This window comes from Microbacterium tenebrionis (assembly GCF_903645325.1).
Taxonomy (GTDB): Bacteria; Actinomycetota; Actinomycetes; order Actinomycetales; family Microbacteriaceae; genus Microbacterium; species Microbacterium tenebrionis.
On sequence record NZ_CAHJXQ010000013.1, the window covers coordinates 1 to 55,839 of the forward strand.

The 55,839-nt window shown below is 68.7% G+C and carries 54 protein-coding genes, 2 tRNA genes and 1 pseudogene (1 of these 57 only partly in view); 47 read left to right on the forward strand and 10 right to left on the reverse strand.

The genetic code is table 11. From position 1 onward, the window contains the following. The 6 genes from HWX58_RS13440 to HWX58_RS13465 form a co-directional block, all read left to right on the forward strand. A partial coding sequence (locus HWX58_RS13440; protein WP_175988575.1) for an ABC transporter permease occupies window positions 1–483 on the forward strand: 483 nt, incomplete at its 5' end. Then, window positions 474–2,501 carry an acetate--CoA ligase gene (gene acs, locus HWX58_RS13445; protein ID WP_175988577.1) on the forward strand — a complete coding sequence of 676 codons (2,028 nt, stop codon included), beginning with the start codon at window positions 474–476 and terminating at the stop codon, window positions 2,499–2,501. The genes HWX58_RS13440 and acs, both read left to right, overlap by 10 nt. A gap of 7 nt (window positions 2,502–2,508) precedes the next feature. Beyond that, window positions 2,509–3,813 carry an O-acetylhomoserine aminocarboxypropyltransferase/cysteine synthase family protein gene (locus tag HWX58_RS13450; RefSeq protein WP_175988579.1) on the forward strand — a complete coding sequence of 435 codons (1,305 nt, stop codon included), beginning with the start codon at window positions 2,509–2,511 and terminating at the stop codon, window positions 3,811–3,813. Next, window positions 3,810–4,373 carry a CoA-binding protein gene (locus HWX58_RS13455; protein WP_175988581.1) on the forward strand — a complete coding sequence of 188 codons (564 nt, stop codon included), beginning with the start codon at window positions 3,810–3,812 and terminating at the stop codon, window positions 4,371–4,373. The genes HWX58_RS13450 and HWX58_RS13455 overlap by 4 nt, the downstream gene beginning before the upstream one ends. A gap of 30 nt (window positions 4,374–4,403) precedes the next feature. Continuing rightward, complete coding sequence (coaE, locus tag HWX58_RS13460) at window positions 4,404–5,003, forward strand: dephospho-CoA kinase (RefSeq protein ID WP_175988583.1); 600 nt, start codon at window positions 4,404–4,406, stop codon at window positions 5,001–5,003. Next, window positions 5,000–6,226, forward strand: coding sequence for an MFS transporter (locus HWX58_RS13465; protein ID WP_175988585.1), 1,227 nt, complete (start codon window positions 5,000–5,002; stop codon window positions 6,224–6,226). The genes coaE and HWX58_RS13465 overlap by 4 nt, the downstream gene beginning before the upstream one ends. Here the strand turns inward: HWX58_RS13465 and HWX58_RS13470 are convergent. After that, window positions 6,180–6,815 carry a DUF4126 domain-containing protein gene (locus HWX58_RS13470; RefSeq protein WP_175988587.1) on the reverse strand — a complete coding sequence of 212 codons (636 nt, stop codon included), beginning with the start codon at window positions 6,813–6,815 and terminating at the stop codon, window positions 6,180–6,182. The two genes, HWX58_RS13465 and HWX58_RS13470, sit on opposite strands and share 47 nt — an antisense overlap. 53 nt (window positions 6,816–6,868) lie before the next feature. Here HWX58_RS13470 and uvrB point away from each other — a divergent pair, with 53 nt between their 5' ends. Together uvrB and HWX58_RS13480 are read left to right on the forward strand one after the other, a co-directional pair. Continuing rightward, the gene (uvrB, locus tag HWX58_RS13475) at window positions 6,869–8,944 is read left to right on the forward strand and encodes an excinuclease ABC subunit UvrB (protein WP_175988588.1); all 2,076 of its coding nucleotides are present in this window, start codon (window positions 6,869–6,871) and stop codon (window positions 8,942–8,944) included. Between the two features lie 17 nt (window positions 8,945–8,961). After that, window positions 8,962–9,288 carry a TfoX/Sxy family protein gene (locus HWX58_RS13480; protein ID WP_175988590.1) on the forward strand — a complete coding sequence of 109 codons (327 nt, stop codon included), beginning with the start codon at window positions 8,962–8,964 and terminating at the stop codon, window positions 9,286–9,288. A 10-nt stretch (window positions 9,289–9,298) separates the two neighbouring features. Here the strand turns inward: HWX58_RS13480 and HWX58_RS13485 are convergent, their stop codons facing one another. Beyond that, on the reverse strand, window positions 9,299–9,544 hold the full coding sequence (locus HWX58_RS13485) for a hypothetical protein (protein ID WP_175988592.1): 246 nt from the start codon (window positions 9,542–9,544) through the stop codon (window positions 9,299–9,301). Window positions 9,545–9,607: 63 nt separating this feature from the next. On the opposite strand from HWX58_RS13485, the gene HWX58_RS13490 reads away from it, so the two are divergent. The 16 genes from HWX58_RS13490 to HWX58_RS13565 all read left to right on the forward strand — a co-directional run bounded on the left by HWX58_RS13490 (window position 9,608) and on the right by HWX58_RS13565 (window position 25,348). Further along, window positions 9,608–10,027 carry a MarR family winged helix-turn-helix transcriptional regulator gene (locus HWX58_RS13490; RefSeq protein WP_175988690.1) on the forward strand — a complete coding sequence of 140 codons (420 nt, stop codon included), beginning with the start codon at window positions 9,608–9,610 and terminating at the stop codon, window positions 10,025–10,027. Between the two features lie 65 nt (window positions 10,028–10,092). Next, window positions 10,093–10,779, forward strand: coding sequence for a DUF4129 domain-containing protein (locus HWX58_RS13495; RefSeq protein WP_175988594.1), 687 nt, complete (start codon window positions 10,093–10,095; stop codon window positions 10,777–10,779). Then, window positions 10,776–11,246: a hypothetical protein gene (locus HWX58_RS13500; RefSeq protein ID WP_175988596.1), complete on the forward strand. Its 471-nt coding sequence runs from the start codon at window positions 10,776–10,778 to the stop codon at window positions 11,244–11,246. The genes HWX58_RS13495 and HWX58_RS13500 overlap by 4 nt, the downstream gene beginning before the upstream one ends. Continuing rightward, on the forward strand, window positions 11,243–12,211 hold the full coding sequence (locus HWX58_RS13505) for an AAA family ATPase (protein WP_175988598.1): 969 nt from the start codon (window positions 11,243–11,245) through the stop codon (window positions 12,209–12,211). The genes HWX58_RS13500 and HWX58_RS13505 overlap by 4 nt, the downstream gene beginning before the upstream one ends. Then, window positions 12,208–13,482, forward strand: a complete 1,275-nt coding sequence (locus HWX58_RS13510) for a DUF58 domain-containing protein (RefSeq protein WP_175988600.1) — start codon at window positions 12,208–12,210, stop codon at window positions 13,480–13,482. The genes HWX58_RS13505 and HWX58_RS13510 overlap by 4 nt, the downstream gene beginning before the upstream one ends. Then, complete coding sequence (locus HWX58_RS13515; protein WP_175988602.1) at window positions 13,479–14,000, forward strand: hypothetical protein; 522 nt, start codon at window positions 13,479–13,481, stop codon at window positions 13,998–14,000. The genes HWX58_RS13510 and HWX58_RS13515 overlap by 4 nt, the downstream gene beginning before the upstream one ends. A gap of 9 nt (window positions 14,001–14,009) precedes the next feature. Continuing rightward, window positions 14,010–16,898: an excinuclease ABC subunit UvrA gene (uvrA, locus tag HWX58_RS13520; RefSeq protein WP_175988604.1), complete on the forward strand. Its 2,889-nt coding sequence runs from the start codon at window positions 14,010–14,012 to the stop codon at window positions 16,896–16,898. Beyond that, window positions 16,898–18,805: an excinuclease ABC subunit UvrC gene (uvrC, locus tag HWX58_RS13525; protein ID WP_175988606.1), complete on the forward strand. Its 1,908-nt coding sequence runs from the start codon at window positions 16,898–16,900 to the stop codon at window positions 18,803–18,805. The genes uvrA and uvrC overlap by 1 nt, the downstream gene beginning before the upstream one ends. 31 nt (window positions 18,806–18,836) lie before the next feature. Next, window positions 18,837–19,709: an RNase adapter RapZ gene (rapZ, locus tag HWX58_RS13530; protein WP_284690612.1), complete on the forward strand. Its 873-nt coding sequence runs from the start codon at window positions 18,837–18,839 to the stop codon at window positions 19,707–19,709. A gap of 73 nt (window positions 19,710–19,782) precedes the next feature. Then, window positions 19,783–20,760 (forward strand): DNA-binding protein WhiA, encoded by a 978-nt coding sequence (gene whiA, locus HWX58_RS13535; RefSeq protein WP_175988610.1) that lies wholly within the window; start codon window positions 19,783–19,785, stop codon window positions 20,758–20,760. A gap of 164 nt (window positions 20,761–20,924) precedes the next feature. Further along, window positions 20,925–21,551: a superoxide dismutase gene (locus tag HWX58_RS13540; protein ID WP_175988612.1), complete on the forward strand. Its 627-nt coding sequence runs from the start codon at window positions 20,925–20,927 to the stop codon at window positions 21,549–21,551. Between the two features lie 93 nt (window positions 21,552–21,644). Beyond that, a complete protein-coding gene (gene gap / locus HWX58_RS13545) occupies window positions 21,645–22,655 on the forward strand; it encodes a type I glyceraldehyde-3-phosphate dehydrogenase (RefSeq protein WP_175988614.1) in 1,011 nt (336 codons plus the stop codon). Window positions 22,656–22,662: 7 nt separating this feature from the next. Then, complete coding sequence (locus HWX58_RS13550; RefSeq protein WP_175988616.1) at window positions 22,663–23,877, forward strand: phosphoglycerate kinase; 1,215 nt, start codon at window positions 22,663–22,665, stop codon at window positions 23,875–23,877. Then, window positions 23,868–24,659 carry a triose-phosphate isomerase gene (gene tpiA / locus HWX58_RS13555; protein WP_175988618.1) on the forward strand — a complete coding sequence of 264 codons (792 nt, stop codon included), beginning with the start codon at window positions 23,868–23,870 and terminating at the stop codon, window positions 24,657–24,659. The genes HWX58_RS13550 and tpiA overlap by 10 nt, the downstream gene beginning before the upstream one ends. An 82-nt stretch (window positions 24,660–24,741) precedes the next feature. Then, entirely contained in the window at window positions 24,742–24,990 is a 249-nt protein-coding gene (secG, locus tag HWX58_RS13560) for a preprotein translocase subunit SecG (protein ID WP_175988620.1), read from the forward strand. 1 nt (window position 24,991) lies between these two features. Beyond that, entirely contained in the window at window positions 24,992–25,348 is a 357-nt protein-coding gene (locus HWX58_RS13565; protein ID WP_175988622.1) for an RNA polymerase-binding protein RbpA, read from the forward strand. A gap of 63 nt (window positions 25,349–25,411) precedes the next feature. Here the strand turns inward: HWX58_RS13565 and HWX58_RS13570 are convergent, their stop codons facing one another. Both HWX58_RS13570 and HWX58_RS13575 read right to left on the reverse strand, forming a co-directional pair. Next, entirely contained in the window at window positions 25,412–26,620 is a 1,209-nt protein-coding gene (locus tag HWX58_RS13570; protein WP_175988623.1) for a hypothetical protein, read from the reverse strand. Between the two features lie 23 nt (window positions 26,621–26,643). Continuing rightward, a tRNA-Gly gene (locus HWX58_RS13575) sits at window positions 26,644–26,717 on the reverse strand. 104 nt (window positions 26,718–26,821) lie between these two features. On the opposite strand from HWX58_RS13575, the gene HWX58_RS13580 reads away from it, so the two are divergent. From HWX58_RS13580 to HWX58_RS13615, 8 genes are all read left to right on the forward strand, one after another. Continuing rightward, window positions 26,822–26,898, forward strand: a tRNA-Pro gene (locus HWX58_RS13580). Between the two features lie 61 nt (window positions 26,899–26,959). After that, window positions 26,960–28,534, forward strand: a complete 1,575-nt coding sequence (gene tig, locus HWX58_RS13585) for a trigger factor (RefSeq protein ID WP_175988625.1) — start codon at window positions 26,960–26,962, stop codon at window positions 28,532–28,534. Then, window positions 28,531–29,025, forward strand: a complete 495-nt coding sequence (locus HWX58_RS13590; RefSeq protein WP_175988627.1) for a tetratricopeptide repeat protein — start codon at window positions 28,531–28,533, stop codon at window positions 29,023–29,025. The genes tig and HWX58_RS13590 overlap by 4 nt, the downstream gene beginning before the upstream one ends. 82 nt (window positions 29,026–29,107) lie before the next feature. After that, on the forward strand, window positions 29,108–29,704 hold the full coding sequence (locus tag HWX58_RS13595; protein WP_175988629.1) for an ATP-dependent Clp protease proteolytic subunit: 597 nt from the start codon (window positions 29,108–29,110) through the stop codon (window positions 29,702–29,704). A gap of 19 nt (window positions 29,705–29,723) precedes the next feature. Beyond that, the gene (locus tag HWX58_RS13600) at window positions 29,724–30,365 is read left to right on the forward strand and encodes an ATP-dependent Clp protease proteolytic subunit (protein ID WP_175988631.1); all 642 of its coding nucleotides are present in this window, start codon (window positions 29,724–29,726) and stop codon (window positions 30,363–30,365) included. A 77-nt stretch (window positions 30,366–30,442) separates the two neighbouring features. Next, a complete protein-coding gene (gene deoC / locus HWX58_RS13605; protein ID WP_175988633.1) occupies window positions 30,443–31,105 on the forward strand; it encodes a deoxyribose-phosphate aldolase in 663 nt (220 codons plus the stop codon). Between the two features lie 95 nt (window positions 31,106–31,200). Next, on the forward strand, window positions 31,201–32,469 hold the full coding sequence (gene clpX / locus HWX58_RS13610) for an ATP-dependent Clp protease ATP-binding subunit ClpX (RefSeq protein WP_175988635.1): 1,269 nt from the start codon (window positions 31,201–31,203) through the stop codon (window positions 32,467–32,469). After that, complete coding sequence (locus tag HWX58_RS13615; RefSeq protein ID WP_175988637.1) at window positions 32,469–32,996, forward strand: NUDIX hydrolase; 528 nt, start codon at window positions 32,469–32,471, stop codon at window positions 32,994–32,996. Before clpX ends, HWX58_RS13615 begins: the two co-directional genes overlap by 1 nt. A 152-nt stretch (window positions 32,997–33,148) precedes the next feature. Here HWX58_RS13615 and HWX58_RS13620 read toward each other — a convergent pair whose 3' ends face one another. Then, the gene (locus HWX58_RS13620) at window positions 33,149–35,197 is read right to left on the reverse strand and encodes a M3 family metallopeptidase (RefSeq protein WP_175988639.1); all 2,049 of its coding nucleotides are present in this window, start codon (window positions 35,195–35,197) and stop codon (window positions 33,149–33,151) included. A 79-nt stretch (window positions 35,198–35,276) separates the two neighbouring features. Here HWX58_RS13620 and HWX58_RS13625 point away from each other — a divergent pair, with 79 nt between their 5' ends. After that, on the forward strand, window positions 35,277–35,912 hold the full coding sequence (locus tag HWX58_RS13625; RefSeq protein WP_175988641.1) for an ArsR/SmtB family transcription factor: 636 nt from the start codon (window positions 35,277–35,279) through the stop codon (window positions 35,910–35,912). Beyond that, complete coding sequence (locus HWX58_RS13630) at window positions 35,909–36,142, forward strand: hypothetical protein (RefSeq protein WP_175988643.1); 234 nt, start codon at window positions 35,909–35,911, stop codon at window positions 36,140–36,142. The genes HWX58_RS13625 and HWX58_RS13630 overlap by 4 nt, the downstream gene beginning before the upstream one ends. A gap of 6 nt (window positions 36,143–36,148) precedes the next feature. Here HWX58_RS13630 and HWX58_RS13635 read toward each other — a convergent pair whose 3' ends face one another. Then, window positions 36,149–36,382, reverse strand: coding sequence for a hypothetical protein (locus HWX58_RS13635; protein WP_175988645.1), 234 nt, complete (start codon window positions 36,380–36,382; stop codon window positions 36,149–36,151). Further along, on the reverse strand, window positions 36,382–38,958 hold the full coding sequence (valS, locus tag HWX58_RS13640; protein WP_175988647.1) for a valine--tRNA ligase: 2,577 nt from the start codon (window positions 38,956–38,958) through the stop codon (window positions 36,382–36,384). The genes HWX58_RS13635 and valS overlap by 1 nt, the downstream gene beginning before the upstream one ends. Window positions 38,959–39,129: 171 nt before the next feature. Here valS and HWX58_RS13645 point away from each other — a divergent pair, with 171 nt between their 5' ends. The 5 genes from HWX58_RS13645 to HWX58_RS15210 are packed head-to-tail and all read left to right on the forward strand — an operon-like array spanning window position 39,130 to window position 44,076. Next, window positions 39,130–40,761, forward strand: a complete 1,632-nt coding sequence (locus HWX58_RS13645) for an ABC transporter substrate-binding protein (RefSeq protein WP_175988649.1) — start codon at window positions 39,130–39,132, stop codon at window positions 40,759–40,761. 7 nt (window positions 40,762–40,768) lie between these two features. After that, the gene (locus HWX58_RS13650) at window positions 40,769–41,770 is read left to right on the forward strand and encodes an ABC transporter permease (RefSeq protein WP_175988651.1); all 1,002 of its coding nucleotides are present in this window, start codon (window positions 40,769–40,771) and stop codon (window positions 41,768–41,770) included. Next, entirely contained in the window at window positions 41,767–42,579 is an 813-nt protein-coding gene (locus tag HWX58_RS13655) for an ABC transporter permease (RefSeq protein ID WP_175988653.1), read from the forward strand. The genes HWX58_RS13650 and HWX58_RS13655 overlap by 4 nt, the downstream gene beginning before the upstream one ends. Then, window positions 42,576–43,649, forward strand: coding sequence for an ABC transporter ATP-binding protein (locus tag HWX58_RS13660; protein ID WP_250646258.1), 1,074 nt, complete (start codon window positions 42,576–42,578; stop codon window positions 43,647–43,649). Before HWX58_RS13655 ends, HWX58_RS13660 begins: the two co-directional genes overlap by 4 nt. Then, window positions 43,531–44,076, forward strand: a complete 546-nt coding sequence (locus tag HWX58_RS15210; RefSeq protein ID WP_250646259.1) for an ATP-binding cassette domain-containing protein — start codon at window positions 43,531–43,533, stop codon at window positions 44,074–44,076. The genes HWX58_RS13660 and HWX58_RS15210 overlap by 119 nt, the downstream gene beginning before the upstream one ends. Window positions 44,077–44,162: 86 nt before the next feature. Here the strand turns inward: HWX58_RS15210 and HWX58_RS13665 are convergent, their stop codons facing one another. Then, window positions 44,163–44,813: a pentapeptide repeat-containing protein gene (locus HWX58_RS13665; RefSeq protein WP_175988655.1), complete on the reverse strand. Its 651-nt coding sequence runs from the start codon at window positions 44,811–44,813 to the stop codon at window positions 44,163–44,165. A gap of 39 nt (window positions 44,814–44,852) precedes the next feature. On the opposite strand from HWX58_RS13665, the gene HWX58_RS13670 reads away from it, so the two are divergent. The 7 genes from HWX58_RS13670 to ndk all read left to right on the forward strand — a co-directional run bounded on the left by HWX58_RS13670 (window position 44,853) and on the right by ndk (window position 52,584). Then, window positions 44,853–45,002: a ribbon-helix-helix domain-containing protein gene (locus tag HWX58_RS13670; protein ID WP_175988657.1), complete on the forward strand. Its 150-nt coding sequence runs from the start codon at window positions 44,853–44,855 to the stop codon at window positions 45,000–45,002. 5 nt (window positions 45,003–45,007) lie between these two features. Then, a complete protein-coding gene (locus HWX58_RS13675) occupies window positions 45,008–45,694 on the forward strand; it encodes a VOC family protein (RefSeq protein ID WP_175988659.1) in 687 nt (228 codons plus the stop codon). 321 nt (window positions 45,695–46,015) lie between these two features. Further along, window positions 46,016–46,738, forward strand: coding sequence for an endonuclease domain-containing protein (locus HWX58_RS13680; RefSeq protein ID WP_250646260.1), 723 nt, complete (start codon window positions 46,016–46,018; stop codon window positions 46,736–46,738). 319 nt (window positions 46,739–47,057) lie between these two features. Next, window positions 47,058–50,408, forward strand: a complete 3,351-nt coding sequence (gene ileS, locus HWX58_RS13685) for an isoleucine--tRNA ligase (RefSeq protein WP_175988663.1) — start codon at window positions 47,058–47,060, stop codon at window positions 50,406–50,408. After that, on the forward strand, window positions 50,401–51,753 hold the full coding sequence (locus tag HWX58_RS13690; RefSeq protein ID WP_175988665.1) for a bifunctional folylpolyglutamate synthase/dihydrofolate synthase: 1,353 nt from the start codon (window positions 50,401–50,403) through the stop codon (window positions 51,751–51,753). The genes ileS and HWX58_RS13690 overlap by 8 nt, the downstream gene beginning before the upstream one ends. Continuing rightward, window positions 51,750–52,166 (forward strand): DUF4233 domain-containing protein, encoded by a 417-nt coding sequence (locus HWX58_RS13695; protein ID WP_227530817.1) that lies wholly within the window; start codon window positions 51,750–51,752, stop codon window positions 52,164–52,166. The genes HWX58_RS13690 and HWX58_RS13695 overlap by 4 nt, the downstream gene beginning before the upstream one ends. A 1-nt stretch (window position 52,167) precedes the next feature. Next, window positions 52,168–52,584: a nucleoside-diphosphate kinase gene (gene ndk, locus HWX58_RS13700; protein ID WP_175988669.1), complete on the forward strand. Its 417-nt coding sequence runs from the start codon at window positions 52,168–52,170 to the stop codon at window positions 52,582–52,584. Window positions 52,585–52,639: 55 nt separating this feature from the next. Here ndk and HWX58_RS13705 read toward each other — a convergent pair whose 3' ends face one another. After that, window positions 52,640–53,251 carry a vitamin K epoxide reductase family protein gene (locus HWX58_RS13705; protein ID WP_175988671.1) on the reverse strand — a complete coding sequence of 204 codons (612 nt, stop codon included), beginning with the start codon at window positions 53,249–53,251 and terminating at the stop codon, window positions 52,640–52,642. Between the two features lie 279 nt (window positions 53,252–53,530). Here HWX58_RS13705 and HWX58_RS13710 point away from each other — a divergent pair, with 279 nt between their 5' ends. Continuing rightward, window positions 53,531–55,744 carry an Rne/Rng family ribonuclease gene (locus HWX58_RS13710; protein WP_250646261.1) on the forward strand — a complete coding sequence of 738 codons (2,214 nt, stop codon included), beginning with the start codon at window positions 53,531–53,533 and terminating at the stop codon, window positions 55,742–55,744. Here the strand turns inward: HWX58_RS13710 and HWX58_RS15215 are convergent. Beyond that, window positions 55,681–55,839 (reverse strand): annotated as a pseudogene (locus HWX58_RS15215) (DUF4031 domain-containing protein); its annotated part runs 45 nt beyond the window's last position; the annotation flags it as partial. The gene HWX58_RS13710 and the pseudogene HWX58_RS15215 sit on opposite strands and share 64 nt — an antisense overlap.

Consider the following 55,839-nt stretch of genomic DNA (forward strand, 5'->3'; position numbering starts at 1 on the left):
GTGCTGCTGAGCCCGACGCTCGCAGCCCTGCGCGCCGTCCCATCGCTCGCCTGGGTGCCGCTGCTGATCCTGTGGATGCAGATCGGCGAGGAGTCGAAGGTCACGCTGATCGCGATCGGTGCGTTCTTCCCCGTGTACACGACGGTCGCCGACGCGCTGCGGCACGTCGATCCGCACCTCGTCGAGGCCGGACGCTCGTTCAGCCTGCGCGGCTGGTCACTGTTCCGCACGGTCCAGCTGCCCGCCGTCGTTCCCTCGGTCATGTCGGGCCTGCGCCTCGCGCTCGCACAGTCGTGGCTGTTCCTCGTCGCCGCCGAGCTCATCGCGTCCTCGATGGGCCTCGGGTTCCTGCTCGACGACTCGCAGAACAACGGCCGAGTCGACCGCATCCTGCTTGCGATCGTGCTGCTCGCGCTGCTCGGCACGATCACCAACGCGATCCTCGGCTTCGTGGAAAGGCGCCTGCTCAAGCGATGGACCTGATCGACCAGACGACGACACCGGCCGCCGAAGTCCGCCTGATCGAGAACCGCGTCTACCCGCCGTCGCCCGCATTCCGTGCGCAGGCGAACGTCACAGAGGAGATCTACGCCCAGGCGGATGCCGACCCGATCGCCTTCTGGGAGGATGCAGCTCGGCGCCTGGATTGGGCGACGCCCTGGCGCACCGCGCTCGCCTGGGAGCCGCCGATCGACGGCGCGATCCCGGCGGCACGCTGGTTCGACGGCGGCACGCTGAACGTCGCCTACAACTGCGTCGACCGGCACGTCGAGGCCGGCCGCGGCGACAATGTGGCGCTGCACTTCGAGGGGGAGCCCGGCGACCGCACCGCGGTCACCTACGCCGACCTGCAACGGCGCGTCTCGCAGGCCGCGAACGCCTTGACCGCCCTCGGGATCGTCCCCGGCGACCGCGTCGTCGTCTACCTGCCGGTGCTCATCGAGACCGTCGTCATCGCGCTCGCGTGCGCGCGCATCGGCGCCGTGCACTCGCTCGTGTTCGGCGGATTCTCGGCCGAGGCCGTCAGGTTCCGGCTCGCCGACACCGGCGCGAAGCTCCTCGTCACGGGCGACGGACAGCACCGCCGGGGCACGGCCGTCGAGGTCAAGACCGCCGCCGACACCGCCGCCGCAGACCTGCCCGACCTCGAGCACGTGCTCGTCGTCCGCCGCACCGGTCAGGACGTGCCCTGGACCGAGGGCCGCGACGTGTGGTGGCACGATGTCGTCGACACAGCCCCCGACACGCACGAGGCGCAGCCGTTCGATGCGGAGCATCCGCTCTTCATCATCTACACGTCCGGAACCACGGGGAAGCCGAAGGGTCTCGTGCACACCTCCGGCGGCTATCTCGCGCACGCGAGCTGGGCGCACTGGGCGCACTTCGACGCCAAGCCCGACGACGTGCACTGGTGCACGGCCGACCTCGCCTGGGTCACGGCGCACACCTATGAGATCTACGGTCCGCTCTCGAACGGCCTCACCCAGGTCATCTACGAGGGCACGCCCGACAGCCCGCACCGCGAGCGGCACCTCGAGATCATCGAGCGCTACGGCGTGACGGTCTACTACACGGCGCCCACTCTCATCCGCACGTTCATGACCTGGTTCGGCGATGAGCTGCCGGCGGGGCACGACCTCTCCAGCATCCGCCTGCTCGGCACCGTCGGCGAGGCGATCAACCCCGAGGCGTGGGTGTGGTTCCGCCGCACGTTCGGCCGCGACGAGCTGCCGATCGTCGACACATGGTGGCAGTCCGAGACGGGAGCGGCCATGATCGTTCCCCTTCCGGGTGTCACGACCCTGAAACCGGGCTCGGCATCCGTGCCTCTGCCGGGGATCGACGCCGCCGTGGTCGACGAGAACGGCGACGAGGTCGCAGCCGGCCGCTCAGGAATCCTCGTCGTGCGCCGCCCGTGGCCGGGCATGGCGCGCACCGTGTGGGGAAACCCCGAGCGGTACCGCGACTCGTACTGGTCGGACTATGCGGGGCACGGCGCCTACGGCGGGTACTACGTCGCCGGTGACGGCGCCACCCGCGACGAGGACGGATACATCCGGATCCTCGGCCGACTCGACGACGTCGTGAACGTCTCCGGGCACCGGCTGTCGACGATCGAGATCGAATCCGCCCTGGTCGCCGATCCGTCCGTGGGGGAGGCGGGGACTGCCGGCGTCACGGACGCCGTGACCGGCCAGGCGCCGGTCGCCTTCGTGATGCCTTCCGGCAACGCGGAGGTGACGGCATCCGCGCCGCGCGACCGCGTCGCGCGCGAGATCGGCCCGGTCGCCAAGCCGCGCCACATCGTCGTCGTCCCCGATCTGCCCAAGACCCGCTCGGGCAAGATCATGCGCCGCCTCCTCGCCCAGCTGTGGGAGGCTGAACAGGATCGCCGCGCCGGACGCGAACCGGAAGCCCTGGGCGACACCACCTCCCTGCAGAACCCGGATGCCGTCAGCGGCGTCGCCGCGGCGCTGAGAGCCTACGAGAATCACGGTTGAGGAAGTCATGACGGAAGAACACCGCTTCGGGTTCCGCACCCGCGCGCTCCACGCCGGGGGAACACCGGATGCCGCGACCGGCGCGCGCGCCGTGCCGATCTACCAGACCACGTCGTTCGTCTTCGACGACGCGAAGGATGCCGGCAACCTGTTCGCCTTGCAGAAGTACGGCAACATCTACTCCCGCATCGGCAACCCGACCGTCGCAGCCCTCGAGGAGCGGCTCGCATCGCTCGAGGGCGGCATCGGTGCCGTGGCGACGGCATCCGGCATGAGCGCGGAGTTCATCACATTCGCGGCCCTCGTGGGCGCCGGCGATCACGTCGTGGCATCCGCTCAGCTCTACGGCGGCACCGTCACACAGCTGGATGTCACGCTCCGCCGCTTCGGCGTCGAGACCACCTTCGTGCCGTCGACGGACCCAGCCGACTTCGCGGCGGCGATCAAACCCTCGACCAAGGTCGTCTACGTCGAGATGATCGGCAACCCCTCGGGCGAGATCGCCGACATCGAAGGCCTCGCCGAGGTCGCGCATGCGGCCGGTGTGCCGCTCGTCGTCGACGCGACCCTCGCGACTCCGTACCTCGCGCGCCCGCTCGAGCACGGCGCCGACATCGTCATCCACTCCGTCACGAAGTTCCTCGGCGGGCACGGCACGACGCTCGGCGGCATCGTGATCGAGAAGGGCACGTTCGACTGGGGCAACGGCAAGTTCCCGCAGATGACCGAGCCGGTCGAGTCGTACGGCGGCATCAAGTGGTGGGACAACTTCGGCGAGTACGGGTTCCTCACCAAGCTCCGTTCCGAACAGCTGCGCGACATCGGCCCCGCGCTCAGCCCGCAGTCGGCGTTCAACCTGCTGCAGGGCATCGAGACGCTGCCGCAGCGGATCGACGCGCACCTCGCGAACGCCCGCATCGTCGCCGAGTGGCTCGACTCCGACCCCCGCATCTCGTACGTGACCTGGTCGGGACTCGAATCGCACCCGCATCACGAGCGCGCGGCGAAGTATCTGCCGCTCGGGCCGGGATCCGTCTTCGCGTTCGGGGTCGCCGCTGAGGACGGCCGTGCCGCGGGCGAGACCCTGATCGAGAACCTGCAGCTCGCTTCGCATCTGGCGAACATCGGCGACGCCCGCACGCTCGTCATCCATCCGGCATCCACGACGCACCGCCAGCTGACCGCCGATCAGCTCGTGGCGGCCGGCGCGCCTGCCGACCTCATCCGCATCTCGGTCGGACTCGAAGACCCCGACGACATCATCTGGGACCTCGACCAGGCCCTCACCGCAGCGACGGGAGCGAACCGATGACTGGCGACACCTGCGAGTTCACACCGCCGGTTGCGGCATCCTGCGAACTGCCCCCCGCACCGGTCGCCGGCGGGGAACGGCGCTGGGCGAGCCCCAGCCAGCAGGAGCGGTTCGCCCTGCTGCGGCGCTCGCGCTCCGTCGCGATCGTCGGCGCGTCGAGCAACCCGGCCCGCGCGTCGTACTTCGTCGGCACCTATCTGCAGTCCAGCTCGCCGTACGACGTGTACTTCGTGAATCCGATGGCCGATGAGATCCTCGGCCAGCCCGCCTACAAATCCATCGCCGACCTGCCGGTCGTGCCCGACATCGTCGACGTCTTCCGCAAGGACGCCGATCTGCCCGGCGTCGCGCAGGAAGCGGTGGATGCCGGTGCGAAGGCGTTGTGGCTGCAGCTCGGATCGTGGAACGAGGAGGCCGCCGCCATCGCCGAGGGCGCAGGTCTCTCGGTCGTCATGGACCGGTGCATCAAGATCGAGCACGCTCGCTTCCACGGCGGATTGCACCTGGCCGGCTTCGACACCGGGGTGATCAGCTCGAAGCGGCAGCTGCTCGCGCGTTGAGCCGAGCGGGTCGCGTGCCAGGATGGACGCATGCCTCTCATCGCCCTGACCGGCGGCATCGCCTCCGGAAAGTCCACGATCGCCCGTCGGCTGGCGGAGCACGGCGCAGTGGTCGTCGACGCGGATCAGATCGTCCGCGATGTGCAGGCCCCGGGGTCGCCCGTCCTCGACGCGATTGCCACCGCTTTCGGGGATGACGTGATCGCCTCGGACGGCTCGCTCGATCGAGCCGCGCTCGGCGCGCGCGTGTTCGGCGATGCCGAGGCGCTGAAGCGGCTGAACGCGATCGTCCACCCCGCCGTACGGGCCGAGTCGGCACGCCGGTTCACCGCGGCCTTCGCGGCGGATGCCGACGCCGTCGTGGTCTACGACGTACCGCTGCTCGTCGAGGCCAGAGTCGACGACCCGTGGGATCGCATCGTCGTCGCCCACGCGCCCGCCGACGAGCGACTGCGCCGTCTCATCGAGATCCGCGGAATGGAGCCCGGGGCCGCGCAGGACCGGATCGACGCTCAGGTCCCGGACCACGAGCGTCTCGAGATCGCGGACATCGTGATCGACACGTCCGGAACCCTCGAGGAGACCGTCGCGCAGACGGATGCCATCTGGAAGCAGCTCACGGGCGAGTGAGTGCGCCGGAATTCTCGGGCCTCGTTCCGGGAACGCGTTCGTACCGACGACTCATCGCCGGGCTGTTCTTCGCCGGCGTCGCGACGTTCGCGCAGCTGTACTCGCTGCAGGCCCTGCTGCCCGAAGTGAGCACGGATCTCGGCGTCCCGCCGGCGACCGCGGCGCTGAGTGTGTCGGCGGCCACCTTCGGCATCGCCGTCGCGGTGGTGCCCTGGTCGATGGTCGCGGATCGGATCGGCCGGATCCCGGCGATGGCGATCGGGATCATCACGGCGACCGCGTTCGGCATTGCGGCGCCGTTCAGCGGCGGGATCGAGATGCTGCTGGCGCTCCGCCTCGCGGAGGGACTCGCGCTCGGCGCCGTTCCAGCCGTCGCGCTCGCCTACCTCAGCGAAGAGGTGCACATCCGATACGTCGCCGCCGCAGCCGGCAGCTACACCGCCGGTACCACCGTCGGCGGACTCTCAGGCCGCCTGATCGCCGGTCCGCTCGGCGAGGCGCTCGACTGGCGGATCGGCGCGGGAACCGTCACGGTGCTCTGTGCGATCGCCGCAGCGGCGTTCCTGTGGCTGGTTCCACGCGCGCGTCGCTTCATCCCGGGAAGACGTCGCGCAGACGCAGGACCCGGGATGCTGACGCGCCTGGCCCGAGCGCTGCGCGCACCGCAGCTGCTGGCGCTCTACGCGCAGGGATTCCTGCTCATGGGCGCCTTCGTCGCCGTGTACAACTACCTCGGCTTCCACCTGATCTCGCCGCCCTTCCTCCTGCCGGCGTGGTTGGTGACGCTGCTCTTCCTCGCCTATCTCGCCGGTACCGTGTCCTCGCCGTGGGCGGGGTCGCTGGCATCCCGATTCGGCCGCCGCCGCGTGCTTGTCGCGGCGATCGGCGTCTTCGGCGCCGGTGCAGGCCTGATGCTGGTGCCGCAGCCGATCGTGATCCTGGTCGGACTCGTGATCTTCACCGGCGGTTTCTTCGGTGCGCACGCGATCGCATCGAGCTGGGCGCCTGCGCTCGCTGACGCCGACAGCCGAGCACAGGCGCCGTCGCTGTACTACTTCGCGTACTACGCCGGGTCGAGCCTGTTCGGATGGGTGCTCGGCATCGTGTTCGGCGGCGTCGGGTGGAACGTGTTCATCCTGGCGGTACTCGCCATGGCCGTGTCGGCGGCGGTCATCGCTACGACGACGCTGCGCCCGGAGGCTCGTGCCGCGGGATCTCGCTGACGACCACATCGCCGCGCGTTCTCCGGCGGCGGCGGAACAGCATGATCACAGCGACGATCAGTCCGATCAGGAGGAGTCCCGCCAGCACGGGGACGATGATCGCGAGTGCGGCGAGCAGGAACGACGCGCCGTCTTCGGCGGTGCTCAGAACCGGTGCAGCCAGGCCAGCCGTGACGGTGTTCGCGGCGAGGCGCCCGGTGGCCTTCGTGACGTGCACGACGAGCGCGATGACGATTCCGGTCACGATCGGCACCCACGTGTTCTGCGAGAAGAACGTCGATGGATCGTCCACCGCGACCGTCTGGGCACTCGCTCCCGCTCCGAACACGATGCCGCCGGACGCCGGGCGCAGAACGCTCTGGATGACGTCGTTGATCGAGTCCAGCGCCGGGATCTTGTCGGCGACGATCTCCAGCACGAGGAGAGCACCCAGGATCCACAGGGCGATGTCGCTCCCGATCCACGACCAGTCGGCCGGCAGGTTCACGGCGGGCAGGAACCTGTCGGCCAGTCCCAGCAGGAACAGAGGCATCCAGGCGTTGAGCCCGGCGGATGCCGCGAGGCTGGTGCCGATCAGGAACTCGATCATGCCGCCACTCTAGATCCGGCCGCAGTGTCAGTGGGGGCGCATACGCTGGAGGAATGCAAACCACGCGCAGCGTCCGTCCCTTCGAGGTGGTCAGCGAGTACATGCCCGCGGGCGATCAGCCGCAGGCGATCGCCGAACTCGCAGCGCGCATCAACGCCGGCGAGACCGACGTCGTGCTGCTCGGCGCCACCGGTACCGGCAAGTCGGCGACGACGGCTTGGCTGATCGAGCAGGTGCAGCGCCCGACCCTCGTCATGGCGCACAACAAGACCCTCGCAGCCCAGCTCGCGAACGAGTTCCGCGAGCTCATGCCGAACAACGCGGTGGAGTACTTCGTCTCGTACTACGACTACTACCAGCCCGAGGCCTACGTCCCTCAGACGGACACCTTCATCGAGAAGGACTCGTCGATCAACGCCGAGGTCGAGCGCCTTCGGCACTCCACGACGAACTCGCTCCTGAGCCGCCGCGACGTCGTGGTCGTCTCGACGGTGTCGTGCATCTACGGGCTCGGCGCGCCCGAGGAGTATCTGCGGGCGATGGTCGCGCTGCAGGTGGGGGAGCGCTACGACCGCGATGCCCTCATCCGCCAGTTCATCGCGATGCAGTACAACCGCAATGACGTCGACTTCTCGCGCGGCAACTTCCGGGTGCGCGGCGACACGATCGAGATCATCCCCGTGTACGAGGAGCACGCGATCCGCATCGAGCTGTTCGGCGACGAGATCGAGGGTCTGTACTCTCTGCATCCGCTAACCGGCGAGGTCATCGAGCGGCTCGATGCCGTTCCCATCTTCCCCGCCTCGCATTACGTGGCGGGAACCGACGTCGTCCAGCGAGCGATCGGCACCATCGAGGTCGAGCTCGCGGAGCGCCTGGCCGAGTTCGAGCGTCAGGGCAAGCTGCTCGAGGCTCAGCGCCTGCGCATGCGCACGACCTTCGACCTCGAGATGCTGCAGCAGCTCGGATTCTGCTCCGGCATCGAGAACTACTCGCGGCACCTGGACGGCCGTGAGCCGGGTCAGCCGCCGCACACGTTGCTCGACTTCTTCCCCGACGATTTCCTGCTCGTGATCGACGAGTCGCACGTGACCGTGCCGCAGATCGGCGCGATGTACGAAGGCGACGCCTCGCGCAAGCGCACGCTCGTCGACCACGGCTTCCGGCTGCCGAGTGCGATGGACAACCGGCCGCTCCGATTCGACGAGTTCAAGAACCGGATCGGCCAGACCGTCTACCTGTCGGCGACCCCGGGCAAGTACGAGATGGGGATCGCCGACGGCGTGGTCGAGCAGATCATCCGTCCGACCGGACTCGTCGACCCCGAGATCATCGTCAAGCCGTCGAAGGGGCAGATCGACGACCTGCTCGAAGAGATCCGGGTGCGCGTCGAGAAGGACGAGCGCGTGCTCGTCACGACGCTGACGAAGAAGATGGCCGAGGAGCTCACCGACTTCCTCGGAGAGCACGGCGTGCGCGTGCGGTACCTGCACTCCGACGTCGACACGCTGCGCCGCGTCGAGCTGCTCAGCGAGCTGCGCCAGGGTGTGTACGACGTCCTTGTCGGCATCAACCTCCTCCGTGAGGGCCTCGACCTGCCCGAGGTGTCGCTGGTCGCGATCCTGGATGCCGACAAAGAGGGCTTCCTGCGCTCCGGAACCTCGCTCATCCAGACGATCGGGCGGGCGGCCCGAAATGTGTCGGGGCAGGTGCACATGTACGCCGACAACATGACCGACTCGATGGCGAAGGCGATCGAGGAGACCGATCGCCGGCGTGAGAAGCAGATCGCGTACAACACGGAGCACGGCATCGATCCGCAGCCGCTGCGCAAGCGGATCGCCGACATCACCGACGTGCTCGCCCGCGAAGCCTCCGACACGCAGGACATGCTGCGCGGCAAGGGCAGGAACAAGTCCGGCAAGGGCAAGAGTCCGACGCCGCAGCTGCGCCGCGAGGGCCTGGCGGCCGAGGGCGCGCAGCAGCTCGAGTCGATGATCGAAGACCTGTCCACGCAGATGCTGGCAGCGGCGGCCGAGTTGAAGTTCGAGCTCGCCGGGCGCCTGCGCGACGAGGTTCAGGACCTCAAGAAAGAGCTGCGGGCCATGGAGCGCGCCGGCCACGCCTGAGCGAGGGGACCCCCACCATGGATGATGCCGGAACCGAGCTCGCCGACCGCGTGCGCGCGTTGCTGATGTCCGAGCCGGGCCTCGAGGAGAAGCGCATGTTCGGCACCCGTGCCTTCCTCCTCGGCGGCCGCATCCTCGTCGGAGCGCGCAAGCAAGGGGTGCTGCTCGTCCGCGTGACGGAGGAGAAGGGCTCGGCACTGCTCGCCGAGACGGGAGTCGCCATCGCCGTCATGGGCGCGAAGACGATGGGGCCGAGTTGGCTCGACGTGGCGCCGACCGCGATCGCGACCGATGAGGACCTCATGTTCTGGATCGACGCAGCCCGCGAGAGCGCCGCGGCCTGAGAGCAGTTGCTCAGACCGGGCAGTGCATGAGCGGTTTCGGACCGCTGCGATCGAACTCGTGCTCGGTCATCGGATGACCGCACAGCGGGCAGGCGCGCTCAGCGCGCTGCGTCGCGGTCGGCGGTGGGGTGGCTTCGTACGGGCCGACAGCGGCAGGTCCGGCCAGCTTGATGAGGTTCGTGTTGAGCCACTTGTACAGCCCGCCCGCCTCACGGATGCGTGTACGCAGGGGCACTCGGTCTGAGCTGTTCTCCATATCTCTTAGTGTACTAAGGATTAGGGGTCTATGTATAATCGAATCGTGAACGCCGTCGACGACATGCTCAAACTCGAGAACCAGCTGTGCTTTGCGCTGGTCACCGCCGCGCGCAATGTGGTCGCGATCTACCGCCCGATCCTCGAGCCCATCGGCCTGACGCATCCGCAGTACCTCGTCATGCTCGCGCTGTGGGAGAGGTCGCCCCGGTCGCTCGCCGACCTCGCCGCCGATCTGGCCCTCGACCCCGCAACGGTGTCACCGCTCGTCAAGCGCCTCGAGAAGGAAGGCCTCATCGCCCGCCAGCGCAGCAACGCCGATGAGCGCCGTCTCGACATCGGGCTGACGGAGGAGGGCGCGCGGCTCCGTGAGCGCGCGCTCGATGTACCGCGCCAGGTGATGGCCGCGGTGCAGATGGACATCGACCAGATCACCGCTCTGCGCGACGGATTATCCCCATTCGCCGGCCGCACGGCACTGTGATCACCGCCGGCCCGTAGGCTGGCAGGCATGACGCCGCCGCTCCCGAACGCGCCCGGGAGCAGCAGGTGAGGCGGGCGGCGACAGCGATCGGGCTCGTCGGGCTGTTCGTGATCGTCATGCTCGCGGCATCCGTTCAGGGCATCCCGCGGATGACGCCGCCGGACTTCGCCCGCCCGGATACGCAGCCGCAGGAGCTTCCACAGCCCAGCGGTTCGCCGACCGCCGGGCCACTGCCGGAGCCGGAATCCGACCTGCTCAACACGATCATCGGCGTCGTCTTCCTGCTCATCGCGGTCGCCGTCGTCGTTCTCATCGTGATCCTCATCGTCCGTGCGCTCATGCGCGCGTGGCGCGACCGGCCACTGCGCCGCCGCGACGGCGGCGAGGTCGACACCGAGTCGACGGGCGAGGCGATCGTGCAGGAGCCCGATGCGGTCGCCCCGGCGATCCGCCGCGGTGTCGCCGGCGCGCTCCGATCCATCGCCGGGGGCGTCACCCCCACGGATGCGATCGTCGCCGCGTGGGTGGGTCTGGAGGAGAGCGCCAGCGACGCCGGGATCACCCGTGGCCGCAGCGAGACGCCGTCGGAATTCGCGATGCGCATCATCACCCGCCGCGCCGGGATCACCGAGGCGGCGACGTCGCTGCTGGCGCTGTACGAACGCGTCCGCTTCGGCGGCCACGAGGCCGACGAGCAGGACCGCGCCGCCGCTCACGCAGCCCTGACCACGATCGAGGAGGGCTGGCGATGACCCGCCGACGCATCATCCCGTCGATCTGCGCGGCAGTCGTGGCGGCGCTCGTGCTCCTGTTCGCGATCCGGGTCGAGCCCGCGTTCGCCGTCGCCTGGGCCGCCCTCGTCGGCGTGCTCTGGCTCTGCGCCGGGGTCGTCATTCCGCAGGATCCGCGCGCCGATGCCCCCGACATCCCCGTAGAGCCCGAGCGCCGGGGCACGGCGATCGCCCGCATGGCCTGGTCGCTCAACACCAGAACCGGTGAGGCGGGTGAACTGATCACGCGCCGTGTGCGCGGCATCCTGCGCCATCGGCTTCAGCGCGAAGGGCTCGACATCGACGACCAGGCGGATCGTGAGCGCATCGAGACGCGCATCGGCCCCGGTCTGTGGTCCCGGCTCACAGGACAGGGCACGAACCGCCAGGACATCGAGCTCGCGCTCGACGCCATCGACCGCCTCTCGCCGAGCAAGGAGAAGGAATGACCGACAGCATCTCGATCGCAGAAACCGGAGAACGGATCCTCGCCGCCGTGCGATCGGTCGTCGTCGGAATGGACGATCCGCTCGAGATCGCCCTCGCGACGATCCTCGCCGGCGGGCACGTGCTCTTCGAGGACGTGCCCGGGCTGGGGAAGACTCTCGCGGCGCGCAGCCTGGCATCGGCCCTCGGGCTCGACTTCCGCAGGCTCCAGTGCACGCCCGACATGCTGCCCGGCGACGTCACCGGATCGTACGTCTACGCGCCCGACAGCGGCGAGTTCGTCTTCCGACCCGGGCCCGTCTTCACCGGGCTCCTCCTCGCCGACGAGATCAACCGCACGACGCCGAAGACGCAGTCCGCGATGCTCGAGGCGATGGCTGAGCGCCAGGTGACGGTCGAGGGCAACAGCTTCCCGCTCCCTGCGCCATTCCATGTCATCGCGACCTCCAACCCGATCGAGTACGAGGGCACGTACGCGCTGCCCGAGGCTCAGCTGGACCGGTTCATGGTGCGCTTGAGGGTGGGCTACCCGGAGCCGGCCGGCGAGACGCAGATCCTGCTGAACCGCGTCGCGCGTCAGCAGGAGGCCACGCACGTCGCGGCCGTGATCGACTCCGCGCGCCTGGTTGCCGTGCAGCAGACGGTCGAGGCGATCCATGTGCATCCCGACATCGCCCAGTACTGCGTGGACCTCACGCGCGCCACCCGTCACGCGCAGAACGTCGCGGTGGGCGCCTCGCCACGCGGCTCGCTCGGGCTCCTGCTCCTGGGGCGCGCGCTCGCCGCCCTCGACGGCAGGGAGTTCGTCCGCCCCGACGACATCAAGCGGATCGCCGTCCCCGTGCTCGCGCATCGGCTCACGCTCACGCCTCAGGCCTGGGCGCAGGGCGTCGTGAGCGCCGAGCAGATCGTCGAGAACGTCGTCGGTCAGGTGCCCGTCCCGCCGACAGTCGGCGCGCCTGCATGAGCGGACCTCGAACCGTTCCGCTCCGCGGCGTCCGCTGGGCGCCGTCTGTCGTGATCGGGTTCTTGGGCGCGATCGCGCTGGCGGTCGCCGGACTGGTGTTCTCGCGCCCCGACGTCGCAGCGCTCGGACTCCCGCTCATCGTCGCGAGCGTCGCCGCGGCGTTCCGCAGGCAGGATGCCGATCCGCTCGAGATCCGGCTCGACGCCGTGGCCGGTTCCGACGACGACCTGCTCCGCACCGAGCTGCGCGCGACCGGGGGAGCGGAGCTCGCCGAGGTCGTGCTCGTGCAGGCGGAGCGCCGGCGTCGGCGTCTGGTCGTGCCCGCCGACGGGACCGCCGTCGTCGCGAGCAGCCGTGCCCTGCACTCGGGGCCGGTCACGGCGGTCGCGGTGGCCGCGCGCGGGGTCTCGGGCGACGGGCAGCTCCTCGAGCCGGCGACCGCCGTCGTGACGCAGACCCGCAACGTCGCACCCCGTTCGACGACGCTGCAGGGGCTTCCGCTGTCGCCGCGGCTGACCGGCATGCACGGCAATCATGAGGGCCGGCGGCTCGGCCAGGGTGGCGACTTCCGCGATATCCACCCGTTCGTGCCGGGCGACGAGCTGAGCCGGGTCGACTGGCGCGCCACGGCGCGGATGGCGCGTCGCCCCGGCGACCTGCTCGTGCGACGCACCAACACGCTCAGCGACGCCACCAACGTCATCGCGATGGACATGGCGGACGACCTCGGCACCGTGGTGGCGACGTGGGGGAGCGGCGACCTCGTGCGCAGCGGTCCGACGTCGCTGGATCTGTCGCGTCAGGCGGCCTGCTCCATCGCCGCGGCCGCGGTCGGCTCAGGGGACCGCGTGGCGCTCCACGTCCTGACCCACGGCGGCCGTTCGGTGCGCAGCGGTGCCGGTGCGCGGCACCTCGCCCGGGTGGTGGCGGCGATCGCGGCGACCGGGCCGGCGGGCGAGGACGCGCGCTTCCGGCGTACGCCTCCCGTGCCGCACGGATCGGTGATCTTCGTGCTCTCGACGTTCTTCGACGGGGCGGCATCCGACGTGTCGCGCATGTGGCGCGCGTCCGGACATCGCGTCGTCGCCGTGGACGTCCTCCCGGACCTGGACGTGGCGCGGCTGGGTCGCGAGCAGCGGATCGCGCTGCAGGTCGTGCTCGCCGAGCGCGACGACGTTCTGCACGACCTGCGCTCGTCAGGCGTCGACGTCGTGCCGTGGCGGGAGAACCCGGCAGGAGCACTGGTGGCTGCGGCGAGGGCGAGACGATGAGCGCGCGCGGAAGAGAGCTCGACGGGATCAGCATGCCCCCGGCGGTTCCCGGCGCCGTCCTGCACGTCCTGCTGCCGGTCGTGGCGGCGGCCGCCGCGCAGACGGGCGTCGACATCATCGGCTGGCGGATCGCGGTCCTCGTCTTCGCGGTTCTGGGGATGCTGTTCCCGCAGACCCTGGGCGGGTGGCTGTCGATAGGGTGCCTGGCCGTCGGGATGCTGCTGGGTGAGCCCGACGTCGCCGTCACGATGCTCATGGTGCTGTTCGTGCACCTCATGCACGTGCTCTCGGCGCTGCTGCCGGTCGTCCCGTGGCGGGGGAGGGTCGTCCTCTCCGCGCTTCGGCCGACGGTGAGGCGACTGCTGCTCGGACAGCTGATCATCCAGCCGGTCACGCTCGGGGTCATGCTCGTGCAGCAGGCCGACGGGACGGTGATCGGCGGTGCGGTGCTGCTGGGAGCGGCGGCCGTCGTGGGCATCGTCGCCCTTTTCGCGCCCAGTGTCCGTGGCCGCTCGTAGACTTGTCCGGTGCCTATTGTCCCCGTCGCCAGCTCCGGAAAGCTCAGTGTCCGCGGTGCCCGCGTCCACAACCTCAAGAACGTCGACATCGACATCCCCCGGGATTCGCTCGTCGTCTTCACCGGCCTGTCCGGGTCGGGGAAGTCGAGCCTCGCGTTCGACACGATCTTCGCCGAAGGGCAGCGCCGCTACGTCGAATCGCTGAGCGCGTACGCCCGGCAGTTCCTGGGGCAGGTGGATCGGCCGGACGTCGACTTCATCGAGGGCCTGAGCCCCGCGGTGTCGATCGACCAGAAGTCGACCAACCGCAACCCGCGATCGACGGTCGGCACGATCACCGAGATCTACGACTACATGCGACTGCTGTGGGCGCGCATCGGCATCCCGCACTGCCCGCAGTGCGGTGAGCGCATCCAGCGGCAGACGGTGCAGCAGATCGCCGATCAGCTCATGCAGCTGCCCGAGCGCACCAGGTACCAGATCGTCGCTCCCGTCGTCTCGCAGAAGAAGGGCGAGTTCGTCGATCTGTTCCGCGAGCTCGGCGCCAAGGGATACTCGCGTGCGATCGTCGACGGCGATCTCATCCAGCTCGCAGAGCCCCCGACGCTCAAGAAGAGCTACAAGCACGACATCGCGGTGGTCGTCGACCGTCTCGTGGCATCCGACGACATCCTGGGCCGCGTGACCGATTCGGTCGAGACCGCGCTCGGACTCGCCGGCGGCGTCGTGCAGGTCAACTACGTCGACGAAGACGGGGACGCCGCGTGGCAGTCGTTCTCCGAGAAGCTGGCCTGCCCGAACGGACACCCGATCACGCTCACCGAGATCGAGCCGCGCACGTTCTCGTTCAACGCGCCCTTCGGCGCGTGCCCGGCGTGCTCCGGGCTGGGCACGCGCATGTCCGTCGACGTCGACCTCATGCTCGGCGATGAGGAGCTCTCGATCCGCGAGGGTGCGATCATCCCGTGGACCACGCAGGGCAAGGGCCTGTTCCAGTACTACGAGCGACTGCTCGAAGGTCTTGCGCGCGATCTGAAGTTCTCCCTCGACACTCCGTGGAAAGACCTGCGCGTCGACGTGCAGGATGCCGTGCTCCGCGGCGACGACTACAAGGTCACCGTCAAGTGGAAGAACCGCTACGGCCGCGAGATGCGCTACGCATCCGGTTTCGAGGGCGTCGTGCCGTACATCGAGCGGCAGTACGCCCAGGCCGAGAGCGACAACCAGCGTGCACGCTGGGGCGAGTACCTGCGCGAGGTGCCGTGTCCGGTCTGCGGTGGCGACCGCCTGAAGCCCGAGGTCCTCGCGGTGCAGGTGCACGGGCACTCCATCGCCGAGGTCTCGCACCTGAGCCTCGCCGATGCCCGCGAGTTCATGGAGAAGCTGACCCTCACCGAGCGCGAGGCGAAGATCGCCGCCCAGGTGCTCCGCGAGATCCGCCTGCGCCTCGACTTCCTGCTGCAGGTCGGCCTCAACTACCTCAACCTCAGCCGTTCGGCCGGGTCTCTGTCCGGCGGCGAGGCGCAGCGCATCCGCCTGGCCACGCAGATCGGCTCGGGTCTCACGGGCGTGCTGTATGTGCTCGACGAGCCGTCGATCGGTCTGCATCAGCGCGACAACCGGCGGCTCATCCAGACGCTGCAGAAGCTGCGGGACCTCGGCAACACGCTCATCGTCGTCGAGCACGACGAAGAGACGATCGAAGCAGCCGACTGGGTCGTCGACGTGGGGCCGGGCGCCGGCGTGAACGGCGGCGGCATCGTGCACTCGGGCCCGTACAGCGCGTTGCTCGGAGACACCGAGTCGATGACCGGCGACTACCTCTCCGGCCGCCGTGAGATCCCCACGCCGAAGAAGCGCCGCAAGATCGACAAGAAGCGTCAGCTCACTGTCGTCGGGGCACGCGAGAACAACCTCAAGAACGTCACGGCCGACTTCCCGCTCGGCGTGCTCACTGCGGTCACCGGGGTGAGCGGATCGGGCAAGTCGTCGCTCGTCAACGACATCCTGTACCGGGTGCTCGCATCCAAGCTCAACGGCGCCCGTACCCTCGCCGGCAAGCACACCCGCGTCACCGGCCTCGACAACCTCGACAAGGTCATCCATGTCGATCAGGCGCCGATCGGCCGCACGCCGCGGTCGAACCCCGCCACCTACACGGGCGTGTTCGATCGCATCAGGTCGCTGTTCGCCGAGACGCCCGAGGCGAAGGTCCGCGGCTACCAGCCCGGCCGCTTCAGCTTCAACGTCAAGGGCGGCCGCTGCGAGGCGTGCGCGGGTGACGGCACGATCAAGATCGAGATGAACTTCCTTCCCGACGTGTACGTCGACTGCGAGGTCTGCCACGGCAAGCGGTACAACCGGGACACCCTGGCTGTGCACTACAAGGGCAAGAACATCGCCGAGGTGCTCGAGATGCCCATCGAAGAGGCAGCCGAGTTCTTCGAGCCCATCCAGGCGATCCACCGCTACATGAAGACGCTGGTGGACGTCGGCCTCGGCTACGTCCGTCTCGGTCAGTCGGCCACAACGCTCTCCGGCGGCGAGGCGCAGCGCGTCAAGCTCGCTACCGAGCTTCAGCGCCGCAGCAACGGACGCAGCGTCTACGTGCTCGACGAGCCGACCACCGGCCTGCACTTCGAAGACGTCCGCAAGCTCCTCGAGGTGCTGAACGGCCTCGTCGACAAGGGCAACACCGTGATCGTCATCGAGCACAACCTCGACGTCATCAAGTCGGCCGACTGGGTGATCGACCTCGGTCCGGAGGGCGGCGCAGGCGGCGGCGAGATCCTCGCCACCGGTACGCCGGAGCAGATCGCGCGCGTCGAAGAGAGCCACACCGGCCTGTTCCTCGCGGAGATCCTCGGCGAGGGGCGCGGAGCCCGCAAGGCCAGCTGATGGCCGACGTCCTCCCGTACAAGCCGGAGCAGGGAGAGATCCCGACCGAGCCCGGCGTCTACCGCTTCCGCGACGCGCAGGGCCGGGTGCTGTACGTCGGCAAGGCGAAGAACCTGCGTCAGCGATTGTCGAACTACTTCGCTCCGCTGCGCACGCTGCACGAGCGGACGCGCCGCATGGTGACGACGGCCGCATCCGTGGAGTGGACGGTCGTGCCGACCGATGTCGATTCCCTGCAGCTCGAGTACATGTGGATCAAGGAGTTCGATCCGCCGTTCAACGTGCGCTACAAGGACGACAAGTCGTACCCGTTCATGGCGATCACGCTCGGCGACGAGGCTCCGCGCGTGATGGTCACGCGCAACCGCAAGATCCCCGGCGCTCGCTACTTCGGCCCCTATCCGAAGGTATGGGCGGTGCACGACACGATCGACCTGATGATCAAGGTCTTCCCGATCCGCACCTGCTCGGATGCGAGCTACAAGCGCGCCATGTCCACCGGGCGCCCGTGCTTCCCCGGCCAGATCGGCAAGTGCGGCGGGCCGTGCTCGATGACGGTGACCATCGAGGAGCACCGGGCGATCGTCGACGACTTCGTGGCGTTCATGGCGGGCGGCGATGAACGCTTCACCAAGGAGCTCACGAAGCGGATGCTGGCGGCCTCGGCTGCGATGGACTACGAGGCCGCCGCGAAGTACCGCGATCAGCTCGCCTCGATCGAGGCCGTGCTGGGCAAGAGCGCCCTGGTGCTGCCGGCCGACGAGGACGCCGACCTGTTCGGCATCGCGGAGGACGAGCTCGCCGCGACCGTCCAGCACTTCACGATCCGCGGCGGTCGAGTGCGTGGCGTCCGGGCGACGACGATCGAGAAGGAGCTCGACATCTCCGGCGCCGATCTGGTCGACCAGGTGCTGCAGCGGGCCTACGGGGAGGGGGTCGACATCCCCCGTCGTGTCCTGGTGCCCTCGCTGCCCGATGACGCGGCTGAGCTCGAGGTGTGGTTGCAGGAGCGCCGCGGCCGCCGCGTCGAGATCGCGGTCGCTCAGCGCGGTCAGCGGGCCGAGCTCATGCGCACGGCGACGCTCAACGCCCAGCAGGCGCTGATCCGGCACAAGACCCGCCGCACCAGTGACTACGTGGCGCGCACCCAGGCCCTGACCGATCTGCAGGAGGCTCTCGACCTGGACACCGCGCCGCTGCGCATCGAGTGCTTCGACATCTCGCACCTCGGCGGGACGAACGTCGTCGCCTCGATGGTGGTGTTCGAGGACGGCCTGCCGCGCAAGGACCAGTACCGCTCGTTCAACATCGCCGAGACCACCGACGACACCGACTCGATGTACCAGGTGCTGATGCGCCGTCTGGCGTACCTCGACAGGCCTGAGCCCGAGGACCAGGCCGATTCAGCCGTCGTGACGGACCCGCTCGCCACCGATGCGGAGGTCGTGACGACCCGCAAGCGGCCCCGCTTCTCGTACCCGCCGCAGCTGCTTCTCGTCGACGGCGGCAAGCCCCAGGTCGAGGCGGCCGCCCGCGCGCTGCGCGACTCCGGGCACACCGAGATCGGCCTGTGCGGGATCGCCAAGCGGCTGGAGGAGGTGTGGCTGCCCGGCGAGGACTTCCCGGTGATCCTGCCCCGCACGAGCGAGGCCCTGTACCTGCTGCAGCGCCTGCGCGACGAGGCCCACCGATTCGCGATCACCCATCAGCGCAAGCGCCGTCGGCGCGACATCTCCACGGTCCTCGAGGAGATCCCCGGCCTCGGCGCCGCGCGCATCAAGACGCTCCTGAAGCACTTCGGCTCGGTCGCCGCGCTCAAGGCCGCGGCCCCCGATGCGATCCAGGAGGTGCCGGGTATCGGCCCGACGCTGGCGCAGAGCATCCACACACGCCTGCGGAGCGGATAGGCTGGTCTCCACAGCGAGAAGGAGCCCCGTGATATCCGCCGAGGAGAAGAACGAATTCCTCATCGTCACCGGTATGTCCGGTGCGGGACGATCGACCGTCGCGAATGCGCTCGAGGACCTCGGCTGGTACGTGGTCGACAACCTTCCGCCGCAGATGCTCCGCCCGCTGCTCGATCTGACCGACCTCGGCGGGGGAGCCCTTCCGAAGGTCGCCGCGGTCGTCGACGTGCGCGGACGCAATCTGTTCAACGACTTCCCCGAAGTCGCCCGTGCGCTCCGTTCCCGCGGCAGTGTGCGCGTGGTGTTCCTGGATGCGTCCGATGACGTGCTCGTGCGCCGGTTCGAGTCCGTGCGCCGGCCGCATCCGCTGCAGGAGGACGGCACACTGCTCGATGGCATCCGTCTGGAGCGCTCCCGCCTCACGCTCGTCCGCGAAGCGGCCGACATCGTCATCGACACGTCCTCGTTGAACATCCATCAGCTCGCGACCCAGGTGTCCGAGACCTTCTCGGAGGAGGGAGCGGCGAGGCACCGGCTGACCATCCTCAGCTTCGGCTTCAAATACGGGCTGCCCACGGACGTCGATCTCGTCGCCGACATGCGATTCCTGCCCAACCCCTATTGGAACGACGACCTGCGCGGTCTCACCGGCCAGGACGAGCCGGTGCGCGACTACGTGCTCGCGCAGGAGGGCGCCACGGAATTCTTGGAAGCGTACGCCACCGCGCTCGTCCCCGTCCTCGAGGGCTACCAGCGCGAGAACAAGGGGCACTCGACGGTCGCGATCGGCTGCACGGGCGGCAAGCACCGCTCCGTGGCGATGGCCGCGGAGCTTGCGAAGCGCCTGTCCGAGATCCCCGGCATCGCGGTCAGCGTGCGGCACCGGGATCTCGGGCGCGAGTGAGGCGCGCAGGCGGCGGACGGTAAACTGATGGTTTGCGTCGCGATCCGACGCGCGAAGCTTTCCAAGGAGTCCCGTGGCACTTACCACCGATGTCAAGGCTGAGCTCGTCAGCATCCGCAACGCACCTCCCACGGTGCGCGTCGCCGAGGTCACCGCGATCCTCCGGTTCGCCGGAGGCCTGCACTCGATCGCCGGCCGTGTCGCGGTCGAGGCTGAGGTGGATGCCGATCTGCTGGCGCGCCGGGTCGCCCGCGACCTCGCCGAGATCTACGGAGTCCGTCCCGAGATCGCCCAGGTGCAGTCCGCGAGCGCGCAGGACGGTGCGCGGTACGCGGTCCGAGTGATCGGCGCGGGGGAGACCCTCGCCCGGCAGACCGGACTGCTCGATCAGCGTCGCCGGCCCGTCCGCGGGCTGCCCAACCGCCTGACGACCGGATCCCGCGAAGAGATCGCCGGGCTGTGGCGCGGAGCGTTCCTCGCAGCAGGAACCCTCTCCGACCCCGGTCGCTCGGCCATGCTCGAGGTGTCGTGCCCGAGTTCCGAGGCGGCGATGGCACTCGTCGGCGCCGCTCATCGCCTCGGCGTCGCCGCCAAGGCCCGCGAAGTGCGCGGCATGCCGCGCGTCGTCGTCCGCGACGGCGAGGCCATCCGCTCGATCCTCGCCCAGATGGGCGCCGTCAAGACCGCGGCGGCGTGGGAGGAGATGCGCCAGCGTCGAGAGGTCCGCGCGGGCGTCAACCGCCTCGTCAACTTCGACGATGCGAATCTGCGCCGCTCGGCACAGGCCGCGGTGGCCGCGTGCGCGCGCGTCGAGCGGGCTCTCGAGATCCTTGGCGACACAGTGCCCGACCACCTGCGCGTGGCGGGCGAGCTGCGCCTTGCGCACCGCGACGCGAGCCTGGACGAGCTCGGCCACCACGCGGATCCACCGCTGACCAAGGACGCGGTCGCGGGCCGCATCCGGCGCCTGCTCGCCATGGCCGACAAGCGCGCCCAGCACGACGGCATCCCCGGCACTGAATCGGCCGTGCCAGCCGGTCTCGACGTATAGCCGTCGCCGGCGGGTCGGGAGAAACCGGCCGTCATCCGCGAAAGCATCCTGGCCGCGTCCGTGTTGTCGTCGCTAGGATGAAGAAGTCTGCTCCGTGCCGCATTCGGGTGGCGCGGAGGAACCGACAAGCGCCGCGGCGCGGCGCGGATTGGATGAAAAGCGACATGGCTACGTACACGCTCCCCGACCTCCCCTACGACTTCGCGGCGCTGGAACCGCACATCAGCGGCAAGATCATGGAGCTGCACCACGACAAGCACCACGCGACGTACGTGAGCGGTGCAAACGCGGCGCTCGACGCCCTCGCCGAGGCTCGTGACAGCGGAAACCTCACGAACGTCAACAAGCTCGAGAAGGACCTCGCGTTCAACCTCGGCGGTCACGTCAACCACTCGATCTTCTGGACCAACCTGTCGCCGAACGGCGGCGGCCAGCCCGAGGGCGAGTTGAAGGCGGCCATCGACGAGTTCTTCGGCTCGTTCGAGAAGTTCCAGGCCCACTTCACGGCTGCGGCCACCGGCATCCAGGGCTCCGGCTGGGCCGTCCTCAGCTGGGACGCGATCGGTCAGCGCCTGATCATCCAACAGCTGTTCGACCAGCAGGCCAACACCGCCCAGGGCACGATCCCGCTGTTCCAGCTCGACATGTGGGAGCACGCGTTCTACCTCGACTACCTCAACGTGAAGGCCGACTACGTCAAGGCCGCATGGAACATCGCCAACTGGGAGAACGTCGCGCAGCGTCTCGACGTCGCCCGCAAGCAGACGAACGGGCTGCTGGTACTGTCGTAATCAAGACGGGCGTCCCGACGGTTCGCCCGTCGGGACGCCGTTGTCCATACCCCCGAAAACGCGCTCTCCGCGCATGACAATCAGGAGATTCCTTTGTCTGTCAAGATCGGCATCAACGGCTTCGGCCGTATCGGACGCAACTTCTTCCGCGCGGCTCTCGCGCAGGGTGCGGACCTCGAGATCGTCGCAGTGAACGACCTCACCGACAACAAGACGCTCGCGCACCTGCTCAAGTACGACTCGGTCGGCGGCGTCCTCGACGCGGAGATCAGCTACGACGACGACAGCATCACGGTCAACGGCAAGCAGATCCGGGCCTTCGCCGACCGCGACCCCGCGAACCTTCCGTGGGGCGAGCTCGGCGTCGACATCGTCATCGAGTCGACCGGCTTCTTCACCAAGGCCGAGGCCGCCAAGAAGCACATCGATGCAGGTGCCAAGAAGGTCATCATCTCGGCACCCGGCACGGGCGTCGACGCCACCTTCGTCATGGGCGTCAACGAGGACTCGTACGACCCGGCCGCGCACAACATCATCTCGAACGCGTCGTGCACGACGAACTGCCTCGCCCCTCTCGCGAAGGTGTTCAACGATGAGTTCGGCATCGAGCGCGGCTTCATGATGACCGCACACGCCTACACCGCCGACCAGAACCTGCAGGACGGCCCGCACGGCGACCTGCGCCGCGCACGCGGTGCCGCGATCAACATCGTCCCGGCCTCCACGGGTGCAGCCAAGGCGATCGGCGAGGTCCTGCCGGAGCTCAACGGCAAGCTCAGCGGCTCGTCGTACCGCGTTCCGGTTCCCACCGGCTCGATCGTCGACCTCACGCTCATCGCGGACCGCGACGACCTGACGGCCGACGAGGTCAACGCCGCGTACAAGAAGGCCGCCGCCGACGGACGCCTGGCCGGCTTCCTCCAGTACAACGAGGACCCGATCGTCTCGAGCGACATCCAGGGCAACCCGCACTCGTCGATCTTCGACTCGACCCTGACCAACGTCAGCGGCAACCTCGTCAAGGTCTCCAGCTGGTACGACAACGAGTGGGGCTACTCCAACCGTCTCGTCGACCTGACCGAGTACGTCGCCGAGCGCATCTGAGACTCTCATGACCCTGCGCACCCTGGAATCACTGGGTTCGCTCGAGGGCAAGCGCGTCATCGTCCGTTGTGACCTGAACGTCCCCCTGAAGGACGGCGTCATCACGGACGATGGCCGCGTTCGCGCCTCGTTGCCGACTCTGAAGACGCTCATCGAGGCCGGCGCACGCGTTGTCGTGTGCTCGCACCTGGGTCGCCCCGACGGCGCCCCCGACCCGAAGTACAGCCTCGCGCCGGTCGCGAAGCGGCTGTCCGAGCTGCTCGAGCAGCCGGTCGCCTTCGCGTCGGACACCGTCGGCGAGTCGGCCCGCGAGACCGTGTCGGCGCTCGAGAACGGCGAGGTCGCAGTCATCGAGAACCTGCGGTTCAACGCAGGGGAGACCGCGAAGGACGATGCCACCCGCCAGGCGTTCGCCGGTGAGCTCGCACAGCTCGGTGACGTGCTCGTCTCGGACGGCTTCGGTGTCGTGCACCGCAAGCAGGCCAGCGTCTACGACCTGGCCGAGATCCTGCCGTCCGCAGCCGGTCTGCTCATCGCGACCGAACTGGACGTCCTCGACCGCCTCACCGAGAACCCCGAGCGCCCGTACACGGTCGTCCTCGGCGGTTCCAAGGTCAGCGACAAGCTCGGGGTCATCTCGCACCTGCTGCCGCGCGTCGACCGTCTGCTCGTCGGCGGAGGGATGCTGTTCACGTTCCTCGCCGCGCAGGGTCATGCCGTCGCCTCGAGCCTGCTCGAGAAGGACCAGCTCGACACGGTCCGCGGCTACCTCGCCGAGGCCGCCGACCGCGGCGTCGAGATCGTCCTGCCGACGGACGTGGTCGTCGCCGCGTCGTTCGCGGCGGACGCCGACCATGAGACCGTTGCAGCGGATGCCATCGAGGAGAGCTCGTTCGGCGCATCCGGCATCGGCCTCGACATCGGACCCGACACGGCCGCGGCGTTCGCCGACGCGATCCGCAGCTCGAAGACGGTGTTCTGGAACGGCCCCATGGGTGTGTTCGAGTTCCCCGCGTTCGCCGCAGGGACCAAGGCCGTCGCGCAGGCCCTCACCGAAGTCGACGGCCTCGGCGTCGTCGGCGGCGGCGATTCGGCCGCTGCCGTTCGTCAGCTCGGCTTCGATGATGACCGGTTCGGTCACATCTCGACGGGCGGAGGCGCGAGCCTCGAGTTCCTCGAGGGCAAGAAACTACCCGGCCTGGAGGTGCTCGGATGGGCATGAACGCCCGTACCCCGCTGATCGCGGGCAACTGGAAGATGAACCTGGATCACCTGCAGGCGGTCGCGTTCGTGCAGAAACTGCACTGGGCGCTCAAGGACGCCAAGCACGAGGACGGATCGGTCGAGGTGGCGGTGTTCCCGCCGTTCACCGCCATCCGCAGCGTGCAGACGCTGATCGACGCCGACAAGATCCCGTTCGCGCTCGGCGCGCAGGACCTGTCGTCGCACGACTCGGGCGCATACACGGGTGAGGTCTCGGGCGCATTCCTCGCCAAGCTCGATGCGAAGTACGTCATCATCGGCCACTCGGAGCGTCGTGAATACCACGCCGAGTCCGACGAGGTCGTCGCCGCCAAGGTCCAGGCTGCGCTCAGGCACGGCCTCGTGCCGGTGATCTGCGTGGGCGAGACCGCGGAGGACCTCGAGAAGTTCGGGGCGAGTGCGGTTCCCGCCGGCCAGTTGGAGGCTGCGCTCAAGGGCGTGCCCGCGTCCGCGGACATCGTCGTCGCGTACGAGCCGGTCTGGGCGATCGGATCCGGTCAGGCCGCGACGCCGCAGCAGGCTCAGGACGTCTGCGCGGCTCTGCGCGGCGTGCTCGCGAAGGCCCTGGACGAGGATGCCGCTGCGCGCACCCGCATCCTGTACGGCGGTTCGGTCAAGGCGGCGAACATCGCCAGTTTCATGCGCGAGCCCGATGTGGACGGTGCACTGGTCGGCGGCGCGAGCCTCGTGGTCGACGATTTCGCCGCGATCATCCGGTTCGAGAAGCACGTCGGCGTCTGAGCGGTGACGGGGCTCGGCCCCGTCACCCACGTATACTTGGCACTTACGGGCAAACACCTGTCCCTTCGAAAGGCTCTCCCTCGTGGCAATTCTTGAGTTCGTCCTGCAGGTCCTGCTGGGTATCACCAGCGTCCTGCTGACACTCCTCATCCTTCTCCACAAGGGCCGCGGCGGCGGTCTGTCGGACATGTTCGGCGGTGGCATGACGACGGCGGTCGGCTCCTCGGGCCTCGCCGAGCGAAACCTCAACCGATTCACCATCGTCCTGGCACTCGTGTGGTTCGTCTCCATCGTCGGGCTGGGCCTCATCACGAAGCTCGAGGTGATCTGACATGGCCACAGGAGGCAACGCCATCCGCGGAACCCGCGTGGGTTCCGGCCCGATTGGGGAGCAGGACCACGGCTACCACGCGGACCGGATCGCCGTGTCGTACTGGGACGGGCTCGGCAACGAGACCGTCCGCTACTTCGCGGCCGGGCTCCCCGACGAGGAGATCCCCGAGACGATCGATCACCCGCAGTCGGGCCTCCCGGCCGGGCGCGACAAGAACAACCCGCCCGAGCTCGCCAAGAACGAGCCCTACAAGACGCACCTCGCCTACGTGAAGGAGCGCCGCACCGACGACGAGGCGGCACAGCTCCTCGACGAGGCCCTGACGCAGCTGCGCGAGCGCCGCGGCCAGGCCTGAGCCACTCGCAGCGAAGCCGTCACGATCTCCGGATCGTGGCGGCTTCGTCGTTCTCGTGCGTCGTCAGCGACAGCCCGCCGCAGCATCGATGAGCGACTGCGACGGAGCGCCGTAGGCCGACGTGCCGTTCGCGTCGTCGGTGAAACCCTTGCTGATCGCCCAGGCGGTCGCCCAGGCCTCGATCGTGTCGGGGTCCGAGTCGTCGTACATGCCCTCGCACCTGACGCTGATCGCATGCCCGACCTCGTGCGCGACGAGCGCGCGGCTGCGGTCTCCGGGCCAGTACGCCGCGACGGAGTCCGACAGCTTGATCGTCGAGTACCCGGGGTCGCCGTACCACCAGGTGGCATAGCCGCCCATGCTGTCTCCATACCCGTAGCCGTTCACGAGCGGCGACCAGTCGAAATCCAGCAGCACCCCGGGGGCGAGCTCCCGTGCGAACGCCTCGATCTCGGTGCGGGCCTGGAGCAGCGGGCCCTGCTTCTCGGCGAGCTCGGCCGTCTCCGAGGACAGCATCGCCGCAGCAGCGGACTCGAGGTCGGTGTACGCGGCGACGGTCGTCGCATCCATGATCACGGCACCCTCGAGGGCACCGGCTGCACGGCGCAGCGCGATGATGTCGGGATTGCGCGCCGAGATGTGCTTCGCCTCGAAGTCGCTCGCGGATCCGGCCGCCGACAGCACAGCGGTCACGCCCGCCTCGTCCAGGGCCGCAGCGGCCGTCTGCGCGCCGTCGCGCGCCTCATCGAAGGCGCCCGTCTGCGCGCGGGCGTCCGCGCTCTCCTCGTCCAGCTGCGACGCCGCGCCGAACAGCTCCCACGCCCACGCCGGCTTTTCCTGCGCGCGGGGGAGGGCGTCATCCGCCAGCGCGGCAGCATCGACGGCTGCCTGCTCGGCCGCGGCGGATGCGTCGTCGAGCACGGCAGCGCTCTCGCCATCCATCAACCGGTCGGTCCTCACGGCGATGACCTCCGCCGCGGAATCCATCGTCTCGGTGAGCGAGGACGCCGCATCCGCGAGACCGGCCTGACCGGCCTCGGCCTGGTCGACCGCATCGTCGAAGGCGACGAGAGCCTCGTCGTAGCCGACGTTCGCGCCCCACTGGATGCCGGAGCATGCGACGCCCACGACCACGACGCCGAGAGCGACCCACCACCACCGGCGGGAGCCGCGCGGCGAGCGGGGAGCGAGCATGGCATGCTCTGCCGTGCCGCCGACGACCGGACCGAAATCGTGTCCGCCCGGCGCGGAGGGAACCGGTGACTCTGCCACGAGTTCTCCTCCCGACGGGGAAGTGGAGGGGATGACGGGAATCGAACCCGCGTCATTAGTTTGGAAGACTAAGGCTTTACCATTAAGCTACATCCCCATTTCGGCGCACCGCCGAGCAGAGCGCCTCGTAAAGCATAGCGGACGTTGGAAGCCCTCCTGTCCGTTAGACTCGACAAGGCCGTTTCCCCGCGCGGGTTCAACCGGGGCGTAGCTCAGCTTGGTAGAGCGCCCGCTTTGGGAGCGGGAAGTCGCAGGTTCAAATCCTGTCGCCCCGACCACGGCCCTCACGAACCTCAGGCCGCGCCTGTCGCGCGGAAATCCAAAGGAGAACACACCAGCATGGCGAACAGCACCGTCGAGAAGCTGAACCCGACCCGGGCCAAGCTCACCATCACGGTCACCCCGGACGACCTCAAGCCCTCGATCGCGCACGCGTACGAGCACATCGCTCAGGACGTCCAGATTCCCGGTTTCCGCAAGGGCAAGGTCCCCGCTCCCATCATCGACCAGCGCATCGGTCGCGGCGCCGTCATCGAGCACGCCGTCAACGAGGGCCTCGACAAGTTCTTCCGCGAGGCAGCGGCTGAGCAGAGCCTGCGCATCGTCGGCCGTCCGTCGGCCGACATCACCCAGTGGCCGAATGAGAAGGACTTCTCCGGCGACCTGATCGTCGAGATCGAGGTCGACGTGCGCCCCGAGATCGAGGTGCCCGAGCTCTCCGACATCACCCTCACCGTCGACGCCATCGAGGCCGACGAGGCCGCGCTGACCGAGGAGCTCGACAAGCTGCGCGCTCGCTTCGGCACGCTGATCCCCGTCGCGCGCCCCGCGGCGAAGGGCGACTTCGTCGAGCTCGACCTCGTCGCCACGATCGACGGCGCCGAGATCGACCGTGCCGAGGGCGTCTCGTACGAGGTCGGCTCCGGCGAGCTCCTCGAGGGCATCGACGACGCCATCGAGTCGCTCACCGCCGGTGAGGAAACCACGTTCCGCTCCAAGCTCGTCGGCGGCGACCACGCCGGCGAAGAGGCTGAGGTCTCCGTCAGTATCAAGTCCGTCAAGGAGCGCGAGCTCCCCGAGGCCGACGACGACTTCGCTCAGATCGCCAGCGAGTTCGACACCATCGCCGAGCTGCGCGACAGCCTCGCCGAGCGCGTGAACGAGCAGGGCGTGTTCACCCAGGGCTCGGCAGCTCGCGACCAGCTCATCGAGACGCTGCTCGAGAAGATCGAGATCCCCGTCCCGCCGCAGCTCATCGAGGACGAGGTGCACAACCATCTCGAGTCCGAGAACCGTCTCGAGGACGACGAGCACCGCGCCGAAGTCACCGAGGCCAGCGAGAAGCAGTTCCGCACGCAGGTGCTGCTCGACACGATCGCCGAGCAGGCCGACGTGCAGGTGTCGCAGGAGGAGCTCAGCTCGTACCTGATCCAGTCCGCCGCGCAGTACGGCATGGCTCCGCAGGAGTTCGTCGAGGCGCTGCAGTCCTCGAACCAGCTGCCGGCGCTCGTCGGCGAGGTCGCTCGCAACAAGGCTCTCGCCATCGCACTCGGCAAGGTCAACGTCGTCGACTCGAAGGGTGCCAAGGTCGACCTGTCGAGCCTGGTCGCCGTCGATGACGAGGACGAGGCCGCCGAGGCACCGGCCGAGGAGAAGTCCGCGAAGAAGGCTCCGGCCAAGAAGCCCGCCGCGAAGAAGGCTCCGGCGAGGAAGGCCGAGAAGGCCGACGACGCCGCCGCTGACGAGAAGCCGGCCGCGAAGAAGGCTCCGGCCAAGAAGCCTGCGGCCAAGAAGGCCCCGCCAAGAAGGCACCCGCCAAGAAGGCTGCCGACAAGGCCGAGTGATCGCACACTGATCATGACGAAAGGGCGGATGCTTCGGCATCCGCCCTTTCGCATACGAGGAGGACCATGACGACCTGGGAAGAGCGCATCGACGAGGTGTGGGCGGCCGCGGCGAACGAGTTGGTCGACGACGAGGTCATCGCCCGCATCGATGCCCTCGCCGCGGAACGCGGCCAGGGCGATGCGCGCGCCGAATTCGAGCGCGCGGGTGCGCGGGACTCGGCCGGTCGGCCGCTCGAGGCGATACCGCTGTACCGCCGGGCGCTGAAGCTCGGACTGGATGCCGAGCACGAGCCGCAGGCGATCATCCAGCTCGCGAGCTCGCTGCGCAATGTCGGCGAGACCGATGAGGCGCTCGCCCTCCTCGAGCGCGCGAACGCCGACGCGCCGGAGTCGCCCTACCGCGACGCCGTCGCCGCATTCCATGCGCTCGCACTGGCGAGTTCCGGTGCGCCCTACCGTGCGCTCTCCGTGGCCCTGCTCGCGCTCGTGCCGCACCTGCCGCGCTACCACCGCTCCCTGACGGCGTACGCGCACGAGATCGCCGAGCGCGACACCTGATATGCCGACGGCGAACACGGCCTGGGCGCCGCGTCGCCGCCGGTAGATTCGAATCACCGAATACGGAAAACAGGAGCGTGAAATGGCTGCAGAACCCCTGGTCGCGACAAGTGTCTTCGACAGGCTGCTGAAGGATCGCATCATCTGGCTGGGCTCAGAGGTGCGGGACGAGAACGCCAATGAGATCTGCGCGAAGATCCTTCTTCTCGCCGCAGAGGACTCAGAGAAGGACATCTACCTTTACGTCAACTCACCCGGTGGCTCGATCACCGCGGGTATGGCGATCTACGACACCATGCAGTTCGTGCCGAACGACATCGTCACCGTCGGCATCGGCATGGCCGCCTCCATGGGTCAGCTGCTGCTGACCGCCGGCACGAAGGGCAAGCGGTACATCACACCGAACGCCCGCGTGCTGCTGCACCAGCCGCACGGCGGCTTCGGCGGAACCTCGAGCGACATCCAGACACAGGCGCAGCTGATCGTGTCGATGAAGAACCGCCTCGCCGAGATCACGGCGGCGCAGACCGGCAAGTCCGTCGAGCAGATCAACGAGGACGGCGACCGCGACCGCTGGTTCACCGCCGAGGAGGCCCTCGAGTACGGCTTCGTCGACCACATCCGCGAGTCGGCCACCGATGTCATCGGCGGCGGCGGCACGGCGGACTCGGCTGAGTAACGGATTCGAGAGGACACCCATGTACACCCCCACTTTCCAGTCCGCAGGCAACCTGCCCTCCAGCCGCTACGTGCTTCCCCAGTTCGAGGAGCGCACCGCATACGGTTTCAAGCGTCAGGACCCGTACAACAAGCTGTTCGAGGACCGTGTGATCTTCCTCGGCGTGCAGGTCGACGACGCGTCGGCCGATGACGTCATGGCGCAGCTGCTCGTCCTCGAGAGCCAGGACGCCGAGCGCGACATCACGATGTACATCAACTCGCCCGGTGGCTCGTTCACGGCCATGACGGCGATCTACGACACGATGCAGTACGTCGCGCCGCAGATCCAGACCGTCGTGCTCGGTCAGGCGGCATCCGCGGCATCCGTGCTGCTCGCCGCCGGCGCACCAGGCAAGCGCCTCGCGCTCCCCAACGCCCGCGTGCTCATGCACCAGCCGGCGATGGGCGAGGCAGGTCACGGGCAGGCATCCGACATCGAGATCCAGGCCGCCGAGATCCTGCGCATGCGCACCTGGCTCGAGGAGACCATGGCCAAGCACACCGGAAAGCCGGTCGAGCAGATCAACAAGGAGATCGACCGCGACAAGATCCTCTCGGCGCAGGAAGCGCTCGAGTACGGAGTCGTCGACCAGGTGCTGACCACGCGCAAGCGCGCGTAGTCTGGGAGTGCAGCGGGCCGCCGGTCTTCGGGCCGGCGGCCCGCTGCGTTGTATCGTCCGATCTCGAAGGAGAATCCATGACCGCCGATCTTGCGCGCTACTGCGACCACACGCTGCTCAAGCCCGAGGCCACCGACGCCGATGTCCAGGCGGCGATAGCCGAAGCCGCGCAGCTGGGCGCGTACAGCGTGTGCCTGTCCCCATCGACGTTGCCGGTGACAGTGCCGAACACGCTCAAGCTCGCTGTCGTTGTGGGCTTCCCCAGCGGTAAGCATCACTCGCAGATCAAGGCGGCCGAGGCGGCACTGGCGGTCTCGCAGGGCGCCGACGAGTTGGACATGGTCATCGACATCGGTGCCGCGACGGCGGGCGAATACGACCGCGTCGAGGCCGACATCCGTGCCGTACGCGACGCCGCTCCCGCTCCGACCGTGCTCAAGGTCATCATCGAGTCCGCAGCGCTGAGCGATGAGGCGATCGTCGCCGTGTGCCGCGCCGCAGAAGCCGCCGGTGCCGACTTCGTCAAGACGTCCACCGGGTTCCATCCCGCTGGGGGCGCCACGGTGTCGGCCGTCGAGCTGATGAGGGCGACAGTGGGTGACAGGCTCGAGGTGAAGGCTTCGGGAGGCATCCGCACACGAGCCGCAGCGGAGGCGATGATCGCGGCTGGGGCGACGCGCTTGGGCGTGTCGAGCACCTGGGCTGTCGTCGAGGACGCCGAGACGGCAGGCGACTACTGACGCGTCGCGACGGTGGTATCGCGTCGATCCACCGCAGTGTCGTAGGGAGAGGTTAGGCTCGAAGTTGTCTCTCAGACACTCCAAGGAGGATGCGCATGGCCAGAATCGGTGAAAGCGCGGACCTGTTCAAGTGCTCTTTCTGCGGCAAGAGCCAGAAGCAGGTGCAGCAGCTGATCGCCGGCCCGGGTGTGTACATCTGCGATGAGTGCGTGGAGCTGTGCAACGAGATCATCGAGGAGCGCATGGCGGAGTCCTCCGCCGAGGGCGTCGCCGACTTCGAGCTGCCCAAGCCACGGGAGATCTACGCGTTCCTCGAGGAATACGTGGTCGGTCAGGAGCAGGCCAAGCGCTCGCTGTCTGTCGCCGTCTACAACCACTACAAGCGTGTCCGCGCGCACGGCACGCTGCAGCTGGCCGAGCAGAAGGCTGAAGAGGTCGAGATCGCCAAGAGCAACATCTTGATGATCGGTCCTACCGGCTGCGGCAAGACCTACCTCGCCCAGACGCTGGCCAAGCGCCTGAACGTGCCGTTCGCCGTCGCCGACGCCACGGCCCTGACCGAGGCCGGCTACGTGGGCGAGGACGTCGAGAACATCCTCCTCAAGCTCATCCAGGCCGCCGACTACGACGTCAAGCGCGCCGAGCAGGGCATCATCTACATCGACGAGATCGACAAGATCGCCCGCAAGTCCGAGAACCCGTCGATTACCCGCGACGTCTCGGGCGAGGGCGTGCAGCAGGCGCTGCTGAAGATCATCGAGGGCACGGTCGCCTCGGTTCCGCCGCAGGGGGGTCGCAAGCATCCGCACCAGGAGTTCCTGCAGATCGACACGTCGAACGTGCTGTTCATCGTCGCGGGCGCCTTCGCCGGCCTCGAAGACATCGTGTCCTCGCGCGTCGGCAAGCACGGCGTCGGCTTCGGCGCGCCGCTGCACGACAGGTCGAAGGACCTCGATCTGTTCAGCGAGGTGCTGCCCGAAGACCTGCACAAGTTCGGCCTGATCCCCGAGTTCATCGGGCGCCTGCCGGTTGTGGCATCCGTCACGCCGCTCGACCAGGATGCGCTGATCGATATCCTCACGGGTCCGCGCAACGCGCTCGTCAAGCAGTATCAGCGCATGTTCGAGCTCGACGGTGTCGAACTCGACTTCGACGAAGACGCGCTTCGGTCGATCGCCGACCTCGCCGTCGAGCGCAAGACGGGTGCTCGCGGCCTCCGCGCGATCCTTGAGGACGTGCTCGGCCCGATCATGTTCGAGATCCCGTCGGCGGACGACGTCAAGAAGGTTGTCGTCACGCGCGCTTCGGTCGAAGAGGGAGAACCGCCGACGGTTGTGATGGAGCGCAAGCGCAAGAGCGCCTGATGTCGGAGGTCCGCCCCTGGCGGGTCGTGGACTCCGACACCGTCGTCGCGGACCGCTGGATCCGGCTTCGGGCTGACACCTGCGTGGATGCTTCAGGGCAGACGATCGCGCCCTACTACGTGCTGGAACCTGCGGAGTGGATCTCCGTCCTCGCACTGAATCCCGAGGGCGAGGCGATCGTCCTCGAGGAGTACCGCCACGGCGCGGGCATCGTCGCGCTCGGGACGATCGGCGGAGCCGTCGAATCCGGAGAGAGCCCTCTGGATGCCGCGGCGCGGGAGCTCCGCGAGGAGACAGGTTACGAGGCGCGCGAGCTCGTCGACCTCGGTGCGACCTGGGCGAACTTCGGAAACCACACCAACCGCGTGCACCACTTCCTCGCGCGCGGCTGTGTGCTGGTCGGCGAGCAGTCGCTGGATGATACTGAGACCATCGCCGTGCACGTACTGCCGATGGACGGGCTCGACGAGCACCTCTCGCAGAGCTACCACCAGCTGACCTGGTTCAAGGCGCTCGCCCGCCTCTGACCACGCCGTCGCGCCACGAGTGCCACCCCCGTGCACAACTTCGGATGCGCGGGCGCGACACGCCGCCCGCAGGCCGCTCCGCACGGCGTGTCGGGTGCGGCATCCGAAGCTGTGCACAGGAATCGGGGCGGGATGGGGGCAAGTGCGGCGGCTCAGCCGAGGCCGCGGCGCTTCAGCAGCGGGGCGATCTCGGCATCCCGGCCGCGGAAGTCGCGGTACGCCTCGAGGGGGTCCTTCGAGCCGCCGACGCCCAGCAGCCGTGCGCGGAAGCGGTCGCCGTTCTCGCGTGTCAGTCCGCCGTTCTCGCGGAACCACTCCACCGTGTCGGCGTCGAGCACCTCGCTCCAGATGTACGAGTAATAGCCGGCGCTGTACCCGCCCGAGAACACATGCGCGAAATACGTCGACGAGTAACGGGTCGGCACGGCGGGGTTGTCCAGCCCGATCTCGGCGAGCGCCTCGGCTTCGAACGCGGCGACGTCGGTCACGGTGTCCGAGGCTCCCAGCCGGTGCCAGGCCTGATCCAGCCACGCGGCGGCGAGGTATTCGCTCGTGTCGTGGCCCTGGTTGAAGGTCTCCGTGGCGCGCAGGCGCTCCACGATCACGGCATCCAGGGGCTCGCCGGTCTCGAAGTGGCGGGCGTAGTTGTCGAGAACCTCGGCCCAGAGGATCCACATCTCGTTGACCTGGCTGGGGAACTCCACGAAGTCGCGGAACACGTTCGTCCCGGCGAAGTGCGGGTAGTTCACGGTCGCGAACAGCCCGTGAAGGGCGTGCCCGAACTCGTGGAACAGCGTGGTGACCTCGTCCAGCGTCAGAAGGGTCGGCTCGCCGTCGCCGGGCTGCGCCACGTTGAGGTTGTTCACGACGACCGGTGCCGTTCCCCGCAGCGCGGACTGGCTGACGATCGGGTTCATCCACGCGCCGCCCCGCTTGGCGTCGCGCGTGTAGAGGTCGAGGACGTACAGGCCGAGCGCCGAACCGCCCGGGTTGAACACCTCGAAGACGCGCGCGCCGGGGTGATAGGCCACCAGGTCCGAACGCTCGGCGAACGTCACGCCGTACAGCTGCGTCGCGGCGAAGAACACCCCGTCCTGCAGCACGCGCTCGGCCTCGAACCACGGGCGCAGCGCCGCTGTGTCGATGTCGTACTGCGCCGCCCGCACCTTCTCGGTGTAGAACGCCCAGTCGTGCGCCTCGAGGGCGAAAGGCTCGGCCTCAGTCTCGTCGATGATCGCCTGCAGGGCCGCCTGCTCGGCACGGGCATTGGATGCTGCGGCGGGCGCGAGCCGCTTCAGGAGGTCGGCGACGGCATCCGGGCTCCCGGCCGTCTCATCGGCCGTCACGTACGCGGCGTGGGAGTCGTGACCGAGCAGCGCCGCCCGCTCCGCACGGAGCGCCGCGATCTCGGTGAGGACGGTGCGATTGTCGTTCGCGGTGCCGCGTACGGCGCGCGAACGCGACGCCTCCATGATCCGCCGGCGGCTCTCGCGGTTGGTGAGCGACGCCAGGTACGGATGCCCGGTGAACAGCGGCAGCGTAATGAGGAAGCCGCTGTCATGGCCGCGGTCGGTCGCCGCGCGTGCTGCGGCCGACAGTTCGCCCGCCGCGAGTCCATCGAGCTCGTCCGCGGTCTCGAAGTGGACCGCGAGGTCGTTCGTGTCTGCCAGCAGGTTCTTCTCGAACGTGGTCGTCAGCGTGGAGATCTTCTGGTTCAGGGCAGTCAGGCGAGCCTTGGCGTCGTCGTCGAGCCCGGCGCCGGCGTGCGTCATCTCACGGAAGTGCCGCTCGACGAGATACCGGCTCTCGGCGTCGAGGCCGAGGGCGTCGAGCTGGTCATGCAGTGTCTTGACGCGCCAGTACAGCTGGGCATCCAGCCGGATCGCATCCTCGTGCGCGGCCATGAGAGGTGCGAGCTGCTCGTCGATCTCCTGGATCTCGGTCGTGGCATCCGCCGAGCTGACCGTGTAGAACGCGTGCGCGACGCGTTCGAGCATCGCCCCGGCCTGCTCGAGCGGAACCATCGTGTTCCCGAAGGTCGGCATCGAGCGCACGCGCGTGATCGCGGCGATCTCCGCCCGGTGCTCATCGAAGGCGGCACGGAATGCCGGAAGGTAGTGCTCGGGGCGTATCGCGGCGTAGTCGGGAAGCGCGTAGGGGAGGGCAGAAGGCGTCAGGAGCGGGTTCGCTGCGTCGGTCATCCGACGAGCCTATGTCCATGACGCCGCCGTCCGCAAAGAAGTGGTTGCAAAGAAACGTTTGCAACGATATCTTTGCATTATGACCGAGAACGAGAATGCTCCCGCCGCGAAGGAACGCCGTGTTCTGGATGCCGGAGCGCTCCGCGCCCTGTCGCACCCCCTGCGCGTGCGGATCTTCGATCTCCTCGCCAGCGAGGGGCCGCAGACGGCCAGCACGCTCGCTGACATCCTCGGCGAGTCCTCCGGTGCCACCAGCTACCACCTCCGAGCACTCGCGCGTCATGACCTCATCCGCGAGGTCGAGGGGGAGCGCTCCGGGCGCGAGCGGTGGTGGGAACGGCCTGAGGGCGGGGTCGTCTACGACTCCCGCGCCGTGGAGGGATCTCCCGCGGGCGAAGCCGCGCTCCAGGTCGTCATGACCGAGACGATGCGGCGTCGCAACGACGAGCTCATGGACTACCTCGGCCGCGGCATCAACAAGGAGACGCCGGAATGGGTCGATGCGAGCTCGTCGATGACGAGCGGCATCCCGATGACGGCGGCTCAGACGACCGAGCTCGTGAAGAAGCTCGAGGCCATCATCGACCAAGCATCCGCGACGTACCGCGGGCAGAAGGGCGAGGGCGTCCGGCGCGTGAGCGTGCGCGCCGATGTCTTCCCGCTCACCGATCGCACCAACACCGATCGCACCAACACCGAGGAGTCGGCATCATGAGCGCAGTCGCCATCACCCGAACCGTCGCACTGCCGCGCGGCGCGTCCGCTCTCGAACGAGGAACGATCCGCGTCGCCGACGCCGTCACGCGCTGGGCGACCGCTCGCGCGGAGCGCCGACAGGAGCGCCACGAGGCGATGCTCGCCGCCATCCAGGCCGAGCAGACCACCAAGGCGGACCCGCGTGCCGCCGACCGGATGCTGGCGCAGATGGGCCTGTCGGGTCGCTGAGCGTCCTCAGTCCTGGAACGGTCGGGCGATGACCTCGCCGGATGCCGTGAGCAGGACTTCCCACCCGGCGTCCAGCTCGGCGATCGGACGCCCCTCGAGCCAGGTCAGCGTCCACCAGGGGGTCGGTCCCTGAGCCTGTCGAAGGCCCTGCGCCTCGACCTCGGCGATCGCGGGCAGCAGCGCGGCGGGGACGGATGCCGGAGCATCCGCTCCCGCCGCCCACCGCGTGCCGAGCTGCATCAGCTCTGCTCCACGGGGGCCAGCACGATCTCGGTGACGGCGAGCTCGGAGCCCTCCACGATCTCGAGCTCGGCGATGCGGCCGACGGCGCTGAGGTCGCCTGCGGCGGCCCGCAGGGCCTCGAGCGAATCGGCAGGAGCCGTGATGACGGCGCGCGAGACCGGCGTCTTCTGCGATGCCTTCGCCTCGGTCTTGGCGCGGCGGATGCCGATGAGTGCGGCGCTGGCGGACGAGAGCACCGACGCATCGCCGCCGGCGAGTTCGCCTGCGGTCGGCCAGGCGGCGGTGTGCACCGAGCCCTCCTCGAACCAGCTCCATGCCTCCTCGGTCGCGAAGGACACGACAGGGGCGAGCAGGCGCAGCAGCGCCGAGAGGGCGATCCGCAGCGCGAGCGCCGCAGACGGCTGACCGACATCCGTCTGGTCGTACGCGCGTTCCTTGACGAGCTCGAGGTAGTCGTCGCAGAACGTCCAGAAGAACGACTCGGTGACCTCGAGCGCCCGCGCGTGATCGAAAGCGTCGAACGCCTTCGTCGCCTCGGCCACGACCTCGTCCAGGGCGGCGAGCATCGAGGCGTCCAGGGCGTGCGTCACCTGGGCGCCGGCGGGCACGGGGAACGACAGCACGAACTTGGCCGCGTTGAGGATCTTGATCGCCAGGCGGCGTCCGATCTTCATCTGCGTCGGGTTCTGCGGGTCGAACGCAGCATCCACGCCGAGGCGGCTGGATGCGGCCCAGTAGCGCACGGCATCCGAGCCGTGCTTCTCGAGGATGTCGGCCGGGGTGACGACGTTGCCCTTGGACTTCGACATCTTCTTGCGGTCGGGGTCGACGATGAAGCCCGAGATCGAAGCGTGCTTCCACGGCGAACGCCGGTCTTCGAGCGTCGAGCGCAGCATGGTCGAGAACAGCCATGTGCGGATGATGTCCTGCCCCTGCGGGCGCACATCGAACGGCGCCACGAGGTTCCACAGCTCCTCATCCCGCTGCCAGCCGCCGGCCAGCTGCGGGGTCAGCGACGACGTCGCCCAGGTATCGAGGATGTCGATCTCGGCCTCGAAGCCGCCCGCGACGCCGCGCTGGTCCTCGGTGTAGCCGGTGGGAACGTCGACGGTCGGGTCGATGGGCAGCTGCTCAGCGGATGCGACGAGCACGCGGCCGTAGTCGCGCTCGCCGTTCTCGTCGAGGCCGTACCAGACCGGGATGGGTACGCCGAAGAAGCGCTGACGCGACACGAGCCAGTCGCCGGTGAGGCCGCCGACCCAGTTCTCGTAGCGGACGCGCATGAAGTCGGGGTGCCACTCCAGCTGCTTGCCGTGGGCGAGCAGCTGCTCGCGCAGCTCGCCGTCGCGGGCGCCGTTGCGGATGTACCACTGGCGCGTGGACACGATCTCGAGCGGGCGGTCGCCCTTCTCGAAGAACTTCACGGCGTGGTTGAAGGGCTTGGACACCTCCAGCAGCTCGCCGGTCTCCTCCAGCAGCTCCACCACGCGCTTCTTGGCGCTGAAGACGGTCTTGCCGGCGAGCTCCGCGTATGCGGCCTTTCCGGCATCCGACTCGATGGCGTCGGGCGCATCGGCCACCACGCGGCCGTCGAGACCCAGGATCGTGCGGATCGGCAGGTCGAGCTCGCGCCACCACACCATGTCGGTCACATCGCCGAAGGTGCAGACCATGGCGATGCCGGACCCCTTGTCCTGCTGCGCCAGGTGATGCGCGAGCACGGGAACCTCGACGTCGAACAGCGGCGTGCGCACGGTGGATCCGAAGTACGGCTGGTAGCGCTCGTCATCGGGGTGCGCGACGAGGGCCACGCAGGCCGCGAGCAGTTCGGGGCGGGTGGTCTCGATGTGGATGTCGCCCGATCCGTCGGTCTTGTGGAAGGCGAGGCGGTGGTACGCGGCCTGCTGGTCGCGATCCTCGAGTTCGGCCTGGGCGATCGCGGAGCGGAAGTCGACGTCCCACAGGGTGGGAGCGAGCGCCTGGTACGCCTCGCCGCGCTCGTGGTTGCGGATGAATCCGAGCTGGCTCTGGCGGATCGTCTCATCCGAGATGGTGCGGTACGTCTGCGTCCAGTCGACGCTCAGGCCGAGCTGACGGAACACGTCCTCGAACTGCTTCTCGTCCTCGACCGTGAGCTTCTCGCACAGCTCGATGAAGTTGCGGCGGCTCACCGGCTGCTGGTCGGCGGCCTTCAGGCTCTTCGCATTGCCCTCGAACGGCGGGGTGAAGTCCGGCTCGTAGGGGAGGGTCACATCGACCCGCACGCCGTAGTAGTTCTGCACGCGGCGCTCGGTGGGAAGGCCGTTGTCGTCCCAGCCGATCGGGTAGAAGACGCTCTTTCCGCGCATGCGCTCGTAGCGGGCCTTGACGTCGGTGTGCGTGTACGAGAACACATGGCCGATGTGCAGAGACCCGGATGCCGTGGGCGGAGGCGTGTCGATCGAGTAGACCCCTTCGCGGCCCAGCTCGGCGGCGCGCAGGCGATCGAACAGGTAGGTGCCCTGCTCGGCCCAGACGCCGTCCCACTTCGCTTCGAGACCTTCGAGTGCGGGCTTGTCGGGGATCGATGACATGAGGGTCTCCTTGAGCGATGTATGCGGCACGGTGTGTACGTGCCTGAGTGTGTGGGTTGTGGGGACCAGTCTAACGAAGCGGGCGCGTGGAGGAGACTCCCGGTAGATCGACCCCGTCCAAAAACCACCGATAGACTGGACCCACCCCCTTCACCCTTCCTGAGGACTCGCATGCCCACTTCGCTCGTGCGTCGCATTCTGCCCGTCACCGCCCTCGTGGCGGCATCCGCTCTGCTGCTCAGCGCCTGCGCCGGAACGTCGGGCGGTTCCGGCGACACGAGCGCGGGCGACATGAACGGCGAGGTCGTCTGGGCCATCGAGGGCGCGAACCTCGCTGCCGGTCACATGGACCCGCAGACCAGCCAGCTCGACGTCTCGGGAATGGTGCAGCGCGCCGTCCTCGACTCGCTGGTCTACCAGGAGGCCGACGGATCGTTCTCGCCGTGGCTCGCGGAGGACTGGCAGGTCTCCGACGACAGCACGACCTACACGTTCGAGCTGCGCGACGATGTCACCTTCCACGACGGCGAGCCCTTCGACGCTGCGGCCGTCAAGGCGAACTTCGACCGCATCGTCGACCCCGAGACCGCCTCGGCGCAGGCCTCCAGCATGCTCGGCGCCGACTTCTACGAGGGCACGACCGTCAAGGACGACTACACCGTCGAGGTGAAGTTCAGCCAGCCGTACTCGCCCTTCCTGCAGGCCGCGAGCACGGCGCTCCTCGGCTTCTACTCGCCCAAGGTGCTCGCCGAGTCGGCCGATCAGCTGAAGGCCGGCGGGCCCGGCGTCACGGTCGGCACCGGACCGTTCGAGCTCACCCAGTACACGCCCGACCAGGAGATCGTCTACACCCGCAACCCCGACTACGCCTGGGGTCCTGACGGTGCCGGGGCGGCGAAGTTCGAGACGCTGCGGATCGAGATCCTGCCCGAGGCCTCCGTTCGGGCCGGCGTAGTCTCCAGCGGCGAGGCCGATCTCGCCAGCAACATCCCGCCGAACCTCGCGGTCGATCTGCCGGACACGCTCACGGTCGACTCGGTCGAGTACCCGGGCCTGCCGTACTCGCTGTACCTGAACGAGAAGTACGGCGTGTTCGCTGACGAGAAGGTGCGGCAGGCGTTCGCCCGCGGCATCGACATCGACGCCGCCGTCGAAGAGATCTACTTCGGCCAGTTCCCGCGTGCGTGGAGCATCCTCGGATCGACCACGCCCGGCTACGACGCGTCGCTCGAGGGCACCTGGCCGTTCGATCAGGATGCCGCGAACTCTCTGCTCGACGAGGCAGGCTGGACCGACCGCGACAGCGACGGCATCCGCATGAAGGACGGCAAGCGTCTCTCGGCGCGGTGGATCGCCTGGACCCCTGTGCCCGACGACAAGGCGGCACTGGGCAACGCGATCCAGTCGGACCTCGCGCAGATAGGCTTCGAGGTCAAGCGCGAGGTGCTCGAGCCCGGCGCCTACAACGAGCAGTACGGTCCGAAGACGTTCGACCTGACCGACTGGGGCTTCTCGGGCGTCGACGGCGACCTCCTGCGCAGCCACCTGCACACCGACGGCTTCCAGAATGCATCGCAGGTGTCCGACCCCGAGATCGACGAGCTGCTCGAGCAGGGCATCGCCACGAGCGACGTCGACGCCCGCGCGGACATCTACGCGCAGCTGCAGCAGTGGAACGCCGAGTACACCGCGATCGTGCCGCTGTACAGCCCGTCGCTGATCACGGCGTACAACGACACCGTCGACGGCCTCCAGTACGACCTGTACGGCCGCCCCCTGTTCTACGGGGTCACGGTCGGCTGATCCGGTCGTGAAACCGCTCCTCGTCCGGATCGCGCAGATCGCGGCATCCGTCATCGTCGTCCTGTGGGGCGCGGCGACGCTGGCGTTCCTCGCGTTCCGGGTGATCCCCGGCGACCCGGTGTCGGTCATGCTCGGGCCGCAGGCGCAGGTGAGCGAGGCGGTCAAGGACGGCATCCGCGCCGAGCTCGGGCTCGACCGGCCGCCGCTCGAGCAGTACGTCGCGTACCTCGGGCAGCTCGTTCGCGGTGACCTCGGCGAGTCCTACCAGCTGCGGATGCCGGTTGCCGAGGTCATCGGCCGGCCGCTTGGGGCGACCCTCCAGCTGACCGCGCTCGCGCTGGTGATCGCCGTCGTGCTCGCGCTCGCCGGCGCGCTCTTCGTGCGTGGCAGAGCCGCACGCGGGGTGGTCGCGGGGATCGAGCTCGTCGTGCTCTCGTCGCCGGTGTTCTGGATCGGCATCCTGCTGCTGACGGTCTTCGCGTTCGGGCTGGGCTGGTTCCCGGTTTCCGGCACCCGCAACCCCGCGACGATCGTGCTGCCCGCAGTCACGCTCGCCCTGCCCGTCGCAGCGCTGCTCGGGCAGGTGCTGCGCGACGGGATCGAGGCCGCCGAGCGGCAGCCCTTCGCAACGACCGTGCGCGCCAGGGGCGCAGGTCACGTCCGGCTGACCGCGCACCACACGCTGCGTCACGGTGCGGCCGGCGCCCTCACACTCACGGCGTACCTCGTCGGGTCTCTGCTCGGTGGAGCCGTGCTCGTCGAGACGGTGTTCGCCCGGCCGGGACTCGGACGCGTGACGCTGGCCGCGATCACCGACCGGGATCTGCCGGTGATCAGCGGCATCATCCTGTTCAGCGCGCTCGTCTTCGTCGTCGTGAACGTCGTCGTCGAGCTGCTGCATCCGCTGCTCGACCCGCGTCAACGGCAGGCGTCTCGCGGCGCGGCCGGGCAGGGTGCCGCCGGTCAGGGCGCGGTCGGTCAGGGCGCGGTCGGGCAGGTGCGCCGATGAGCGCCGCGCGCCGTGTGCTGCTCGGGGCGGCCCTGGCCGTGCTCGCGATCATCGCCGCGATGGCGCTTGTCCCCGGCCTCATCGCACCGGCCGACCCGCTGCAGGCCGACGTGCGGGCCGCACTCGAGGCGCCGAGTGCCGCGCACTGGTTCGGGACCGACCAGAGCGGGCGCGACGTGTTCTCGCGCGTCGTGCACGGGGCCGGCCGGTCGGTCGGCATCGGCCTGCTCGCGACGGCTCTCGCGCTCGTCGCGGGTCTCGTGCTCGGCGCGCTGTCCGGCATCGCGCCGCGCGGGGTGGATGCCGCGGCCATGCGCGTCAACGACGTGCTCATGGCGTTCCCCGAATTCCTCGTCGCGCTCGTCGTCGTCGCCGTGCTCGGCCCCGGACCAGTCAACGTCGCGATCGCGGTCACGCTCGCCGCCGTGCCCGTGTACGTCCGGCTCGCGCGCGTGCAGACGCGGACGCTGGTGCTCGCGGAGCACGTCGAGGCGGCGCGCATCCTCGGCGTGCCCAGGTCACGGGCGTTCACCCGGCATGTGGCGCCCGGGGTGCTCAGCACCCTCAGCGTGCTCGCGACCATCGGCATCGGTTCGAGCATCCTCGCCGTCGCCGGGCTCAGCTTCCTGGGCCTCGGACCGACCGAGCCCGTGCCGGAGTGGGGTCTCATGCTCGCCGGCGGGCGGAACACGCTCGGCACGGCGTGGTGGATCGCGGTGTTCCCGGGGCTCGCCATCACGCTCACGGTCGTCTCGGCGACCGTCGTCGGCCGCACGCTGCGGGCACGTCTCGAGGGGAGGGTCGCGTGAGCGCGCTGGTGGTCCAGGACCTGTCGGTCGCAATCGAGCGGCGCGTGCTCGTCGACGGCGTCTCGTTCTCGGTGTCGCCGGGGGAGTGCGTGGCGATCGTCGGCGAGTCCGGTGCGGGGAAATCTCTCACGGCGTCAGCGCTCCTCGGGCTCGCGCCGGGCCGCGTGACGGCATCCGTCCTCGACGTCGACGGGGTCGATGTGCGGCGGCTGTCGGAATCGCAGTGGCGGGAGGTGCGCGGCGCGCGGATCGCCCTCGTCGCGCAGGACGCGCTCGTCTCGCTCGATCCGCTGCGGCGGATCGGTGCGGAGATCGCCGAGCCCCTCGCGATCCACACGCGTCTGTCGCGCGCCGAGCGGCGGGAGCGGGTGATCGACCTGCTCGAGTCCGTCGCGATGCCTGCACAGGAGCAGCGCGCGCGGCAGTACCCGCACGAGCTCTCCGGCGGCCTGCGTCAGCGGGCGCTGATCGCGTCGGCGCTCGCCGGGGACCCGGCCGTCCTCGTCGCGGACGAGCCGACGACGGCACTGGATGCCACCGTGCAGGCGCGTGTGCTCGCTCTGCTGCGTGAGATTGCAGATGCCGGCACCGCGGTCGTCTTCATCAGTCATGACTTCGCGGCCGTCCGCCGGGTCGCCGACCGGGTGCTCGTGATGCGCGGCGGGCGCGTGATCGAGCAGGGCGCGGTGGCGGAGGTCCTGGATGCCCCGACCGAGGAGTACACGCGAGCGCTCATCGCTGCCACGGATCACGAGCCGCGCTCGGACCGCTTCGGGCCCTTCGACAGGCTCAGGGCCGAGATGCCGTGCTCACGGCCATCGGCGTGTCCAGGTCGTTCGCGGGTGTGCCGGCCGTCGCGGATGCGTCCTTCACGCTGCTCGAGGGTCAGACGCTCGGGATCGTGGGGAGTCGGGGTCGGGGAAGACGACGCTCGCGCGCATGATCGTCGGTGTGGAGAGACCGGACGCGGGCGACCTGCGCTGGAGCGGGGAGCACCGCGTCCAGCTCGTGCACCAGAACCCGCTGGGGGCGTTCGATCCCCGGTGGACGATCGGGCGATCACTGCGTGAGGCGCTCGCCGCGGGAGGGGTTCACCGATCCCAGCGTTCCGCGCGGGTGGCCGAGCTCATGGCGGAGGTCGATCTCGCGCCGGAGCTCGCGAAGCGGCGCCCTGCCCGGTTGTCGGGCGGGCAGCGGCAGCGGGCGGCGATCGCTCGGGCGCTCGCTGCGGAACCGGACGTGCTCGTGCTCGACGAACCCGTCTCGGCGCTCGACCCCTCCGTGCGCGAGAAGGTGCTGCAGCTTCTGGCGCGACTGCAGCGAGACCGGGGACTGACCATGATCTTCGTCTCGCACGATCTGGATGTCGTCGCCGCCGTGTCGGACGACGTGCTCGTGATGCAGCACGGGGCGATCGTCGAGCAGGGGCCGGTGGCTGCGGTGTTCGCCGCTCCCCAGCATCCGTTCACCCAGGAGCTGATCGCGGCTGGCAGGTAGGAGCAGTCGCTGCAGCGTTTCGGGTCGTTGAGCGGAGGGCGGAGCCACGAAACGGGTTGAGCGAGCGGAGCGAGTCGAAGCCTTGCCTAGTCCCGCACCTGAATCCCGACCCCTGCGGCGAACACGGGGGCGAGCTGCTGAACCTGGAACGTCGTGAGCGTCGTGCCGCGCAGGCTGTTCGCGTCCGTGAAGGCGATGGCGTCGAGTCCGCGGAGGTCCACGTCCGTCGCGCGCAGGCCGCGCGGGTCGACCTCGTCACTGCGGCAGTCGTCGAACGCCACGCGGGTGAGTTCGGCCTGGGGCATGTCGAGTGTGCGGATCATGCTGGCGGAGATCAGAACGTCCGCGGCCTTCGCCCCGCCGAGATTCAGGTAGTCGATGCGGACGTCCCGGAGCTCGAGCTCGTCGATGCGCGCGCCGCTGAGATCGAGGGTGCCGATGCGCCCGCCGGTGATGCGCAGCCGGCGGATGCTCGCGTTGCGCAAGGGAGCGGATGCCGCGCGCACGTCGCGCATGTCGACGTCGAGGAGCGTGGCACCGGTGAGGTCGAGGGTTTCGACGTCGCCGGTGAGCACGCACTGCTCGAGCGAGGAGTGGGCGAGATCTGCGCTGCCTGCGAGGTCGAGCCGCGCCGCGATGCGGTCCGCCCCGCGGCGAGGCTCGGCGTCGTCGAGGTCGTCCGGCAGATCGGGCGGCGAGACGCGTGGGGCGACAGGGGAGTCCGTGGTGCGGGCCATGTCTTGAGGTTATCGTGCGGCCGTTGCTATATTGCTAGCATGCAAGCAAGTGAACCCAAGAAGGCGCAGTTCAACGTGTATCTGCCCGCCGATCTCATACGCGAGGTGAAGCACCAGGCGATCGACGAGGGTACGAGCCTGTCCGCACTCGTCGAGGCGGCATTGCGCGCATACCTGAGGGAGAAATGATGACCGTGGTTCAGCAGATCCTGTACACCGAGCAGCCGCAGCGCTGGTGGGCGCTCGCCGAGGCGCTCGGATTCGTCGCGCCGTATCCGCCTGCACCGGAATGGGGTGAGTTCCACGCCGACGGCATCCTGGCCGTGCACGGTGCGACAGATGACCACCGGCCCGGCACGGTCGACATCCACCTCATCGTCGAGAGTCTGGATGCCGCGGCGACTGCCCTCTCCTCCTTCGACGTCGAGCAGACCGTCATGGAGGGCGTCGGGAAGATGCTCGTGGTGCGTGCCGCCTCCGGCGTCCGGATCTCAGTGTCCGAGGGTGCCGCGCAGAGCGGAGCCGGGAGCATCGCCGTGCAGCCGATCTGGTTTCAAGAGGACCTCGACGAGTCGCGGGTGATCCTCGAAGCGCTCGGCTTCCGCGCGGGGATCGCTTCGGACCGCGCGGGATGGGTCGAGATGATCGGTGCCGGCGGTTCTGTGGGACTGCACGCGGGAGAGCCGCGGATCGGGCTGTCGTTCGAGGCGCGCGGAGACCTCGATGCACTGGCCTCGCGGCTGCGGGATGCCGGGTTCGAAGCATCCGTCGTCGACGAGGCGTTCGCGCGCACGATCCGCATCCCCGACCCCGACGGCGGCGAGGAGATCTGGATCAACGGAGTCCAGGACGATCTGCACGGCTACCACCGGGAGTCCTGACCCGCGCCGGAATCCCGCAGAACGACAGGAATCTCGCACGAATCAGGCCGAGGGCTGCGAGATTCCCGTCGTTCTGCGAAGGTGCGCCGACCGGGGCCTTGTTCTGCACCGCATCGGAATATGCGCCGCTGTGCACGGAACGTGTACGCGGCGGCCAGATGGACCCGCGGTCGATGTCACGCTCGGAGCATGCACTCGAGGTCAGATGAGCCCGTCAGCCTGTGCGTCGCGGATCTCGGCGGCATCGCGCGGGTTGCTTCATTGCACGAACGGGGTTATCGACGTGCGGAGCTCGAGAAGGCGCTGCGCGACGGGACCCTCGTGCGGATCCGGCAGGGGTGGGTAGCGATTCCGGATGCATCGCCTCAGCTCGTTTCTGCGGCCAAGCGCGGCGTCGTGCTCACCTGTGTCACCGCGGCTCGGCGGCTCGGCATCTGGGTGCATGAGCAGGACCCCGGCGTTGCGCCGACGTGCACGCCGGGAAGTGCCGGGGGAAAACCCCAGAGTCTGCGTGTGCACTGGGCGAAGCCGCTCGTTCCGAGGCATCCCGATGCGCTGGTCGACCCCATCGAGAACGTGCTGGCCATCGTGGCCGAGTGCACACCGTTCGAGCAGGCGCTGGGGACGTGGGAGTCAGCACTGAACAAGGAGCTGGTCACGCTCGACGCGCTGAGTAACCTGCCGCTGCGACCCGCCGCACGGAATCTCCTCGCCGAGGCTCAGCCGTTCGCGGACGCCGGTCTGGAAACCTATCTGCGGCCCCGGCTCCGGTGGCTCCGCATTCGGCTGGTCATCCAGACCTGGATCGCCGGTCACCGGGTCGACGCCCTCCTGGGCGACCGGCTCGTGCTGCAGATCGACGGCAAACACCATGTCGGGGCGCAACGCAGCGAGGACATCCGCCACGACGCCGAAATCCGGCTCATGGGGTACCACGTCATTCGCATCAGTTATCAGCAGATGATGTTCGAGTGGCCTCAGGTGCAGGACCTGATCATGCGCGCGGTAGCGTGCGGGCTGCATCTCGCGAATCGTCGTGCCTGATCGAGCGTGCCAGTGCTCGCAGAACAGCACTTCCTTCGCAGAGAATCCGAGAATTCCTGCGAGATGAGTGGTTTTCTGCGAAGTTCCTGCGGCGGCGGATGCCGCGTACAATGGACGCATCAGCTTTGATCCGGCCATCACCGGGGAGCTCTCGGAAGAACAGCCGCATGGCCCAGTAGAACCGAGCGGGGCAGGCCCGTCATCGCCGCAGTGAGAGTGGCAGCGCCGTGAGGCGCGGCACGCGAGGTGGTACCGCGGTCCGTGTGAGAACAGGATCGTCCTCGCAAGCAGCATCCGCCCACGACACTGCGAGCCAGATATGACCTACCCCCGCACCTCAGCCTTCGGCCCCGCCGCCGTCGCCGCATCCCCGCGCTTCCCCGAGATCGAGAAGGACGTCCTGGAGTTCTGGAAGCAGGACGACACGTTCCGGGCATCCATCGCGCAGCGCGACGGCGCGGACGAGTGGGTCTTCTACGACGGCCCGCCCTTCGCCAACGGCCTCCCTCACTACGGCCACCTGCTCACCGGCTACGCCAAGGACCTCTTCCCGCGCTTCCAGACCATGCGCGGCAAGAAGGTCGACCGCGTCTTCGGATGGGACACGCACGGTCTTCCTGCCGAACTCGAGGCGATGAAGCAGCTCGGCCTCACCGAGAAGAGCGAGATCGAGGAGATGGGCATCGGCGTCTTCAACGCCAAAGCCCGTGACTCGGTGCTCGCGTACACCGAGGAGTGGAAGGAGTACGTCACCCGCCAGGCGCGCTGGGTGGACTTCGACCGCGGCTACAAGACGCTGGACCTCGGCTACATGGAGAGCGTCCTGTGGGCGTTCAAGCAGCTCTACGACAAGGGCCTGGCGTACGAGGGCTACCGCGTGCTGCCTTACTGCTGGCGCGACGAGACGCCGCTGTCCAATCACGAATTGCGCATGGACGACGACGTCTACCAGGACCGTCAGGACCCCTCGGTCACCGTCACCTTCCCGCTCACCGGCGCCAAGGCGGAGTCGCTCGGCCTCACCGCCGTCCGCGCGCTCGCCTGGACCACCACGCCGTGGACCCTGCCCACCAACCTCGCCCTCGTCGTCGGCCCCGACATCGAGTACGTCGTGCTGCCCGCCGGCCCGAACGGCGCGGCGGACATCGTCCCCGGCGACGACCCCGCCGGGAGCGATGCGCACCGCTACCTGATCGCCCGCGACCTCCTCGGCGGCTACGCCAAGGACCTCGGCTACGAGTCGGCTGACGACGCACTGGCCGCCGTCGAGGCATCCCATCGCGGTGCCGACCTCGCAGACGTCCACTACGACCGCCTGTTCGACTACTACGCGGATGCCGAGACCTGGGGCACCGAGAACGCCTGGCGCATCCTCGTCGACGACTACGTCACCACCACCGACGGCACCGGGATCGTCCACCAGGCCCCGGCATACGGTGAGGACGACCAGCGCGTGACGACCGCCGCCGGCATGCCCACGATCCTCTCCCTCGACGACGGTGGCAAGTTCCTCTCCAGCGTCACGGACGTCGCGGGGATGCTGTGGATGGACGCCAACCGTCCGCTCATCCGCCTCCTCAAGGAGAACGGGCGGATGCTGCGCGAGCAGAGCTACGTCCACTCCTACCCGCACTGCTGGCGCTGCCGGAACCCCCTGATCTACAAGGCGGTCTCGAGCTGGTTCATCCGCGTCACCGACATCAAGGACAAGATGCTCGCGAACAACGAGCAGATCACCTGGGTGCCCGAGAACGTCAAGCACGGCCAGTTCGGCAAGTGGGTCGAGGGATCGCGCGACTGGTCGATCAGCCGCAACCGGTACTGGGGCTCGCCCATCCCGATCTGGAAGAGCGACGACCCCGACTACCCGCGCATCGACGCGTACGGGTCGCTCGAGGAGCTCGAGCGCGACTTCGGCGCGTTGCCCCGCAACCCCGAGGGCGAGGTCGACCTGCATCGGCCGTACATCGACGACCTGACCCGCCCCAACCCCGATGACCCCACGGGCAAGAGCACCATGCGCCGCATCGAGGACGTCTTCGACGTCTGGTTCGACTCCGGGTCGATGCCGTATGCGCAGGTGCACTACCCGTTCGAGAACCAGGAATGGTTCGACTCGCACTCACCGGCGGACTTCATCGTCGAGTACATCGGGCAGACCCGCGGCTGGTTCTACGTCATGCACGTGCTGTCGACCGCGCTGTTCGACCGCCCGGCGTTCACCGGCGTCAGCTGCCACGGCATCGTGCTCGGCAACGACGGCTACAAGATGTCGAAGTCGCTGCGCAACTACCCGGACGTCTCCGAGGTCTTCGACCGCGACGGCTCCGACGCCATGCGCTGGTTCCTCATGTCGAGCTCGGTGCTGCGCGGCGGCAACCTCTCGGTCACCGAGGAGGGCATCCGCGCCGGCGTCCGCGAATTCCTCCTGCCGCTGTGGAGCTCGTGGTACTTCTTCGCGACCTACGCGAACGCCTCCGGAGACGGAGGGTACGAAGCCACGTGGCGCACCGACTCCACGGACGTGCTCGACCGCTACATCCTGTCGCGCCTGGGAGAGCTCGTCCGCGATGTCGCGACGGACCTCGACGGACTCGACTCGACCACGGCATCCGCACGCCTGCGCGACTTCGCCGAGGTGCTGACGAACTGGTACATCCGCCGGTCGCGCGACCGCTTCTGGGTCGGCGCCGAGGGCGGAACCGACGCGTTCGACACGCTCTACACCGTGCTCGAGACGCTCACCCGGGTCGCAGCGCCTCTCGTGCCGCTGATCAGCGAGCGCATCTGGCAGGGACTCACCGGCGGGCGCAGCGTGCACCTGACCGATTGGCCGGATGCCGACGCGTTCCCGGCAGCGGACGACATCCGCGATGCGATGGATGCCGTGCGCGAGCTGTCCAGCGTCGGCAACGCGCTGCGCAAGAAGGAGAAGCTGCGCGTTCGCCTGCCGCTCGCGCGATTCACCGTGGTGTCGCCGGTCGCGGACCAGCTGGCCCAGTTCGAGGACATCCTGCGCGATGAGCTCAACGTGAAGTCCGTCGAGCTCGTGCAGCTCACCGACACGACGGCCGCCGAGTACGGCATCAGCCACCGCTTGAGCGTCAACGCCCGCGCCGCGGGTCCGCGTCTGGGCAAGCAGGTGCAGCACGTGATCGCCGGTGCGCGTGCCGGCGTCTGGGAGGAGCAGGACGGCGTGGTGGTCGTCGACGGCATCGCGATCGAGCCGCAGGAGTACGAGCTCGTGCTCGAGACGGCAGGTCGCCCGGAAGGCGAGGCCCTGGCTCTCGTGCCCGGTGGCGGATTCGTGCTGCTCGACACCCGGACCACGGCCGAGCTCGAGGCGGAGGGCATGGCCCGAGACGCCATTCGCGTCGTGCAGGAGGCACGCAAGAACGCCGACCTCGACGTCAGCGACCGCATCGTCCTGGCTCTGAACGTCGCACCGGATGCGGCGCAGGCGCTGCAGGCGCACGCGGAGCTCATCGCGGCGGAGACACTCGCCGTGGCCATCGCGATCCAGGCGACGGACGACATGGAGGAGCTCGTCGCGAGCGTCACCAGCCCCGGTGACGGCGTGTTCTGCAGCGGCTCCACTGCCCTGGGGTCCGACAAGGCCCCGATCGTCGTCACGATCGACACGAACCTCGAAGGAGCCGCGAATGTCTGACCGCGACCGTGCAGACGCCGTCTACGAGGCGCTGATGACAAGGGCAGGGGAGCGCTGGGTGCAGCCGCGCAAGGAGCGCACCGCGCGCATTCTCGAGCTCCTCGACGACCCGCAGAAGACGTACCGCGTCGTGCACATCACCGGCACGAACGGCAAGACGTCGACCGCCCGCGTCATCGAGAGCCTGCTGCGCGCCCACGGGCTGCGCACGGGTCTGTTCACCAGCCCGCATCTTGAGCGGTTCACCGAACGGATCATGATCGACGGCGAGCCCATCGCGGATGCCGCGATCGCCGAGGCCTGGGACGAGATCGAACCGTTCATCGGGATCGTGGATGCCGAGCTCGAGGCCGCAGGCGACGCGCCGCTGACCTTCTTCGAGCTGCTCACGGTGCTCGCGTTCGTCGCGGCCTCGGATGCTCCGGTCGACGTGCTCGTGCTGGAGGTCGGCATGGGCGGCGAATGGGATTCCACGAACACGGCCGACGGCGACGTCGCGGTGTTCGCGCCCATAGCGATCGACCACGCCGATCGCCTCGGCGACACGATCGAGAAGATCGCGGGTGTCAAGGCCGGGATCATCAAGGAGGGCGCCGCCGTCGTCTCGGCGCAGCAGCCCGCTGAGGCCGCCGAGGTGCTGCGGCGGGTCGCCGCCGAGCGCAACGCGACGATCGCGTTCGAGGGCGACGAGTTCGGTCTCGCGGAGCAGAAGCTCGCGGTCGGCGGACAGCTGCTGACGGTCAAGGGTCTCGCCGGGCCCTACATCGAGGAGTATCTGCCTCTGTACGGCGCGCATCAGGGGCACAACGCCGCACTGGCGATCGCCGCCGTGGAGTCGCTGATCGGTGGCGGCACGCAGCCGATCGCCGGCGACATCATCACCGAGGGTCTGCAGGGCGCGACGTCCCCTGGCCGGCTGCAGCTGATCGGCATCGCACCGACCGTCGTCGTCGACGCCGCCCACAACCCGCACGGCGCAGCGGCGCTCGCCCAGTCGCTCGATGACAGCTTCGACTTCGACGAGTGGGGACTCGTCCTCGGCGTGCTCGCCGACAAGGACGCCGACGGAATCGTCGCGAAGCTCGCCCCAGCGGCTGCGCACGTGTTCACCACGGCCCCCGAATCGGACCGCGCGAGCGACGCGGACGCCATCGCCGACCTCGTCGAGAACGCGGGCTTCCGCGCGACGGTGCATCCGTCTCTCGCGGATGCCGCCGACGCCGCCCGCGAGTGGGCCGCCTCATCCGACCGCCGCGCGGTCGTGATCGCCGGATCCGTCGTGCTCGCCGGTGAGGCGATCGCGCTGTCCGAGGAGGAGGACTGGAAATCGGGGTGGCGCGCGTGAGCGAAGCATCCGCACCCCGGCCCGCCCGGCCCCAGCGTACGCTCGTGCAGAAGCTCGCCCCGATCGTCCTCGGCTTCGAGGCGATCGTCGTGCTGCTCGCAGGCCTCACGATCTTCGGATTGAGGGCGCTGCCACCGGCCGTCCCGCAGTGGTGGGCGATCGTCGGTGCGGCGATCGTGGCCGTCGCCATGATCGCCGTCGCCGGCATGATCACCCGTTCCTGGGCGATTCCGGTCGGATGGGTTCTGCAGGCGATCGTCGCCCTGTCCGCGATCTTCGTTCCGGCGATCCTGCTCGTCACCCTCGTTTTCGGAGGGATGTGGGCATATGCGACGATCATGGGGGCCCGAATGGATGCACGACCTCCCTCAGGGGCCCCGACGACCACCGACCCTCACACAGAGAGCGACTGACATGGCCACTGAAGAAACCCTCGTCCTCGTCAAGCCCGACGGCGTCGCCCGCGGCCTGACCGGCAGCATCCTCGCCCGCATCGAGGCGAAGGGCTACGCGCTCGTCGACATCCGCCTCGTCGAGCCCGACCGCGACGTGCTCGCCGAGCACTACGCCGAGCACGAGGGCAAGCCGTTCTACGAGCCGCTGCTCGAGTTCATGATGTCGGGCCCGTCGGTGGCGATCCGCCTCGCCGGCAACCGCGTGATCGAGGGGTTCCGCTCGCTCGCCGGCACCACCGATCCCACCACCGCCGCTCCCGGAACGATCCGCGGCGACTTCGGTCGCGACTGGGGTCTCGCCGTGCAGCAGAACCTCGTGCACGGCTCGGACTCGCCGGAGTCCGCCGCGCGCGAGCTCGGCATCTGGTTCAGCTGACCCGAACAACGACAAACCCGCCGGTGCGTCATGCGACCGGCGGGTTTCGTCGTCCTCAGAACAGCAGGCGCGCGATCTCGCCGAGGAAGTCGATGCCCTTCAGCTGGGCCATCACGACGATGATCGCGTAGGCGACGATGGTCGCCAGCGGCACCCACGCCATCAGGCGCCCTGCGCGCTCTTGCACCTTCTCCGACGATGAGAAGGTGCCGTTGCGGAACAGATGCACGACGGTGGCGAAGAACGTGGGGATCGTCACGGCCCACGTGACCATGCACCACGGGCACAGTACGACGAGGTCGTAGATGCTCTGACCGATCAGCCAGCACACGAACCCGAAGGCGAACAGGATGCCGGCGCCGAACGTCGCCCAGAACCAGCGGGGGAAGCGCGCACCGGCGAGCACCGCGACGCCGACGACGATCGGCGCCATCCATCCGGTCAGGCCGAGAATCGGGTTCGGGAACCCGAACACCGAGCCCTGCCAGGATTCGAGGTTCTTGCCGCACTGGATGAAACTGCTCAGGTCGCAGCTGAGTGTGGCATCCGGATCGGCGAGCAGCACGAACTTCTCGACCGTGAGCTGGAACGCCGCCCACCAGCCGATGACACCGGCGATGATCAGCCAGACGGCGTAGAACACGGGGCGGGTGCGCTGCTCGCTCATATATGGATTATCCCAGTGACGGCTATGGATGGGGCGTGAGGCGGACCGGGAAAACCGCGGTTCGACGGCGGGATGCCACGAAGTGGCGCACATGGTGCGATAATGGCCTGTGATGCACCAGGCGGTTCGGCCGCGGAAGGCATCGACGCAGACTTCGGGGCCCCATGCCCCTCGCGATCAGAGCCATGAGCCGGTCGCACACCGAGTGAGTTCGCGGCACCCGCGGGTGCCGCACGAGATTTCGCGGCACGCAGTGCTCGCGCAGGGAGTACGCCAGAGATGGCCGATGAGACGAATGACAACAACACCCCTACCCTCGACGCGAATGACGCGCTTCCGGTAACACCGGACGCGGCGGTCGAAGCGGAGTCTCAGCCGGCCGAGGAGCCCCAGACGGATGCTGAGGCGCAGCCGGTCGACGAGTCTGCGGACGCTGCGGTCGAGTCTGCGACAGACGCAGGTGGCGATGCTCCCGTCGAGGAGTCCGCAGAAGCGGAGACGGCCGCAGAGCCGGAGAACGCGGCCGAGCCCGAGAAGCCTGCCGAGTCCGAGAAGGCCGCAGAGCCCGAGACGCCTGCCGAGTCCGAGAAGCCTGCCGAGCCGGCGAAGCCCGAGCCGCTCACCGCGGTCAGCCTCGGGCTCATCCCCGAGGTCTTCGTCTCGCGGGTGTCGACCCAGCTGCACTTCTACGCTCCCGAGATCACGCCGCTTCCGGCGCGGCCGGGGCGCGATCGCGACAACGTGCGCGACAGCGACCAGGACGAGACGTCCGGCGGACGACGCGGACGCCGCCGTCGCGGAGGAGACGGCGACGACCAGCAGACCGAGCCGCGTCAGCGCCAGCGCGCCGTCGAGTACATCACCGAGCCGAAGGCCATCAAGGGGTCCACGCGTCTCGAGGCCAAGAAGCAGCGCCGCCGCGACGGACGCGATGCCGGACGCCGCCGCCCGGTCGTGACCGAGGCCGAGTTCCTCGCCCGGCGCGAGTCCGTCGACCGCAAGATGATCGTCCGCTCGAAGAACGGACGCACCCAGATCGGCGTGCTCGAGGACGCCGTGCTCGTCGAGCACTACGTCGCGCGCAACCAGGACGCATCTCTGATCGGCAACGTCTACCTCGGCCGCGTGCAGAACGTGCTGCCGAGCATGGAGGCCGCGTTCGTCGACATCGGCCGCGGCCGCAACGCCGTGCTGTACTCCGGCGAGGTCGACTGGGACGGCGTCGAGACCGGCAACCAGCCCCGCCGCATCGAGCTGGCGCTCAAGCCCGGCGATCGCGTGCTCGTGCAGGTGACGAAAGACCCGGTCGGACACAAGGGTGCGCGCCTCACCAGCCAGATCTCGCTGCCCGGTCGCTACCTCGTGTACGTCCCAGGCGGATCGATGAACGGCATCAGCCGCAAGCTCCCCGACAACGAGCGTGCCCGCCTCAAGCGCATCCTCAAGGAGGTGCTGCCCGAGTCCAGCGGCGTCATCGTCCGCACGGCCGCGGAAGGCGCCACCGAGGAGCAGCTGACGCGCGACGTCCAGCGCCTCACGTCGCAGTGGGAGCACATCCAGAAGCAGGTCGAGAACCAGCAGGCTCCGGCGCTGCTGCACGCCGAACCCGACCTGCTCGTGAAGATCGTCCGCGACGTCTTCAACGAGGACTTCACGAAGATGCTCATCCAGGGCGAGGAGTCGCAGCGGACCATCCGCGCCTACCTCGAGAGCGTCGCCCCCGACCTGCTCGAGCGCGTGGAGTCCTACGAGGACGACACCGACCCGTTCGACGCGTTCCGCATCACGGAGCAGATCGAGAAGGCCCTGGACCGCAAGGTCTGGCTGCCCTCGGGCGGTTCTCTCGTGATCGACCGCACCGAGGCCATGACGGTCGTCGACGTCAACACCGGCAAGTTCGTCGGCTCGGGCGGCAATCTCGAAGAGACCGTCACGAAGAACAACCTCGAGGCCGCCGAGGAGATCGTCCGCCAGCTGCGGCTGCGCGACATCGGCGGCATCATCGTCGTCGACTTCATCGACATGGTGCTCGAGTCCAACCGCGACCTCGTGCTGCGCCGACTCGTCGAGTGCCTGAGCCGCGACCGCACCAAGCACCAGGTGGCCGAGGTCACCTCTCTCGGCCTGGTCCAGATGACCCGCAAGAAGCTCGGCCTGGGTCTGCTCGAGACCTTCAGCGAGGCGTGCGAGGTGTGCGCCGGCCGTGGCGTCATCGTGCACCACGACCCGGTGGTCAAGCACCGGTCGAACTCGGGTGGCGGTCAGTCGGGCGGCAATCGGCGCCAGCGCGGAGGCAATGGTCAGCAGAACCAGAGCGCCCAGCAGAACAGCTCCGTCGCCCACGGCATCCCCGAGGGTGCGAAGTCGGCGCTCGCGCAGATCGCCGCGTCCACGCTCGCCCCGACCGTCGGGCCGGTCATCGAGACGGCCCCCGTCGTCGAGACGGCGCCGGCGGCGATGAGCCGGGGGAGGGTGTCCTCCGGCACGTCGTAGTGGTCGCGATCGAACGACCGCGCCGGCAGATCGTGGGCTCGCGCGAACGCGTGCAGCTCGTCGAGGCTCCGATCGCTGACCAGATGGGCCCAGAG

Excerpts from the sequence above, each read along its gene's own strand:
- valS (WP_175988647.1), bottom strand. The coding sequence starts at position 38,958 with ATGTCATCGATCCCCGACAAGCCCGCACTCGAAGGTCTCGAAGCGAAG.
- HWX58_RS13450 (WP_175988579.1), top strand. The coding sequence starts at position 2,509 with ATGACGGAAGAACACCGCTTCGGGTTCCGCACCCGCGCGCTCCACGCC.
- HWX58_RS13635 (WP_175988645.1), bottom strand. The coding sequence starts at position 36,382 with ATGCAGCTCGGCACGCGGTGGGCGGCGGGAGCGGATGCTCCGGCATCC.
- tpiA (WP_175988618.1), top strand. The coding sequence starts at position 23,868 with ATGGGCATGAACGCCCGTACCCCGCTGATCGCGGGCAACTGGAAGATG.
- HWX58_RS13655 (WP_175988653.1), top strand. The coding sequence starts at position 41,767 with ATGAGCGCCGCGCGCCGTGTGCTGCTCGGGGCGGCCCTGGCCGTGCTC.
- ndk (WP_175988669.1), top strand. The coding sequence starts at position 52,168 with ATGGCCACTGAAGAAACCCTCGTCCTCGTCAAGCCCGACGGCGTCGCC.
- HWX58_RS13595 (WP_175988629.1), top strand. The coding sequence starts at position 29,108 with ATGGCTGCAGAACCCCTGGTCGCGACAAGTGTCTTCGACAGGCTGCTG.
- HWX58_RS13540 (WP_175988612.1), top strand. The coding sequence starts at position 20,925 with ATGGCTACGTACACGCTCCCCGACCTCCCCTACGACTTCGCGGCGCTG.
- HWX58_RS13705 (WP_175988671.1), bottom strand. The coding sequence starts at position 53,251 with ATGAGCGAGCAGCGCACCCGCCCCGTGTTCTACGCCGTCTGGCTGATC.
- HWX58_RS13470 (WP_175988587.1), bottom strand. The coding sequence starts at position 6,815 with ATGATCGAGTTCCTGATCGGCACCAGCCTCGCGGCATCCGCCGGGCTC.
- uvrB (WP_175988588.1), top strand. The coding sequence starts at position 6,869 with ATGCAAACCACGCGCAGCGTCCGTCCCTTCGAGGTGGTCAGCGAGTAC.
- HWX58_RS13600 (WP_175988631.1), top strand. The coding sequence starts at position 29,724 with ATGTACACCCCCACTTTCCAGTCCGCAGGCAACCTGCCCTCCAGCCGC.
- HWX58_RS13670 (WP_175988657.1), top strand. The coding sequence starts at position 44,853 with ATGCAAGCAAGTGAACCCAAGAAGGCGCAGTTCAACGTGTATCTGCCC.
- HWX58_RS13505 (WP_175988598.1), top strand. The coding sequence starts at position 11,243 with ATGACCGACAGCATCTCGATCGCAGAAACCGGAGAACGGATCCTCGCC.
- HWX58_RS13485 (WP_175988592.1), bottom strand. The coding sequence starts at position 9,544 with ATGGAGAACAGCTCAGACCGAGTGCCCCTGCGTACACGCATCCGTGAG.
- deoC (WP_175988633.1), top strand. The coding sequence starts at position 30,443 with ATGACCGCCGATCTTGCGCGCTACTGCGACCACACGCTGCTCAAGCCC.
- HWX58_RS13690 (WP_175988665.1), top strand. The coding sequence starts at position 50,401 with ATGTCTGACCGCGACCGTGCAGACGCCGTCTACGAGGCGCTGATGACA.
- HWX58_RS13515 (WP_175988602.1), top strand. The coding sequence starts at position 13,479 with ATGAGCGCGCGCGGAAGAGAGCTCGACGGGATCAGCATGCCCCCGGCG.
- HWX58_RS13565 (WP_175988622.1), top strand. The coding sequence starts at position 24,992 with ATGGCCACAGGAGGCAACGCCATCCGCGGAACCCGCGTGGGTTCCGGC.
- HWX58_RS13510 (WP_175988600.1), top strand. The coding sequence starts at position 12,208 with ATGAGCGGACCTCGAACCGTTCCGCTCCGCGGCGTCCGCTGGGCGCCG.
- coaE (WP_175988583.1), top strand. The coding sequence starts at position 4,404 with ATGCCTCTCATCGCCCTGACCGGCGGCATCGCCTCCGGAAAGTCCACG.
- HWX58_RS13615 (WP_175988637.1), top strand. The coding sequence starts at position 32,469 with ATGTCGGAGGTCCGCCCCTGGCGGGTCGTGGACTCCGACACCGTCGTC.
- HWX58_RS13550 (WP_175988616.1), top strand. The coding sequence starts at position 22,663 with ATGACCCTGCGCACCCTGGAATCACTGGGTTCGCTCGAGGGCAAGCGC.
- HWX58_RS13710 (WP_250646261.1), top strand. The coding sequence starts at position 53,531 with ATGGCCGATGAGACGAATGACAACAACACCCCTACCCTCGACGCGAAT.
- HWX58_RS13620 (WP_175988639.1), bottom strand. The coding sequence starts at position 35,197 with ATGACCGACGCAGCGAACCCGCTCCTGACGCCTTCTGCCCTCCCCTAC.
- HWX58_RS13645 (WP_175988649.1), top strand. The coding sequence starts at position 39,130 with ATGCCCACTTCGCTCGTGCGTCGCATTCTGCCCGTCACCGCCCTCGTG.
- uvrC (WP_175988606.1), top strand. The coding sequence starts at position 16,898 with ATGGCCGACGTCCTCCCGTACAAGCCGGAGCAGGGAGAGATCCCGACC.
- HWX58_RS13630 (WP_175988643.1), top strand. The coding sequence starts at position 35,909 with ATGAGCGCAGTCGCCATCACCCGAACCGTCGCACTGCCGCGCGGCGCG.
- HWX58_RS13490 (WP_175988690.1), top strand. The coding sequence starts at position 9,608 with ATGCTCAAACTCGAGAACCAGCTGTGCTTTGCGCTGGTCACCGCCGCG.
- tig (WP_175988625.1), top strand. The coding sequence starts at position 26,960 with ATGGCGAACAGCACCGTCGAGAAGCTGAACCCGACCCGGGCCAAGCTC.
- HWX58_RS13590 (WP_175988627.1), top strand. The coding sequence starts at position 28,531 with ATGACGACCTGGGAAGAGCGCATCGACGAGGTGTGGGCGGCCGCGGCG.
- HWX58_RS13625 (WP_175988641.1), top strand. The coding sequence starts at position 35,277 with ATGACCGAGAACGAGAATGCTCCCGCCGCGAAGGAACGCCGTGTTCTG.
- ileS (WP_175988663.1), top strand. The coding sequence starts at position 47,058 with ATGACCTACCCCCGCACCTCAGCCTTCGGCCCCGCCGCCGTCGCCGCA.
- HWX58_RS13500 (WP_175988596.1), top strand. The coding sequence starts at position 10,776 with ATGACCCGCCGACGCATCATCCCGTCGATCTGCGCGGCAGTCGTGGCG.
- acs (WP_175988577.1), top strand. The coding sequence starts at position 474 with ATGGACCTGATCGACCAGACGACGACACCGGCCGCCGAAGTCCGCCTG.
- clpX (WP_175988635.1), top strand. The coding sequence starts at position 31,201 with ATGGCCAGAATCGGTGAAAGCGCGGACCTGTTCAAGTGCTCTTTCTGC.
- HWX58_RS13665 (WP_175988655.1), bottom strand. The coding sequence starts at position 44,813 with ATGGCCCGCACCACGGACTCCCCTGTCGCCCCACGCGTCTCGCCGCCC.
- HWX58_RS13455 (WP_175988581.1), top strand. The coding sequence starts at position 3,810 with ATGACTGGCGACACCTGCGAGTTCACACCGCCGGTTGCGGCATCCTGC.
- HWX58_RS13480 (WP_175988590.1), top strand. The coding sequence starts at position 8,962 with ATGGATGATGCCGGAACCGAGCTCGCCGACCGCGTGCGCGCGTTGCTG.